This window comes from Methylocapsa sp. S129 (genome assembly GCF_009765995.1).
Lineage (GTDB): Bacteria > Pseudomonadota > Alphaproteobacteria > Rhizobiales > Beijerinckiaceae > Roseiarcus.
Genome location: NZ_LMUI01000016.1, coordinates 223,365 through 281,035 on the forward strand (window position 1 = coordinate 223,365; position 57,671 = coordinate 281,035).

47 protein-coding genes, 2 tRNA genes and 1 pseudogene (1 of these 50 only partly in view) are annotated in these 57,671 nt (G+C 61.9%); 33 read left to right on the forward strand and 17 right to left on the reverse strand.

Translation table 11 applies throughout. The annotated features are described in order from the left end of the window. Position 1 carries a 1-nt sliver of a TetR/AcrR family transcriptional regulator gene (locus GSQ90_RS10355; protein WP_246731511.1) on the reverse strand. It extends 548 nt beyond the left edge of the window, so only 1 of the gene's 549 nt is visible here; the start codon is cut by the window's left edge — 1 of its three bases falls inside, at position 1; its stop codon lies off the left edge, out of view. Positions 2-229: 228 nt separating this feature from the next. Between GSQ90_RS10355 and GSQ90_RS10360 the strand changes: the two genes are divergently transcribed. Both GSQ90_RS10360 and GSQ90_RS10365 read left to right on the forward strand, forming a co-directional pair. Then, on the forward strand, positions 230-997 hold the full coding sequence (locus GSQ90_RS10360; protein WP_174247463.1) for a class II aldolase/adducin family protein: 768 nt from the start codon (positions 230-232) through the stop codon (positions 995-997). Between the two features lie 83 nt (positions 998-1,080). Then, positions 1,081-1,635: a YbhB/YbcL family Raf kinase inhibitor-like protein gene (locus tag GSQ90_RS10365; RefSeq protein ID WP_158814753.1), complete on the forward strand. Its 555-nt coding sequence runs from the start codon at positions 1,081-1,083 to the stop codon at positions 1,633-1,635. An 85-nt stretch (positions 1,636-1,720) separates the two neighbouring features. On the opposite strand, the gene GSQ90_RS10370 is transcribed toward GSQ90_RS10365, so the two are convergent. The 3 genes from GSQ90_RS10370 to ispH form a co-directional block, all read right to left on the reverse strand. Beyond that, the gene (locus GSQ90_RS10370) at positions 1,721-2,935 is read right to left on the reverse strand and encodes an MFS transporter (protein WP_158814754.1); all 1,215 of its coding nucleotides are present in this window, start codon (positions 2,933-2,935) and stop codon (positions 1,721-1,723) included. A 35-nt stretch (positions 2,936-2,970) separates the two neighbouring features. Then, positions 2,971-3,528: a TetR/AcrR family transcriptional regulator gene (locus tag GSQ90_RS10375; protein ID WP_158814755.1), complete on the reverse strand. Its 558-nt coding sequence runs from the start codon at positions 3,526-3,528 to the stop codon at positions 2,971-2,973. Positions 3,529-3,687: 159 nt separating this feature from the next. Continuing rightward, on the reverse strand, positions 3,688-4,668 hold the full coding sequence (gene ispH / locus GSQ90_RS10380) for a 4-hydroxy-3-methylbut-2-enyl diphosphate reductase (RefSeq protein WP_158814756.1): 981 nt from the start codon (positions 4,666-4,668) through the stop codon (positions 3,688-3,690). A gap of 168 nt (positions 4,669-4,836) precedes the next feature. On the opposite strand from ispH, the gene GSQ90_RS10385 reads away from it, so the two are divergent. The 3 genes from GSQ90_RS10385 to GSQ90_RS10395 all read left to right on the forward strand — a co-directional run bounded on the left by GSQ90_RS10385 (position 4,837) and on the right by GSQ90_RS10395 (position 9,130). Beyond that, a complete protein-coding gene (locus tag GSQ90_RS10385; protein ID WP_246731512.1) occupies positions 4,837-6,219 on the forward strand; it encodes an MATE family efflux transporter in 1,383 nt (460 codons plus the stop codon). 46 nt (positions 6,220-6,265) lie between these two features. Continuing rightward, the gene (locus GSQ90_RS10390; protein ID WP_158814757.1) at positions 6,266-6,988 is read left to right on the forward strand and encodes a DUF937 domain-containing protein; all 723 of its coding nucleotides are present in this window, start codon (positions 6,266-6,268) and stop codon (positions 6,986-6,988) included. A gap of 771 nt (positions 6,989-7,759) precedes the next feature. Then, on the forward strand, positions 7,760-9,130 hold the full coding sequence (locus GSQ90_RS10395; protein WP_158814758.1) for a glutamate--cysteine ligase: 1,371 nt from the start codon (positions 7,760-7,762) through the stop codon (positions 9,128-9,130). Here the strand turns inward: GSQ90_RS10395 and GSQ90_RS10400 are convergent. The 3 genes from GSQ90_RS10400 to GSQ90_RS10410 all read right to left on the reverse strand — a co-directional run bounded on the left by GSQ90_RS10400 (position 9,124) and on the right by GSQ90_RS10410 (position 11,697). Continuing rightward, the gene (locus GSQ90_RS10400; protein ID WP_158814759.1) at positions 9,124-9,504 is read right to left on the reverse strand and encodes a hypothetical protein; all 381 of its coding nucleotides are present in this window, start codon (positions 9,502-9,504) and stop codon (positions 9,124-9,126) included. The two genes, GSQ90_RS10395 and GSQ90_RS10400, sit on opposite strands and share 7 nt — an antisense overlap. Positions 9,505-9,645: 141 nt before the next feature. Beyond that, positions 9,646-10,389 (reverse strand): 16S rRNA (uracil(1498)-N(3))-methyltransferase, encoded by a 744-nt coding sequence (locus tag GSQ90_RS10405; RefSeq protein ID WP_158814760.1) that lies wholly within the window; start codon positions 10,387-10,389, stop codon positions 9,646-9,648. 165 nt (positions 10,390-10,554) lie between these two features. Further along, on the reverse strand, positions 10,555-11,697 hold the full coding sequence (locus GSQ90_RS10410; protein WP_158814761.1) for a GGDEF domain-containing protein: 1,143 nt from the start codon (positions 11,695-11,697) through the stop codon (positions 10,555-10,557). Between the two features lie 285 nt (positions 11,698-11,982). On the opposite strand from GSQ90_RS10410, the gene GSQ90_RS10415 reads away from it, so the two are divergent. From GSQ90_RS10415 to GSQ90_RS10430, 4 genes are all read left to right on the forward strand, one after another. Beyond that, on the forward strand, positions 11,983-13,521 hold the full coding sequence (locus GSQ90_RS10415) for a YifB family Mg chelatase-like AAA ATPase (RefSeq protein WP_158814935.1): 1,539 nt from the start codon (positions 11,983-11,985) through the stop codon (positions 13,519-13,521). Positions 13,522-13,708: 187 nt separating this feature from the next. After that, positions 13,709-15,535: an ATP-binding protein gene (locus GSQ90_RS10420; RefSeq protein WP_158814762.1), complete on the forward strand. Its 1,827-nt coding sequence runs from the start codon at positions 13,709-13,711 to the stop codon at positions 15,533-15,535. Positions 15,536-15,592: 57 nt separating this feature from the next. Then, positions 15,593-16,492 carry a GNAT family N-acetyltransferase gene (locus GSQ90_RS10425; protein WP_158814763.1) on the forward strand — a complete coding sequence of 300 codons (900 nt, stop codon included), beginning with the start codon at positions 15,593-15,595 and terminating at the stop codon, positions 16,490-16,492. 134 nt (positions 16,493-16,626) lie between these two features. Next, positions 16,627-16,703: transfer RNA gene (locus GSQ90_RS10430), tRNA-Arg, on the forward strand. An 87-nt stretch (positions 16,704-16,790) separates the two neighbouring features. Here the strand turns inward: GSQ90_RS10430 and GSQ90_RS10435 are convergent. Then, positions 16,791-17,390: a helix-turn-helix domain-containing protein gene (locus GSQ90_RS10435; RefSeq protein WP_158814764.1), complete on the reverse strand. Its 600-nt coding sequence runs from the start codon at positions 17,388-17,390 to the stop codon at positions 16,791-16,793. 452 nt (positions 17,391-17,842) lie between these two features. On the opposite strand from GSQ90_RS10435, the gene GSQ90_RS10440 reads away from it, so the two are divergent. From GSQ90_RS10440 to GSQ90_RS10480, 9 genes are all read left to right on the forward strand, one after another. Further along, positions 17,843-19,396: a class I adenylate-forming enzyme family protein gene (locus GSQ90_RS10440; RefSeq protein ID WP_210254876.1), complete on the forward strand. Its 1,554-nt coding sequence runs from the start codon at positions 17,843-17,845 to the stop codon at positions 19,394-19,396. Further along, the gene (locus tag GSQ90_RS10445) at positions 19,393-20,394 is read left to right on the forward strand and encodes an ABC transporter permease (RefSeq protein ID WP_246731513.1); all 1,002 of its coding nucleotides are present in this window, start codon (positions 19,393-19,395) and stop codon (positions 20,392-20,394) included. The genes GSQ90_RS10440 and GSQ90_RS10445 overlap by 4 nt, the downstream gene beginning before the upstream one ends. 93 nt (positions 20,395-20,487) lie before the next feature. Continuing rightward, positions 20,488-21,522: a sugar ABC transporter substrate-binding protein gene (locus GSQ90_RS10450; RefSeq protein ID WP_158814766.1), complete on the forward strand. Its 1,035-nt coding sequence runs from the start codon at positions 20,488-20,490 to the stop codon at positions 21,520-21,522. Positions 21,523-21,596: 74 nt separating this feature from the next. Next, a complete protein-coding gene (locus tag GSQ90_RS10455; protein WP_158814767.1) occupies positions 21,597-23,717 on the forward strand; it encodes an SMP-30/gluconolactonase/LRE family protein in 2,121 nt (706 codons plus the stop codon). Beyond that, entirely contained in the window at positions 23,714-24,817 is a 1,104-nt protein-coding gene (locus tag GSQ90_RS10460; protein ID WP_158814768.1) for a strictosidine synthase, read from the forward strand. The genes GSQ90_RS10455 and GSQ90_RS10460 overlap by 4 nt, the downstream gene beginning before the upstream one ends. Then, the gene (locus GSQ90_RS10465; protein ID WP_158814769.1) at positions 24,814-26,316 is read left to right on the forward strand and encodes a sugar ABC transporter ATP-binding protein; all 1,503 of its coding nucleotides are present in this window, start codon (positions 24,814-24,816) and stop codon (positions 26,314-26,316) included. The genes GSQ90_RS10460 and GSQ90_RS10465 overlap by 4 nt, the downstream gene beginning before the upstream one ends. Before the next feature lie 90 nt (positions 26,317-26,406). After that, complete coding sequence (locus GSQ90_RS10470; protein ID WP_158814770.1) at positions 26,407-27,582, forward strand: thiolase family protein; 1,176 nt, start codon at positions 26,407-26,409, stop codon at positions 27,580-27,582. Positions 27,583-27,584: 2 nt separating this feature from the next. Continuing rightward, the gene (locus GSQ90_RS10475) at positions 27,585-28,001 is read left to right on the forward strand and encodes a Zn-ribbon domain-containing OB-fold protein (RefSeq protein ID WP_158814771.1); all 417 of its coding nucleotides are present in this window, start codon (positions 27,585-27,587) and stop codon (positions 27,999-28,001) included. Positions 28,002-28,067: 66 nt separating this feature from the next. Beyond that, complete coding sequence (locus GSQ90_RS10480; protein ID WP_158814772.1) at positions 28,068-28,799, forward strand: SDR family NAD(P)-dependent oxidoreductase; 732 nt, start codon at positions 28,068-28,070, stop codon at positions 28,797-28,799. A gap of 70 nt (positions 28,800-28,869) precedes the next feature. Here the strand turns inward: GSQ90_RS10480 and GSQ90_RS10485 are convergent, their stop codons facing one another. Further along, positions 28,870-29,589, reverse strand: coding sequence for a GntR family transcriptional regulator (locus GSQ90_RS10485; RefSeq protein WP_158814773.1), 720 nt, complete (start codon positions 29,587-29,589; stop codon positions 28,870-28,872). A 300-nt stretch (positions 29,590-29,889) separates the two neighbouring features. Here GSQ90_RS10485 and GSQ90_RS10490 point away from each other — a divergent pair, with 300 nt between their 5' ends. The 10 genes from GSQ90_RS10490 to GSQ90_RS10535 all read left to right on the forward strand — a co-directional run bounded on the left by GSQ90_RS10490 (position 29,890) and on the right by GSQ90_RS10535 (position 41,349). Further along, positions 29,890-30,831: a substrate-binding domain-containing protein gene (locus GSQ90_RS10490; RefSeq protein ID WP_246731514.1), complete on the forward strand. Its 942-nt coding sequence runs from the start codon at positions 29,890-29,892 to the stop codon at positions 30,829-30,831. Further along, positions 30,831-31,880 carry an ABC transporter permease gene (locus tag GSQ90_RS10495; protein WP_158814775.1) on the forward strand — a complete coding sequence of 350 codons (1,050 nt, stop codon included), beginning with the start codon at positions 30,831-30,833 and terminating at the stop codon, positions 31,878-31,880. Before GSQ90_RS10490 ends, GSQ90_RS10495 begins: the two co-directional genes overlap by 1 nt. Then, positions 31,877-32,833, forward strand: coding sequence for an ABC transporter permease (locus GSQ90_RS10500; RefSeq protein WP_158814776.1), 957 nt, complete (start codon positions 31,877-31,879; stop codon positions 32,831-32,833). Before GSQ90_RS10495 ends, GSQ90_RS10500 begins: the two co-directional genes overlap by 4 nt. A 49-nt stretch (positions 32,834-32,882) precedes the next feature. Then, positions 32,883-34,394 (forward strand): sugar ABC transporter ATP-binding protein, encoded by a 1,512-nt coding sequence (locus tag GSQ90_RS10505; protein WP_246731515.1) that lies wholly within the window; start codon positions 32,883-32,885, stop codon positions 34,392-34,394. Between the two features lie 410 nt (positions 34,395-34,804). After that, the gene (locus GSQ90_RS10510; RefSeq protein WP_158814778.1) at positions 34,805-36,052 is read left to right on the forward strand and encodes an enolase C-terminal domain-like protein; all 1,248 of its coding nucleotides are present in this window, start codon (positions 34,805-34,807) and stop codon (positions 36,050-36,052) included. A 49-nt stretch (positions 36,053-36,101) separates the two neighbouring features. After that, positions 36,102-37,190 carry an ABC transporter substrate-binding protein gene (locus GSQ90_RS10515; protein WP_158814779.1) on the forward strand — a complete coding sequence of 363 codons (1,089 nt, stop codon included), beginning with the start codon at positions 36,102-36,104 and terminating at the stop codon, positions 37,188-37,190. A 4-nt stretch (positions 37,191-37,194) separates the two neighbouring features. After that, positions 37,195-38,694 (forward strand): sugar ABC transporter ATP-binding protein, encoded by a 1,500-nt coding sequence (locus tag GSQ90_RS10520; protein WP_158814780.1) that lies wholly within the window; start codon positions 37,195-37,197, stop codon positions 38,692-38,694. A 7-nt stretch (positions 38,695-38,701) separates the two neighbouring features. Further along, positions 38,702-39,652: an ABC transporter permease gene (locus GSQ90_RS10525; protein WP_158814937.1), complete on the forward strand. Its 951-nt coding sequence runs from the start codon at positions 38,702-38,704 to the stop codon at positions 39,650-39,652. Further along, positions 39,649-40,596, forward strand: a complete 948-nt coding sequence (locus GSQ90_RS10530; RefSeq protein WP_158814781.1) for an ABC transporter permease — start codon at positions 39,649-39,651, stop codon at positions 40,594-40,596. Before GSQ90_RS10525 ends, GSQ90_RS10530 begins: the two co-directional genes overlap by 4 nt. A 15-nt stretch (positions 40,597-40,611) precedes the next feature. Continuing rightward, positions 40,612-41,349 (forward strand): cyclase family protein, encoded by a 738-nt coding sequence (locus GSQ90_RS10535; RefSeq protein WP_158814782.1) that lies wholly within the window; start codon positions 40,612-40,614, stop codon positions 41,347-41,349. A gap of 80 nt (positions 41,350-41,429) precedes the next feature. Here GSQ90_RS10535 and GSQ90_RS10540 read toward each other — a convergent pair whose 3' ends face one another. From GSQ90_RS10540 to GSQ90_RS10550, 4 genes and pseudogenes are all read right to left on the reverse strand, one after another. Beyond that, positions 41,430-42,941: a mannitol dehydrogenase family protein gene (locus GSQ90_RS10540; protein ID WP_158814783.1), complete on the reverse strand. Its 1,512-nt coding sequence runs from the start codon at positions 42,939-42,941 to the stop codon at positions 41,430-41,432. Between the two features lie 318 nt (positions 42,942-43,259). After that, on the reverse strand, positions 43,260-44,276 hold the full coding sequence (locus GSQ90_RS10545; protein WP_158814784.1) for a Zn-dependent oxidoreductase: 1,017 nt from the start codon (positions 44,274-44,276) through the stop codon (positions 43,260-43,262). A gap of 248 nt (positions 44,277-44,524) precedes the next feature. Further along, positions 44,525-44,644 (reverse strand): annotated as a pseudogene (locus GSQ90_RS32365) (IS6 family transposase); the annotation flags it as partial. A gap of 114 nt (positions 44,645-44,758) precedes the next feature. Next, complete coding sequence (locus tag GSQ90_RS10550; protein WP_158814785.1) at positions 44,759-46,897, reverse strand: glycoside hydrolase family 3 N-terminal domain-containing protein; 2,139 nt, start codon at positions 46,895-46,897, stop codon at positions 44,759-44,761. A 144-nt stretch (positions 46,898-47,041) separates the two neighbouring features. Between GSQ90_RS10550 and GSQ90_RS10555 the strand changes: the two genes are divergently transcribed. From GSQ90_RS10555 to GSQ90_RS10565, 3 genes are all read left to right on the forward strand, one after another. Continuing rightward, positions 47,042-48,862, forward strand: coding sequence for an ABC transporter ATP-binding protein/permease (locus GSQ90_RS10555; protein WP_158814786.1), 1,821 nt, complete (start codon positions 47,042-47,044; stop codon positions 48,860-48,862). Positions 48,863-48,971: 109 nt separating this feature from the next. After that, positions 48,972-50,189 carry a glucoamylase family protein gene (locus tag GSQ90_RS10560; protein WP_246731517.1) on the forward strand — a complete coding sequence of 406 codons (1,218 nt, stop codon included), beginning with the start codon at positions 48,972-48,974 and terminating at the stop codon, positions 50,187-50,189. Positions 50,190-50,199: 10 nt separating this feature from the next. After that, positions 50,200-51,663 (forward strand): glycoside hydrolase family 15 protein, encoded by a 1,464-nt coding sequence (locus GSQ90_RS10565; RefSeq protein ID WP_158814788.1) that lies wholly within the window; start codon positions 50,200-50,202, stop codon positions 51,661-51,663. Between the two features lie 7 nt (positions 51,664-51,670). On the opposite strand, the gene GSQ90_RS10570 is transcribed toward GSQ90_RS10565, so the two are convergent. After that, positions 51,671-52,432 carry a GH25 family lysozyme gene (locus tag GSQ90_RS10570; RefSeq protein ID WP_158814789.1) on the reverse strand — a complete coding sequence of 254 codons (762 nt, stop codon included), beginning with the start codon at positions 52,430-52,432 and terminating at the stop codon, positions 51,671-51,673. Between the two features lie 146 nt (positions 52,433-52,578). Between GSQ90_RS10570 and GSQ90_RS10575 the strand changes: the two genes are divergently transcribed. Continuing rightward, entirely contained in the window at positions 52,579-53,463 is an 885-nt protein-coding gene (locus tag GSQ90_RS10575) for a polysaccharide deacetylase family protein (protein ID WP_246731518.1), read from the forward strand. Between the two features lie 43 nt (positions 53,464-53,506). On the opposite strand, the gene GSQ90_RS10580 is transcribed toward GSQ90_RS10575, so the two are convergent. Then, positions 53,507-53,593 (reverse strand) — tRNA-Leu (locus tag GSQ90_RS10580). Between the two features lie 472 nt (positions 53,594-54,065). Between GSQ90_RS10580 and GSQ90_RS10585 the strand changes: the two genes are divergently transcribed. Further along, positions 54,066-55,100, forward strand: coding sequence for a tetratricopeptide repeat protein (locus GSQ90_RS10585; RefSeq protein WP_246731519.1), 1,035 nt, complete (start codon positions 54,066-54,068; stop codon positions 55,098-55,100). Between the two features lie 20 nt (positions 55,101-55,120). On the opposite strand, the gene rimO is transcribed toward GSQ90_RS10585, so the two are convergent. Further along, positions 55,121-56,473: a 30S ribosomal protein S12 methylthiotransferase RimO gene (gene rimO, locus GSQ90_RS10590; protein ID WP_158814791.1), complete on the reverse strand. Its 1,353-nt coding sequence runs from the start codon at positions 56,471-56,473 to the stop codon at positions 55,121-55,123. 55 nt (positions 56,474-56,528) lie between these two features. Continuing rightward, positions 56,529-57,506: a glutathione S-transferase family protein gene (locus GSQ90_RS10595; RefSeq protein ID WP_158814792.1), complete on the reverse strand. Its 978-nt coding sequence runs from the start codon at positions 57,504-57,506 to the stop codon at positions 56,529-56,531. Positions 57,507-57,671 lie beyond the last annotated feature (165 nt).

Sequence of the window (57,671 nt, forward strand, 5' to 3'; positions counted from 1 at the left end):
AGGTTGCGCGTGTATTCATACTCCCGACTATAGCGCCGATATAGGACTCTTGCGGAACGGCTCCCGCTGGCGCCGGAATACCGCATCCGGGGCGGCGCAGGTCATGTCAGCCACGCGTTCCCCGTCGACCGCCTAAGCCCGTCAGCGCGTCATGTCTTGAGCCGCCGGCGCGTCACGCTATAGTGTGCGGCCGGTCAACCCTATCGTCGGCGACCGAGGAGCGCAGAAGTTGATCGATTCGGCTGAAGCGCGGCGCACGAATATCGCTTTGCTGATCGATGAGCTCGTCGACGCCAATCATATTCTGTTCCACCAGAACGTGGTTGATGGCTTCGGCCATGTCAGCGCGCGCCACCCCGAACGCGCGGATCGCTTTTTTCTCTCGCGCAGCATGGCGCCGGCTTTGGTGCGGTCGGCGGACATCCTGGAGTTCGATCTCGACGGCGCAGTCGCGGAGCCGGATGGGCGAGCCGTCTATCTCGAGCGTTTCATCCATAGCGAGATTTATCGGGCCCGGCCGGATGTCGCCGCCGTTGTGCATAGCCATTCGGCCTCGGTGATCCCGTTTGGCGTGGTGCGCAATGCGCCTCTGCGAGCCATCTCTCACATGTGCGGGTTCCTCGGGGAAGGCGCGCCGGTGTTTGAGATCCGCGACGCGGCAGGCGATGGAACCGACCTTCTCATTCGCAACCGCGCGCTTGGCGCCGCATTGGCCAAGTCGCTTCAGGGCGCCGCGGCGGTGCTGATGCGGGGCCATGGCGCGACAATGGTGGGGACCAGCCTGCGCCAGGCGGTCTTCAGGGCCGTCTATACCGAGACGGGCGCCCGGCTGCAGGCGGAGGCGCTGCGACTCGGTCCGGTCACATTCCTGACGGCGGCGGAAGCCGCCGCCGCCGCGCAGACCAACGATGCGCAGATCAATCGGGCGTGGGATCTCTGGCGCGTTCAAGCGCGCGCGCATGCAGGAACCCCACAAAAAGATTACTTGCGCGAATGATGACATTTGTTCGAGAAATAGCGTCGCCGGCCGCTCGACCGAGCCAAAAGGCTGCGGGGCGCGTTACAGGGAGGGATCAGGCGATGCGTAAATTAGCTTTCGCGACTTCGTTGTTGTTAGCGGGATTGGCGAGCGCCGGCGCGGCGCGCGCGCTCACGCTGACAAGCCCGGACATCAAGCCGGGCGCCAGAATATCCGACGAGCAGGTGGCCAACAGCATGGGCTGCCCTGGAAAGAACCTCTCGCCGGCGCTGAGCTGGTCGGGCGCGCCCAAGGGCACCAAGAGCTTCGCGTTGAGCGTCTATGATCCAGATGCGCCGACGGGCAGCGGCTTCTGGCACTGGGTGATCATCAACATTCCGCCGGACGCGACCTCGCTGCCCAAGAACGCCGGCGATCCCGCGGCCAATCTGTTGCCGGCCGGGGCGGTGATGAGCCGCACCGATATCGGCTCGCCCGGCTATACCGGCCCGTGCCCGCCCAAGGGCGACAAGCCGCACCATTACCACTTCCAGCTTTTCGCGGTGGATGTCGACAAGCTCGACGCCGATGCGAACGCCACGCCGGCCTATGTCGGCTTCAACCTGCATTTCCATACGCTGGCCAAGGCGACTCTGACTGGAGTCTGGAGCCGTTGAAACCACGGAGCAGGCTCGGTCCGGGTTTGCGGATCGAGCCGGCTTCGGTAGGCGCCGCGCCGATCAAAGGCTGAAACGGTCGGCGCTACTCCGTCGCAAAATAGAGGAGCGCTGCGATCGGAAGGGCGAATCCGATCCAGGACGTCAGCGCCCAGCCGCCTCGCGCATAGGCCCATCCTCCGAGCGCGGAGCCGATCGCGCCGCCGACAAAAAACGTCGCCATATAGAGGCCATTGAGGCGGCTTCGATATTCGGCCCCGAGCGCAAAGATGGCGCGCTGCCCGAGCACGAGATTGGCCGACACGCCGAAATCGAGCAGGATCGCGGCGGCCACCAGAAGCGTCAGAGCGAGATTTGAACCGGTCGCGCTGATATGCGTCATCAGGAAAGCGGCGGCGACGGCCAGCATGGCGGGCGCGGTCGCCAGGCGGATCCATCCGCGATCGGCGATTCTGCCGGCGATCGGCGCGGCGATCGCGCCTGCGACGCCAGCGAGCGCGAACAGCGCGACACCGGTTTGCGATAGACCGAAATCAGCGCCGGTCAGCAACAGAGGCGTCGTGGTCCAGAACAGGCTGAAGGCGGCGAACAGGCAGGCGTGATAGAGCGCTCTCCTTTGCAGGGTTGGGGTTGTCAGCGCAAGACGCGCCATGGAAGCCAGGAGTTCGCCGTAGCGGAGCCTGGAGGTCGGCATACGCGGGGGCAGCGCCCAGCCCAGGACGATGGCGAGCACAACCATGACGACCGTCGAGAGAATGAAAACCACGTGCCAGGACGAGACGTGGGTGATGAAGCTCGCAACGGGACGGGCGAGCATGATCCCGAGCAGGAGTCCGCTCATGACGTTGCCGACCACTTGTCCGCGCATGGCGTCGGGCGCCAGATGCGCGGCGTAGGGCACGAGAATCTGCACCGAGACGGAACCAATGCCGATGAACAGGGCCGCGGCCAGGAACGGCAGCGGCTGGGTGCAAAGCGCCGCCGCCAGCAAGGCGAGGCCGCCGACCGCCATCACGCAAAGGACAAGCCGACGATTCTCGATGAGATCGCCGAGCGGCACGATCAGCAGCAGGCCGATGACGTAGCCAATCTGCGTCATGGTCACGATCAGGCCCGCTGCTTGTGGCGGCAGGCCGAGCGCCGCGCTGATCGGCCCGACAAGCGGTTGCGCATAATAGATGTTGGCGACGATCAGACCGCAGGCCGCGGCAAGAAGAAACGTCATCCATGCCGGGACAATGCGTCGATCAGGCGTCGCGTCGGCGGATAGGGCGGCAACATTGTTCACTGGGGACTCCATAAAGGGAATATATGTTTCCTAAATAGGCGAAAAAATCAGGCGAGCACTTTCATCGCGATATCGACAGTCCCAGCCATCTCCGCGCGGGTCCGCCCCGTCTTGCCGAGGATACGCAATCCCTGCGTCAGGCAGACCATCACGCGGGCCGTAGCTTCGGCGTCGATATGCGGCGGAATTGAGCCGTCCTCCCGGCCTTGCCGGATCAGATCGGCCAGAAACGCTTCGTTCTTTCTGAGTGCGCCCGTCACGTGCTCTGCGATCTCAGGATCAAAGGTCGCCAGTTCGGCGGCGCAGCCGACGACAAGACATCCCCGCCGTCCTTCCGCGCCGTGCGACGCCTCGACGTAGAAGGACAAAGCCTTGCATATCCGGTCCCGCCCAGTCTTGCCCGCGCGGATCGCGTTCCGAAGCTTTTCGTCCCGCGCGACCTTGTAGCGATCGAACGCCGCCAGGAAGACCGCCCGCTTATCCCTGAACGCCTTGTAGATGCTGCCCGAGGCAAGCTCCATCGCGCCCGTGAGGTCGTTGACCGATGTCGCGTGGTAGCCCCGCTCCCGGAAGACGCGGATCGCCTTGTCCAGCGCTTCGTCCATGTCGAACTCGCGTGGTCGGCCGCGGCTTCGGGGCGTCATGGCGGATGAAGGCGCGGCATTCAGCATAGGTTATTATAGGGAATAATCGTTTCCTAAATCAAGCCCCTTAAATTCGTAATGAAAGCGGCGCTTCGGCGCGCGTTGCTTATGAGGCCTGATTCAGCCCAACGCGGCTTTCTCGCGCAGCGCCCGGGGTAATGGAAAGAACACCGTCTCATCCGTTGTCGTCAGCGTCTCGACAGCGATGTCATAGCGTTCGGCAAAAGCGTCGATGACCTGTTCGACAAGAATCTCCGGCGCCGAGGCGCCGGCGGTTATGGCCAGCGAGCCGATGGCGCCAAACATCTGCCAGTCGATCTCCGAGGCGCTCGGCAGAAGGCGTGAAATCTTACATCCGGCCCGCTGCGCGACCTCCGCCAATCTTTGCGAATTGGAAGAATTGGGCGAGCCGACGACGATCACCGCCTCGACGGATGGCGCGGCGCGCTTGATCGCCTCCTGACGATTGGTCGTTGCGTAACAAATATCTTCCAGCGCGGGTACGATAATTTTGGGGAAACGCCGCACCAGCGAATCCACGATCCCACGCGTATCGTCGACGGATAGAGTCGTTTGCGTGACATAGGCGAGATTGCTTTCATCTTCAAAGGTCAGCGCGGCGACCTCCTCGATCGTGCTGACCAGCACGATGGCGCCGGCCGGCAATTGGCCCATCGTGCCGATCACTTCCGGATGGCCGGCATGGCCAATCAGAATGATCTTGCGGCCGCGCTTGAAATGAACCTGCGCTTCGCGGTGAACCTTGGTGACAAGCGGGCAGGTCGCGTCGATCGTGAACAGGCGCCGCGCCAGAGCCTCTTCCGGCACGCTTTTGGCGACGCCATGAGCGGAGAAAATCACCGGCGCCGAACCCGCCGGCGCCTCGCTCAGCTCTTCGATGAACACCGCGCCCTTGGCCTTCAAGGATTCGACGACATATTTGTTATGGACGATTTCATGCCGCACGTAGACCGGCGGCCCATAGATTTGCAGGGCGCGCTCGACGACGTCGATCGCCCGCACGACGCCCGCGCAAAAACCGCGCGGGGCGCATAGGATGATTCGAAGTTTTGGTTTTTGCGACGTCGGAGAACGGGTCATGATGGCGAAGGTTTTCGGGAAGCTGCGGCCGTAAGTCAATAGGGTTGTCGTTGCGCGAGCTTTGCGGCGGCCCGTCAGGAGATCCGCGCAAGATGCCGTGATCGGGGCTGGCGCGAGCGCTTCATTGGCTCTAAGAGCGCCTTGCTTTCGCTCCGCGAGGATCCTCTTTTGACCGCTGCATCCGCCGCCGTTCTTGTCAAGCCGCGCGCCGTTTTTACGGAAGGCTCGACGATGCGCCACGTCGCGGTGATGACGGCGACCGGCTCCATCGGCCTGATGGCGATCTTCTTCGTCGATCTTTTGTCGCTGCTTTATGTCTCGCGTTTGGGCGATCAATCGCTGAAGGCGGCGGTTGGTTATTCCAGTCAAGTGCTGTTTCTCGCCATGTCGATCAATATCGGTCTGACGATCGCCGTCACCGCCACAGTTTCGCGCGCGCTGGGCGCGGGCGATCGGCCCCGGGCGAGACGTCTGGCGGCTTCGGGGCTGGCGATCGCCGGAATATTTGCGACGATCATCGCCGCGGCGCTGCTTGTCTTTCGCGGTCCGATTCTTGAGCACGCTTTGCATGCGCAGGGCCATGCGGGCGAAGTCGCCTATCAATTTCTCGCCATCACCTTGCCAGCCAATATCCCGATGGCTCTGGGCATGTGCCTTTCCGGCGTGCTGCGCGCCACGGGCGACGCCCGGCGCGCGATGTATGTGACGCTGGCGGGCGGGGCCGTCACGGCGTTCACGGACCCGCTGCTGATTTTCGGATTTGGGCTGGGCGTCTATGGCGCGGCCTGGGCGACGGTGATTTCGCGGTTGGTGTTTCTTGGCGTCGGCGCCTATGGCGCGATCTTTATTCACGACCTTGTCGGGCGCCCTGACTGGCGATCGATCCGGCGCGATCTGCGGCCCATCATGGGGATCGGCCTGCCATCCATTCTGGCCAATCTGGCGACGCCCGTCGCCGCCGTCTACGTCACGCGCGTGATCTCGGATTTCGGCGAAGCGGCGGTCGCGGCGGTCGCCACGACGGACCGCGTCATCCCCGTCGCCTTCGGCGTCATTTTCGCGCTGACCGGCGCCGTCGGACCGATCCTCGGCCAGAATCTCGGCGCGAAACTGATGCATCGGGTGCGCCGCGCGTTAACCGATTCATTCCTGCTGTCCGTCGGCTATGTCTTGATCGCGTGGGCGGTGTTGTTCGTCGTTAGCCCCTGGATCAATTGGGCGTTCGACGCGCAAGGGGAAAACGCCCGTCTCGTCACGTTTTTCTGCACCTATGGCGTGTCGGCGTGGGTGTTCGTCACTTGTCTTTTCGTCGCCAATACGGCGTTCAACAATCTTGGCTTTCCGCTGCTGGCGACCGTCTTCAACTGGGGCCGCGCCACTTTGGGGACCATTCCGTTCGTGACGATCGGCGCGAGGATTGGCGGGCGCGAACACGGCGTGGAGGGCGCGATGTTAGGAGTGGCCGCCGGCGCCGCCATATTTGGAATAAGCGCAGTGATCGCGGCTTATTGGGTGACGGGGCGGCTCGCAAAACGCATCGAAAAGCTCTAGGGTCGTTTACGCCCCGGCGGGGCGCCTCACAGGGGGATGCTTCTCCATGAATCTCAACGACATCATTCAAGCAGCCCAAGGCGGGCAGGGCGTCAATAATCTGGCGAGCCAGTTCGGCCTGACGCCCGAGCAGACCCAGGCGGCCATCCAGGCGATGATCCCCGCCTTTTCGACAGGCTTGCAGAGAACGGCGCAGGATCCGACCGGTCTTGGCGGCATTCTCTCGCAACTCACCAGCGGCGTGCATCAGGGTTCGTTCACCGACCCGAGCCAGGCGGGCGCGGCTGCCGGAGCGGGCGGCGGCGTGCTCGGCCAGATCTTTGGTTCGCCGCAGATTACCACGCAGATCAGCCAGCAGGCTTCGCAGATTTCGGGCATCAGCCCGCAGATCGTTCAGCAGATGATGCCGATCGTTGCTTCGATGCTGATGGGCGGCCTGTTCCATTCGATGACCTCTCAGGGGCTCGGCGGCATTCTTGGCCAACTCGCCGGCGCCGCAAATAGCCCGGGCGGCCTGGGTTCGGCCGTCAATCCGTCAGGCGCCGCTCAACCGGCTGGCGGCCTGTTCGGCGGTCTTCTGAGCAACGTGCTCGGCGGGCTCTTCGGCGGCGGCGGCGCGTCGGGCGCGGCTGCTCCTCAATCGGCGGCGTTGCAGGCCGGGCTCAATACGCTGAGCAGTATGTTTCAGGCCGGCGTGCAGGTCTCCCAGACGCATCAGCAGGGCCTGAGCGATATTCTCAACTCGCTGACCACCCCAAACCGCAGCTAGGCGGCGGCGTCCGCTATCGCCGCGACGGCCTTGAGCCGTCACCGCGTCTTGAACGCGATGGCTTTTGGCCAAATTGCCGGTCGCCGTGGCGATGGACGGGCGGGGATGGCGATGCGACTTGTCCCGTTCTGGAGAATAGCCGCGATCGAGGGCGATCGGCTTTGGCGCGCGCTATGCGAAGGGGCTGGATGGCGCAGGCGTCATCTCCGGCCGTCAACCGCTCGCTTCCTGCTTGGGCGATGGATTGAAGGCCGCGGCGCTCGCCAAAAGCCACGGCGGCGCACAATGTTATTTCTGGAAATAAGAATTAATGCTAAGGTTTAAATTTAGTTTTCCAGAAGACGATCTTCAGGGAGACCCGCCTTTGACGCCCTCATTCTCTGCGCCCGAAAGTTCGATCGCTTGGCCAAGGCGCCGGCGGGCGGGGCGGTTTGGCCGTCGGAGACGAACCGGGCGCCGAAAGGCCGCGGGCGCTATTTCCTGCCCGAAAATTTCGATGTGGAAGCTCGGAGGGGGTCAAGTCCTTGATATCGCCTGTTTCGCGGATGCCCGCGCTTTTCCGGGCGGGCGAGAATCAAGGACTTAGCGTGAGTTTTGACGCGCCATGCCGGGTCATTCGGGCGCTCCGGCTATTCCCGGGCTATTCCACCGCTGATCGCCGTTCTCGACTTTCCCTTCGCCTGGGGCGCTTCGTTGCGTTGTCGCCTGGGGCCGACTATCTAACCGCGGTCTCTCACGGGCTTGCCCGCTCACCCTCTTCCGGAATCTTTCATGGCCCGCGATATCATTGACGCCCATTCTGTGGAGTCGCGCGACGCGCTCGTCTCCTGGCTGGAGGCGGGGTGTAAGCCCGCCGCGTCATTCCGGGTCGGGACCGAACACGAAAAGATTCCCTTCTATCGCGCGGATTTGACGCCGGTCCCCTACGAGGGCGCGCGCGGCATTCGGGCGCTGCTTGAGGGCATGCAAAGCTTGCTCGGCTGGGAGGCGATCGTCGACGGGGACAATCTCATCGGCCTGTTCGACGCCGCCGGGGGAGGGGCCATCTCCCTGGAGCCGGGCGGTCAATTCGAACTGTCGGGCGCGCCGCTGGAAACCGTGCACCAGACCGCGGCGGAGATCGACGCCCACTTGCGTCAGGTCAGCGAAATTGGGGCGCCGCTCGGCATCGGTTTTCTGGCGCTGGGCATGAGCCCGAAATGGACCCTGGCGCAAACGCCTATTATGCCGAAGGGTCGCTACCAGATCATGGCGCGCTATATGCCGAAGGTGGGAACGCGCGGCCTGGATATGATGTTTCGCACCGCGACCGTGCAATCCAATCTGGATTTTTCCGATGAAGCCGACATGGTCAAAAAGCTGCGCGTCGGGCTCGCATTGCAGCCTTTGTTGACGGCGCTCTTCGCCAATTCGCCTTTCACCGACGGCAAGCTCAATGGTTTTCTTTCCGCGCGTTCGGAAATCTGGCGCCACACCGACAATCATCGCGCGGGAATGCTGCCTTTCGCCTTCGAGCCGGGCATGGGTTTTGAACGCTATGTCGATTATGCGCTCGATGTGCCGATGTATTTTGTCAAAAGGGGCGCCCAATATCACGATGTTGCAGGCGCGAGCTTCCGCGATCTGCTGGCTGGCCGGCTTGAAGCCCTGCCGGGCGAGCGTGCGACGATATCCGATTGGGCCAATCACCTTTCAACGATTTTTCCGGAAGTGCGCCTGAAGCGTTATCTCGAAATGCGCGGCGCGGATGTCGGGCCGGCGGCGCGGATATGCGCGCTGTCGGCTTTGATGGTCGGTCTCTATTACGATTCAGCCGCGCTCGACTCCGCTTTCGATCTTGTCCGGGACTGGAGCGCCGCCGAGCGCCAAAAGCTGCGTGACGACGTCCCGCGTCTTGCGCTTGGCGCGACGATCGCCGGCCGGCGCCTGACCGAGATCGGGCGTGAAATATTGGCGCTCGCACGCGCGGGTCTTGGGAGGCGCGCGCGGCTTGACGAGAGCGGGCGCAATGAAGCGGTCTATCTCGATCCGCTTGACGAATTCATTGAGACGGGCCGTGTCGCGGCTCAGGATTGGATTGCTCGTTTTGAAGGCGAATGGAACGGCGCGGTCGATCCAGCCTTCACTGAGGCCTGCTACTGACCGTTGATGATCCAGCGTGGGTTCGTGTCTTTCCGGACGCCGACGTAAACGCGGCCTGGCCCGGCCGCCGTATCAAATCGCAAATCGCCGGACGCCGCCGCCTCGGTGTCGAACCCCTTGTTGGCGGGATTGCCGCCAAAATGCGGACCGAAAGCATTCGTCGATCCGCCGCCCGCCGATCCAAATCCCGCCCCGGCGCTGATCCGGCCGCTGATCTTGATGCAGGCGTTCGATCCGGCGACCGGGAAGAAGCCTTCGCCCAGCGTGGCGCAATGCGTATCGGCTTTGGCGGCTTGCGGCGGCTGGATATCGTTGGCGCTAGCCGCCTGAACGGCCGCCGACGCCAAGACCAAGCCCAAACTCAAACGAATCATCCAACAAGCTCCCGGCGTCATGACGATTCTCACGCCTCCCTAGCGTCACATTTGGATCGACTTCGTGGCGGCTTCGGGGCGGGGGAGACAATTTTCTGTCTTTATGCGCCCTGCGTTGCCGAGGCGCCACAGCGATTTTGCCTAGCGCCAGTCGCCAAGCTGCGCCTGGATCAGCGCCAGGGCGGCGACCGCGGCGGTGTCGGCGCGCAAAATGCGCGGGCCCAGCGAGAGCCGCAGGACATTAGGCAAGCGCAAAATGGCCGCCCGCTCCGCCTCGTCAAAACCGCCCTCAGGCCCAATCAGCAAGGCGACGCCGCCCGGCGCCGCCCGGCCGGCGAGCGCCGCAACGGGATTAGCTTGCGGCGCGTCCTCATCGCAAAAGATCAGCAATCTTTGCGCCGGCCAAGCGTCGAGCGCTTTATCGAGCGTCTCCTCGGCCAATATTTCGGGCAGCCAGATGATCCCGCATTGCTCGGCCGCTTCTTGCGCATTGGCGCGAAGCCGATCGAGATTGATACGGCTGGCTTGCGTTCGACGCGTCATCACGGGCCTGAGCCGGCGCGCGCCCATTTCCACCGCCTTTTGCGCCATATAATCCAGGCGCGCATGTTTGAGCGGCGCGAAGAGATAGTCGAGATCGGGCGCAAATTCCTGCGCTCGCAAGCGTGCGCCGATGGCGAGCGCGGCGCTCTTACGGGTCGCGCCTTCGATGCTGGCGACAAATTCGCCCTCGCGGCCGTTGAAGACCAGAACGCGCGCGCCCTCGCGCAGGCGCAGCACGTTGAGAAGATAGTTCGCCTGTTCCGGCGTGAGGACGATTTTGCCGCCTTCATTCAAAGGCGCATCGACATATAAGCGCGGGCTTGAAAAATCTGTGCGCGCCATCAAGGCCTCCGCGAGGGGCTGGAATCGGGAGCCTCCCTATAGCATCCCGGCAGAATGCCGGGCGCCAGCGACGTCTGGAAAAACGCGCCGGTTCCGTCCTGTTGTTTCAGCGGATTGGGTTTGAGGACAATCGGGCGCTACGCCGTCAGCGTCTTTACGCCGACGCTACGCGGCCTGGGAGGTTGGCCGTGCCGCCAATGTCGGGTCGAGCACGATGCGATCGCGTCCGGATTCCTTGCCAAGATAGAGCGCCAAGTCCGCGCGCCTTGTCAGTTCCTCGACGGGTTCGCCCGGTGTGTATTGGGTGACGCCGATGGTGATTGTCACATGCAGATCCGGATCGATGGCCGTCCAGTCGTATCCGGCGAGCCGTTCGCGCAGGCGCTCCAGAGATGCTTCCGCGGCGTGAAGCGTCGTCGCCGTGAGTATGACCAGGAATTCCTCGCCGCCATAGCGGCCGATCCGGTCGGTCGCGCGGATCGCGCCAGAGGCGATCTCCGAAAAGATTTGCAACGCCCGATCGCCGGCCAGGTGCCCATAGGCGTCGTTGATCCGTTTGAAATGATCGATGTCGACCAACGCAACCGACAGCGCCAGGCTCGTGCGCCCGCATGACGCAATCTGCTCGTCGAGCCATTTCGTGATCGATCGCCGATTTGGCAGGCCGGTCAGTTCGTCCCTGTTCGCCAGGACTTCGATGCGGTTGATGGCGGCCTTCAGGGCTTTGTTCTTTTCGCCGAGGCGTCGCTGCAGCTTTCGGAAGAAAGTGGCGATCCAGACGCAGCGCGCCAGCAATCCGACGACGACGCCCCCGGTCAACGCCTGCCCTGCGAGCGACGAGGTCGGCATCGCCAGCCGTGGTCCGACGAAGAATATCACCGCCACAGCCCCGATGGAGGCGCCGGCCCAGCAAATGGCGAGACTTCTGGTGTTGGGCGCCATGAAGCTGAAGGCGCCGATGGCGAAGAGCGTCGCGAAAGGCTGAAAGCCGATCTGCGGAGCGACGAGCGCGACGCCGAGCGCGACCGATATGGCGTAAAGTTGCTGCGGCAGAAAGAGGGTGGGGTCCTTTTGCCTGTGGCTCCATCCGCTGCTGTGCGCCCAGTGCACGGCGCCGACAAGAAGCGCAAAGAGCGCGATGACGGTCAGCGGAACGCGCACGTCGACAAAGCCGACCGCAGAATAGCCAAACAGCATGAGGGAATCGTAGAGATAGGCGAAAGCGATCGTGATTTGAGTCCGCTTCAGACTGCGCAGCAACCTTGCGGCCTCGGCGCCATTGTCCGATTGCAGTTTGACCTGAGACATTCAGATTTCCCGCCCGACAACCTTGCCTCTTTTGAGAACTCAACAATAAGAAAATCAAAACTTTCATAATAAGATTGAAGTCTTGTTGAAGGGCGGGTCCAACTATCGATAAAATCTTATGATTTATTGGCCTGTCTTGGTCGCGCCGCCGCGGCGGGCCGTTGTGCGCCGAATCGATTTGCTCTGAGATTCTCGCGCAATTTCGCTTGCCTTGTCTCGTTTGTTCTGCAAATGTTCCTGTCATCGCCGTCGGGAATGGCGGGCTGGCTTTTGAGCGGGGGCGCTATGGTCGCGCGCGTATCGACGGTGGCTTTTGAGGGCGTCGAGGCGCGCCCGATCGACGTTCAGGTGCAGATCGCGAGCGGCAATGTCCTGTTCATGATCGTCGGCCTCGGCGACAAGGCGGTCGCCGAATCGCGCGAGCGGGTGCGCGCGGCGCTGATCGCCTCGGGTCTCGCCTTGCCCGCCAGGCGCATCACCGTCAATCTTGCGCCCGCCGATATGCCCAAGGAAGGCAGTCATTACGATCTGCCGATCGCGCTTGGGGTGATGGCGGCGATCGGCGCGATCCCGCCCGATGCGCTGCAGGGCTATACGGTGATCGGCGAATTGGCGCTCGACGGAGCGATCAGCGCGGTCGCTGGCGTTTTGCCGGCGGCGATCGCCGCCAATGCGCGAGGGCAGGGCCTTATCTGTCCGGCCGCCTGCGGCCCTGAGGCGGCGTGGGCCTCCGCCGATCTCGATATATTGGCGCCGCGCTCGCTCATCCAATTGGCCAATCATTTCAAGGGAACGCAAGTTTTGAGCCGGCCGGAGCCCGCCATGCGCGCCGCCGGCGGGCCTCTGCCTGACATGCGCGATATCAGGGGCCAGGAAAGCGCCAAGCGCGCCCTCGAAGTCGCGGCGGCGGGCGGCCACAATCTCTTGATGAGTGGTTCGCCGGGGGCCGGCAAGTCGATGCTGGCGCAACGATTGCCTTCGATTCTGCCTCGCCTGACCCCACGCGAATTGCTGGAAGTCTCGATGATCCATTCGGTCGCCGGCCATTTGGCGGGCGGCGCGCTGACGGACCGGCGCCCGTTTCGCGCGCCTCATCATTCCGCGTCGATGGCCGCGCTGGTCGGCGGCGGCATTCACGCCAAGCCCGGCGAGATTTCGCTTGCCCATCAAGGCGTGCTTTTTCTCGACGAATTGCCCGAATTCCAGCCGCAGGCGCTGGACAGCCTGCGCCAGCCGATCGAGAGCGGGGAAGTCGCGATCGCCAGGGCTAATCATCGCATCGTTTATCCCGCGCGCTTTCAGCTTGTCGCGGCGATGAACCCGTGCCGCTGCGGTCACGCCAGCGAGCCGGGCTATGCCTGCAGCAGGGCGCCCAATATTCGCTGCATGGCGCAATATCAGGGGCGTTTGTCGGGCCCGCTGCTCGACCGGTTCGATTTGACGATCGACGTGCCGCCCGTGACGGCCGCCGATCTTCTGCTGCCGGCGCCGAAAGAGGGGTCTGCCGAAGTGGCGGCGCGAGTCGCGGCGGCGCGTGAAATCCAGATTGAACGATATCGGGCGCTGGGTCTCGACGGAATCGGTTGCAACGCCGCGGCGCCCGCCGGAATCGTTGAGCAGGTCGCCGAGCCCGACGGCTCCGCGATGGCTTTGCTGCGCGACGCGGCCGAACGTATGCGAATTTCCGCGCGCGGCTATCATCGCGTGCTGAAGCTGGCGCGAACGCTCAGCGATCTCGATGGCGGCGGCCCTGTGCGCCGCCCGCATCTGGCCGAAGCTTTGTCTTATCGCGGCGCCCAGGACAGAGCGGCGGCGGCCGCGTGAGCTGGCGCCTGTAGCCGGCCCAATCGGGAGCCCCGATAGGCCAAGCCTGCCGCAACGTTAGTTGACCCTCGACTGCCCGGTCTCGCACTTCGCGCAAATCTGGCCTTTATCGCAACGGTTTCTCAATGGGGCTCTGCCAATCTCCTGGCGCGCGACAATGGGGTTTGCGGAAGGACGAACGCTGGTCATGGACGCAAATGGCATTTTGACGCTGCTCTCGGGCCACCTCTTGTTGATTGAGGCGGCGCCCTGTCTCGTACTGGCTTTGGGATTGGCGCTTGGCCTCGCCCGCTTGCACCGGCTCGCAGTGGCGCGGGCGACAGGCGCTGAAGCGGCGAACGAAACGCTGCGCGACGAGCTGTGGCGCCTGAAAGAGGGCGTTGCGGCGCGCGAACGGGCCGAGGCGGCCAGCGAGGCCAAATCCCGTTTTCTCGCGACGATGAGTCATGAGATCCGCACGCCGCTCAGCGGCATTCTGGGCATGGCCGATTTGTTGCGCGAGGCCCGTTTGGATGCGGAAAACGCCAGCTATGTCGAGGCCATTCGCAGCTCCGGCTCCGCGCTCGTCAGCCTGATCGATCAGATCCTGGATTTCTCGAAAATCGAAGCCGGCCGCCTCAATCTGGTTTGTGAATCCTTCGATCTGCACCGGCTGGTCGAGGGAATCGTCGAACTTATGGCGCCGCGCGCGCAGAGCAAAGGACTGGAAATCGCCGTCTCCATCGCCACCAATGTGCCGCTCCGTGTTATGGGCGACGGCCTGCGGCTGCGTCAGGTGCTGACCAATCTGGCGGGCAACGCCGTGAAGTTCACCAATAGCGGCGGCATCGGAGTCAGCGTCGAGCGGCTGGACGACCGGCGCTTATTGTTCAAGGTGGTCGATACGGGGCCCGGCGTCGCCCCCGACCGGCGCGCCACGATATTTGAAGATTTCGAGCAGGGCGACGGCTCGAATGCGCGCCATTACGAGGGTGCCGGACTTGGCCTCGCTATATCGAAGCGCATCGTTTCATTGATGGGGGGCGATCTTACATTGGCCGACAACGCCGGCGACGGCGCATGCTTTTCTTTCGCCATTTCACTGCCCGAGGATTTAGCGGCGCGGCCGACGGTCGCTAGCGACCCGGCATCTCCTAGACTTATCGGCCGGCGCGCGCTGATCATCGCGCATTCGCCATTTGAAGCCCCGGCCATGGCCGCGCGCCTGAGCGAGGCGGGCGCGGCGGTCAGCCGGGCCGAAGGGCTGGAGGAGGGGTTGCGGGCGCTCAGCTTGGGGCCGCAGCCCGACGTCGTCATCGTCGATTGCGCGCTGGGCGTAGAGGCGACCAACCGCCTGGCGCTCGCGGCGCGCGCGGCCGGAGCGCCCAGGAGCCTTGTCCTGTTTTCGCCGTTTGAGCGGCGCGCTTTCGGGCAGACCTCGCTCCAGGGGTTCGATGGCTGGCTCGTCAAACCGGTTCGCGCGCGCTCTCTTTTCGAGCGCCTCGCCGGCGAATTTCCAACGTCCCCGGCGCCAGTCGCGCCGCGCGCGCCGATTGCGGCGAACCGACGCCTGGCGCGCGCGCTTCTCGCAGAAGACAATGAAATCAACGCGACAATCGCTCAAAAGGCCCTGCGAAGGCTGGGCTTTGACGTCGTGCGCGCGCATGACGGTCGAGAAGCGGCGACGCTTGGCGAGGCGGCGGCGCGTGGCGAGTCGCCCAGATTCGAGATCATCTTGATGGACATCAAAATGCCGGGCCTCGACGGTTTTGAAGCCTCGCGCGGCATCCGCGGCGTCGAGCGGGAAACGGGCGCGCGGCCGATGCCGATCATCGCGCTGACCGCCAATGCGATGGAGGAAGACCGGCGCGCGTGCCTCAGCGCCGGCATTGACGACTTCCTGACCAAACCCGTCGATCTCGCGCGTCTTGCGGAGGCCATCGACGGCGCCCGGCGCAAGAACGCGCCGAATCAGGGGGTTAGGAATCACGCCCCCAACGAACAATCGGCCGGCAATCAATCCGCATTGTCATAATTGATTGGGATGGAGATGCTCTGACATTCGCTTGATCAGCGAATCGGAGGGCATTCGATGACATTGCGAGCGATTGAAGGTTCGGGCGTCGTCGCCAGACGAGCGTTTGCCCGCGTTGGGCGCCGCGTTCGCGATCTGCGAGGCCTCGGGCCCAGTCTTGGCGCGATCGGCTCGCTGGAGCTTCGTCTGGCGACGACGAAGAAGGAAATCCGCAAGGCGCAGAAACTGCGCTATCGCGTTTTCTTTGAGGAGGGCGGGGCGACGCCCGATCAGACCGCGCGTCTGATTCGCCGCGACATATGCGCTTTCGATCGGGTTTGCGATCATCTGATCGTGCTTGATCATGCGACGGCGTTGCGTCGCAGCGCCCCCAAGGTCGTCGGCGCCTACCGGCTTTTGCGTCAGGATGTCGCGGAAGCGAATTTTGGCTTCTATAGCGCCGGCGAATTCGACATCGCGCCGCTCATCGCGCGCCATCGCGGCAAGCGCTTTCTCGAGCTTGGCCGGTCCTGCGTCGCCAAGGGCTATCGCGGCAAGCCGACGCTGGAGCTCTTGTGGCGCGGCATTTGGGCCTATGTCCAGCACCACCGCATCGACGCGATGTTCGGCTGCGCGAGCTTGGAGGGCGCCCGGCCCGCCGATCACGCTCTGGCGTTGAGCTACCTCAACCGCAACGCGTCGGCGGATGCGGAATGGAGCGCCGAGGCCGCCAATGGCCGCGGCGTCGATATGGCGTTCTTGCCAGCCGGCGCGATCGATGCGCGCGCGGCCATTCACGCGCTGCCGCCGCTGATCAAAGGCTATTGGCGCGTTGGCGCGAAATTTGGCGCGCAAGCGGTCGTCGATCCGAAATTCGGCACGACCGACGTGTTCGTCATCATGCCGATTGCAGAAATCGAGGAACGCTACATCCGCTATTTTGCGCCGCGAAATGAGGCTGCCCCCCTTGCGGCGTGACGCTCCGGTAGCGCCTCAGCGGGAACAGACGCGTGCGCCACGGCCCGGTCTTCGAACCGCATTTGAGAAAACGTAATTCCCCTTTGCGCGAAAATGCGATATTCAGCCCTCGTCGTCCATTGCGGCGCCATCGCGCACCCGTAGCTCAGCTGGATAGAGCGCTGCCCTCCGAAGGCAGAGGCCAGGGGTTCGAATCCCTTCGGGTGCGCCAAAATTTTAATTGAAATCAAGGGTTTGAAATTGGTTGTCGCCGCGATGAGCGTCCACATCTTGTCATGATGTCGACGCGTCGGTTTGGTTACGGCTTGCTCCGTCCTTTGTCCTTGGCGGAAGCGCTTTTCGTCCGGTCGGGGACAACTACGACGAAAGCCCTGGCTGGATCGCCGTCCATTGCGACGCCGTGATGTTCGATATTGGCCTGGAAGTGGATGCAATCCCCTGGGCCGAGGATGATTTCGGCTCCTCCATATTCGAACTTCATCCGGCCTTCGAGCATCACGATGATCTCTTCGCCGGAATGTTTAAATTGCGGCGGCTCCTGCTCGTGACCAAGAACCGGCAGCGTCAAGAAAAACGCCTCGGCGCGTGGATTGAGCATGCGTCGCGAAGCCAATTCATAGGTGTAGCCGAGTTCGGTTCCATTCCGGTTGATTGGCGCGCGTTCGTCAGCCCGGACAATTGACAGCGATGTTCGCTCGCCCTGCGTTATGAAAATGTCGGAGACCCCGATCCCATAGACATCCGCGAGTCGACTGACGACTGCTATCGAGGGGACAGCGCTGCCGAGCTCGACCTTGGACAAATAGCCCTTTGTGACGTCAGCCCTTTTCGCCGCAAGGGAAAGCGTGAGGCCGGCTGTTTCGCGGAGCCGTCTGAGGGTTGCTCCCAGCTCAATCATCGCCGCGCCATCGGCAAAACATCGTTACGCGCCCGAAATACGCTCACGGTGAGCCTCCTTCCCCATCCCCGAAATCCCGGCCGAAACCTGCGACGACGGCCCTGTGAGGCGACGTTTCGCGCTCTTGGCATGGCGTCCTGAGGCCAACAGCCAACCCCGACGGCATTTCCGGCACATTCGCATAGTTGCTGTTGACAAGAAAGTATTCTTGTAGGAAACATTCATGAAACATATCGATCGGATCAACCGTTCGTCGGCCTCAGGGAGAGATCATTCATGATTATCCGCCATTCGTTTGCGATCCCCGTCATCACCGACGGTGCCCGCTCCGAGATTGGGGAAAATCGTCGTCCGCCCGCTCTTTGTCTCGGCTGGATCGGAGCCGGTCTCGCCCCTCTCAAATCGATCTGAGCGGTAGGCTTGTGCGAGCAGACTTTCGATCAGCGGATCCAGTGAGCTTGATCAACGCAGCGGCTACTCAAGGACCTACGGTATGGTCCCTGTTCGCCGACGCGACACTGGTCCATCGCGACGCGTATGCCGTCGAGGACAAGCGCGTCCGCCTGACCTATCGCGCGTTCCGCGAGCGGGTCGAAAGGCTTGCAGGCGCGCTCCTCGCGCGGGGCGCTCGGCACGGCGACCGCGTCGCAATCCTTTCGGAGAACCGTTGCGAATATCTGGAAGTTCAATTGGCTTGCGCGAAGCTTGGCCTTATCGCCGCTTGCCCGAACTGGCGTCAGACCGGCGAGGAATTGGCGCGCTGCATCGCTCTCGTCTCGCCCATCCTGATCTTTGCGTCGCCGCGGTTCGAAGCCACGCTCGAAGATGTCGACCAAAGCACTCTAGACAGACTCGTCTTTGAGGACAGTTATGAAAAGGCTCTTGCGGACGCCCCCGGCCTCTCCGACAGCCCCGTCGGTCTGGTGGCGCCGGAAGACGGATTGCTCATCCTCTATACGAGTGGGACGACCGGCTCCGCCAAGGGAGCGCTCATCAGTCATCGGGCCATGATCGCTCGCGCAATGACGATGATGGCCGACTGGTCCATCGACGCCAGCAGGGGTTTCATCGCCTGGGCGCCCTTGTTCCACATGGCGTCAGCCGACCCTTCGCTTTCGACCCTGTGCCAGGGAGCCAAGGTCACCATCATCGACGGCTTCGACGCCGAGGCGATCGCGGCGACCCTGGCGCGGGAGTCGGTCGGCTGGTTCGTCTTGATGCCGGGGATGATCGAGCGGATGTCCGAGGCGCTGCGGCGCCTGGGGACTGCGGCCAAAGGCGTCGCCGCCGCCGGCTGCATGGCGAACCTGATTCCCGGCCATCAGATTGCAGAGATCACGCGTCTGGTCGGGGCGCCTTTTCTTAATAGTTTCGGCTCGACCGAAACTGGAATTGCACCGGCCAGCCGGTCGAAGATTCCGATCGGCGTCGTCTTGCCGCCGCAGCCCAAGCTGCAAAGCTCCTTCTGCCAGATCCGGCTGGTGAACGATGAGGATGAAGAGGTGGCGGTCGGCGAAGTTGGCGAGATGAGCCTGCGCTCTCCAACTTTGTTCAGCGGCTACTGGAATGCTCCGGAGGTTAATGCGCGCGAATTTCGCGGCGGTTGGTTCCACATGGGCGACGATTTCGTCCGCAACCCAGACGGCACGCTCGATTTCGTCGATCGACGCAAATACCTCATAAAATCGGGCGGAGAGAACATCTATCCGGCGGAGATCGAGCGGATATTGCTTGCCTCGGACCGCGTCTCGGAAGCCGTTGTCGTCCGCAAGCGCGATGAGAAATGGGGCGAGATTCCGGTCCTGCTGATTGTGGCGCGCGATCCGACGCTCCGCGGCGCCGACGTCATGGACCTCCTGAACGGGCGGATCGCCCGCTTCAAGCTGCCCAAAGACGTCCTCTTTATCGCCGACGAGGAATTGTCGAGGAACGCCACCGGCAAAATCCGGCGCGATCTTCTTGAGCGACGAGTCGCCGACCGAGACTTCGGGGGGACAAAGCCGTGAGTCTGTTCGCCGCCTCTGGGAAGCCGGCCTGGCGCTATGTCCAGCAGGAGAACATTGTGATCGCCATCACGGCGATCGTCTTTCTCGGCTTCTCCGTGACGTTGAATAATTTCCTCACGACCTCGAATGTATTGTCGCTGATCCAGAACGTTGCGATTCTGGGCATCCTCGGTCTCGCTATGGCCCAGGCGATCATCGGCCGCGGCATCGATTTGTCGATCGTCGCCAATATGGCTGTTTCGGTTGCTGCGACCCTTCAATTGGCCAATGGCGGAATGCCGATCGCGCTCGCGATCGCCCTGGGGCTGGCGCTCGCTCTTGTCATCGGCCTGATCAACGGCATGCTGATCGCCTATGTCGAGATACCGGCAATCTTCGCAACGCTCGCTATGGGGACGGCGGCCTATGGCTTCGTTCGCGCTGCGTTGCTCAACGACAACCTCATTTACTTGAAGGCTGGCGGGGACGGCTGGTTCAAATGGATTGGGAGCGGCCAGATCGTCGGCATCCCGAGCTCCGTCGTGCTTTTCGGGATCGTCGCGGCGCTGATGCATGTCTTCCTGCACCATTCGCTGCCCGGCCGTTTCATCTACGCCATGGGCGACAATCCGTTGGCGGCGCGCACGACCGGCGTGCCGGTCCGTCCGACGATCGTCCTGCAATATGTACTGTCCGCTGGCGTGGCGTTCCTCGCCGGCATTGTCATGGCGACCTCGGTCGACAGCATGGAGACGCGCATTGCGCGCTCGAACCTCGTTTACGACGTCATCCTGGTCGTAGTCATCGGCGGCATCGGACTTAGCGGCGGCAAGGGCAAGATTCGCAGCGTGCTTGTGGGCACGCTGCTGATCGGGACGCTTCTAAACGGCATGACCATCATGGATGTCCAATACACGCTGCAAAGCATCATCAAGAGCCTCATTCTGCTCGTCGCGATCATCGTGGATTCCCTCGTCAATCCGCGCGACGAACAGACATCTCAGCAAGGCGACATCTAGATCGCATTCAATACCCGCCTGGAAAAGGTCATCGCGGGAAAGAAGGAGGAAACGACAGTGCAAACGGCATGCAATCAACGGGAGGACTTCACGATGAAATCGACATTGAAAAAGCTTGGATTCGCCTTGTTGCTCGCAGCGGCGACAGCAAGCTTCGCGTCGTTCGCGACGGCTGATGAGCCCGACGACGGCCTCGTCAAAGGCGCCAACGCCGCCTTGAAAGGCAAGAAGGTCGCCTTTGTTCCGATCGCGATGGGGTTCGATCTGACCGAAGCCTGGGCGGCGGGGCTGAAGCAGGATGCGGCGCTCTATGGTTACGAGCTCACGATCCGCGATCCAAACTGGAGCGTTGACGCTGGCGCCCAGGCGATCACGCAGCTCATTGCCGAGAAACCCGACGTCCTCGTGATTCATCCGCCTGAAATCCAGGCCTATACGCGGCTCGTGCAGCGCGCCAATGCGGCGGGCATTCCAGTCGTGACCATGAACCTCAAATCAGGAGCCAACGGAGACGCCTTTATCGGCGCCGATTGGTACGACATCGCCGTGAAGCAGACGAACGCCGTCGTCAAACTCTGCGGAAAGGACAGCGGAAAATCGGGCAAGATCGCGGTCATGCAGGGCGTGCTCACCAACCCCACATCCCAATATGGCATCCAGGCCATCCAGGACGTGCTCAAAAACCATCCCGATGTGCAGATCGTCTCTAATCAGGCGGCGGACTGGGATGCGAGCAAAGCGCACGCGATCGCAACGACCGTGCTGAAGGCGAACCCCGACCTCTGCGCCTTCATCGGCATGTGGGACAATATGGACGTCGGCGTCGCCGCGGCCATCAAGGAAGCGGGCAAGACCGGCCAAGTCTACGTCGTGAGTTCAGGCGGCGGAAACCAAGCTTCGGCCTGCGACAACATCGCCAGCGGCGCTTTCACCACTTACATCAGCTATGACGCCAAGGGGCAGGCGCGCGACCTGATGATGACGGTCAGGAGCCTCCTCGAGGTCAAACCTGAAAGCGCCGGCGTTCATACCGAAGCGCTCTATACGCCGCTCAAAACGATAACCAAGGACACGCTCTACACCGGCGCGTGCTGGAGCCTCCCGGACGTTCAGAAATACGGGCCTTGAGCTTGTCCACGCCGTCGGCGATCCGACCCCGGACCGCCGACGGCGCCGCGCGGCGTTCGTGGGTTTCCCCAATCATGTTGTCCGAGTTCCTGACCCGCTGGCGATATCGCCTCGTTCCCGATCACGTCCTGGGCGAAATCCTGTCCAAGACGTGGATCGACAACGCGATACCGTTCGCGATCCTTCTGCTCACCCTCGCTGTTTTCGGGACATTGATTCCCGGGCTCGTAACGTTGACAGGCTTCGCCGCTCTCTATGCCGAGCTCGGGGAGCTCATCTTCGTTGTGCTTGGCATGTCGCTCGTGATGCTCGCGGGCGGCATCGATCTCAGTGTTGGTTCGGTCTTCGCGCTCGCCAATTTCCTCACGCTCTTGCTGTTCAACATGCTAGGATGGCCGATCCCCGTTGTCATCGCGCTCGCGCTGCTATGCGGCGGACTTGTCGGGCTCGTGAACGGCTTCCTCGTCGGCTATCTCCGGCTCAGGGCTTTTCTGACGACCCTTGTGACCTTGATCATCGTTCGCTCGATCGTCGACATGCTGATTCTCGCCTATGCGGTGAAGGTCGCGAACCCCGTCGCCACGTCGCCAATCTGGGATTTCATCTCGTTTGATACGTTTCATGGGTTACCCGTCGCGCTCATTGTCGCGCTGGTCGTCGCGGCGGCAGCTCACCTTTTTCTTACCCGTCTGCGGCCGGGATGGCGCATCCTGGCTGTCGGCGGCTCGCGGCGCTCGGCTTACAATGCGGGTCTGCCGGTTCGCCGCACGATCGCGACGACCTACGTCATGAGCGGCGTTCTCGCGGCGGCGGGGGGCGTCTTTTATGCGGCGCGGCTCAACGCCGCCGGTTCGGACACCGGCGTCGGTCTTGAGGTGCTCGCGCTCACCGCGGCGGTGTTGGGCGGCAACAGCCTGGGCGGCGGGCGCGGCTCGGTCGCAAAGGCGCTGCTAGGCGCGATCACCGTGCTCATCGTTTCGAGCAGCCTCATCCGCTTGAGCCTCCCAACCGGCGCTACGTCTTTCGCCCTCGGCGTGGTCCTGCTCGCCGCTGTGGCGATCGATGTGCGATGGGTCAAGAATCGATCGAAGCTTCTCTCGCGCGTCTATGTTTCGCCCACCTATCTCAAGCTTCCTCCTGCGCCCTCGACCGAGGCGGGCTCGGCCTCTCTCTATGCGGTGAACGACCGGTTGCATGAGGTCGAGCTTATCGGCCTTGGAGAACTGGACGGGCCGGAGGACACGATCCTCGATGCTGCGGACCATCTCTATACCGGCAGCCGGCATGGCGACGTCGTGCGCTTCATTGCGCCGGACTATCGCAGACAGGAAATATTCGCCCATATCGGCGGCCATCCGCTCGGCATGGCCTTCGACAGCGAGGGAAACCTCATTGTCTGCGTCGCTGGCATGGGGCTTTACAAGATCGCGCCTGACCGGGTCGTCAGCAAGTTGTCCGACCAAACCAACCGCAGCCTGCTGTCGGTGATCGACGATTCCAGGATGCGTCTTGCCGACGATCTCGATATCGCGCCGGACGGGCGGATTTTCTTCAGCGAAGCGACGATCCGCTTCGATATGTCCGAATGGATGGTCGATGCGCTGGAGGCGCGCGGCAACGGGCGGATCATCTGCTACGATCCGCGCGACCGGTCGTCCCGCACGGTGATTTCCAAACTCCTGTTCGCCAATGGAATCTGCATGGCGAATGATGGCGAATCCTTCTTCTTCGCCGAGACCTGGGGATGCCGGATCTCCCGTTACTGGTTCACCGGCGGCAAGGCCGGCCGCCGCGAGATTGTCATCGAAAATCTCCCAGGCTATCCCGACAACATCAATCGCGCGTCCGACGGCAATTACTGGCTGGCGCTGGTCGGCATGCGCACTCCGGCCTTCGATCTTGGACTCGCCATGCCGAATTTTCGACGGCGGATGGCGCAACGGATCGCATCCGACGAATGGCTCTTCCCGAACATGAATACCGGCTGCGTCGTGAAGTTCAACGAAGCCGGCGTGATTGTCGATTGCCTCTGGGACGGGCGCGGAATCAACCACCCCATGATCACGTCGATGCGCGAACATAAGGGTTATCTCTATCTCGGCGGCGTCTCCAACAACAGGATCGGACGCTACAGGATTCCCGGCGCCGACCCCGACTGGACTGGCGTCGGGTCCTATTGGGGGGCCCGGACATGAGTTCGCTTCTGTCCCGTCTCGCCGATCGGTGGCGCGGCAGCGGGGCTTACTCGCTCACAACCCCGCCGATGGATGGCGCGTTGCGGCCGAATCAGCTCATCGAGAGCGCCGATCTGGCCACTGCCGCCGGGGCGCCGGACAACCTTGTTGTTCAAGGCGATCGCGTGTTGTTCACGAGCGGTCGGGCCATTCTCGCATTGGGCGATGCGTGCGGCTCGCCCGTTCCGGCCGGCGAAGCGCCCGCCGAGATTGCCTGTATGGCGGCCGCCGTCGATGGAAGTCTGGCGCTCGGCCTTGTCGATGGCCGGATCCTTTTGCGCGGCGGCGTCCATGATGGCCTTGAGCTGCGAACATGCGGAGACCGGCCGGTTCTCTGTCCGACCGCGCTGCTCTTCGAGGACACGGATACATTGCTCGTGTGCCTTGGCAGCCAGGACAATCGGCCAGATGCTTGGAAGGCCGACCTCATGGAGCGGCGCGCCACAGGCTCCATCTGGCGCGTTCATCTGGGACGGCGCGAGGCCAGTTGCCTCGCCGATGCGCTCGCCTTTCCTTATGGCGTCATGCGCGTCGGCAACGGCGACCTGGTGGTCAGCGAAAGCTGGCGCAGCCAGCTCGTCGCCATTGCGCCGAATGGAGGCTCGAGACCGGCGCTCCTGGATCTGCCGGGCTATCCCGCGCGCATCGTCGTGCGCCCGGATGGCGCGGGCGCCTGGATCGCCATCTTCGCTCCGCGCAGCCAATTGATCGAGTTCGTGCTCAGAGAGCGCCGCTATTGCGAGCGGATGATGCGCGAAATGCCGCCAGATCTTTGGGTGGCGCCGTCTCTGCACGCCCCCGAATCCTTCCTGGAGCCGCTCCAGGGGGGCGCCCTCAAACAACTCGGCATTCTCAAGCCGTGGGCGCCGACGCGCTCCTATGGCCTCGTGGTCCAACTCGACGCAAACCTCCGGCCGGTATCGAGTTTCCACAGTCGCGCGGACGGTCGGCGGCATGGCGTCACGAGCTGCGTCGAAGTCGGCGGTCGCCTCATAGCCACAAGCAAGGGCGGTGACGCGATCGTCGCAATAGCGCTCCCTCCGTCAGGAGCCCAGACATGACGCCAGCTCCCCTCGTTGAGATGCGGTCGGTGACCAAACGCTATGCGGGCGTCGCGGCGGTCGAGGATGTCGACTTCTCGGTGCGCGCGGGCGAAGTCCATGCTCTGCTCGGTGAAAACGGCGCCGGCAAGTCGACGCTGACCAAAGTGCTCGCCGGCGTCACGGCGCCAACCAGCGGCGAAGTGCTTGTGGACGGGACGGCGGTTTCCTTTGCAACCCCCGCCGACGCGTTGGCGCGCGGCATCAACATGGTCTTTCAGGAGAACAGTCTTGTACCCTCGATGACCGTCGCGCAAAATCTCTTCCTCGGCGACGAGAAATTTTTCAACCGCCTGCGCAACCTCTACATCGCCGCGCAGCAATTCCTGCAATCGCTCAACTTCAACGTCGACCCCTGGGCGACTGTCGCTTCGCTGGGCGTCGCCAAGAAGCAGATGGTCGAGATCGCCCGCGCAGTCCGCCACAACGCTCGCCTGATTGTTTTCGACGAACCGACGGCCTCGCTCACGCCGGAAGAGAAGCGCCACTTCTTTGCGCTGGTCCGCCGCCTGACGGCCAAAGGCGTCGCGATCGTCTTCATTTCGCATGCGCTCGAGGAGGCGCTGGAGATATCGGAACGGATCACCGTCCTGCGCGACGGTCGTCTGATAGCAACCGGGCCGACGCGAGAGTTCGACCGGAATCGAATCGTGAGCGCCATGGTCGGGCGTTCGCTTGTCAACGAGGGGCTGGACCCCCGGACCCGGCGAAGTGCGCGCGCGCCAGGGCGAAAGCTCCTGAGCGTGCAGAATCTTTCGATGGGCGATGCGGTCCGGAATACCTCGTTCAGCGTTTATGCCGGACAGATTACGGGGCTGTTTGGCCTCATCGGCTCCGGGAGGACGGAAACCGCCAAGATCGTCGCCGGCATCGCCAAGCGCAACATCTTCTACGGCGGTGAAATTCGCCTGGAAGACAGGGCGGTGCGTTATCGAATCCCGCGACAAGCGGTGCGCGACGGCATCGTCTATGTGACGGAGGATCGGAAGGTCGAAGGATTCTTCGAGACGATGTCGATCGCTGAGAACATTGCGATCGGCGTCCTTTCGGCGCGAAAGAGACCGCCTTTGATTGTCTCGATGGCCGACATGGCGGCGCTGGCGCAAGAATGGACGGCCAAGCTCTCCATCAAGGCGATCAGCGCGGAAGCGCGGGTCATTGAACTCTCAGGCGGCAACCAGCAAAAAGTCGTTATCGCCAAATCGCTGGCGCAGACGCCGGCGGTCGTCATCTTCGATGAGCCGACCCGGGGCGTTGACGTCGGCGCGATCGCCGAGATTCATCAGATGATCAACGGCCTCGCCGATCAAGGGCTCGGCGTCGTTGTGATCTCCTCCTACCTTCCAGAAATATTGTCGCTCTCCGATCGCATTCTTGTGTCGCAGAAGGGACGCATCGTCGAGGAGTTCACACCAGGAAACGTAACCGAGGAAGAAATCATGTTCGCAGCGGTACATTGAATTGATGGACGTTCGGCAGTTTGGACGGGATGGTTTCTTGAGACGCACGCCGGCGATTTCGACACAGACAGCGATAAGCGAGGGAACATAATGCGAAGAGCGACGGCCGCCGTGGTGGGAATAGGGGAAGTGCCATCGGGGCGTTTCCCCGACCGATCTGAACTCGAAGCGGCGGTTTTGGCCTGCAAGGGCGCAATTCTGGATGCGGGCCTTGGTCCGCGCGACATTGACGTCGTCATGCCGACCGGCGCTCTGGCGTCGCGGCATTTCAACGTCGATCTGATATTCTCAAGGTTGTGCGAAGAGCTCGGCATGCTGCGCAGCGCCGCCATGAACGTGCAGGTCATGGCCGGAGGAGCTAGCAGCTCCAGCATGCTTGCCCTGGCGGAGGCCCTGGTCTCGACGGGAGCGGCGCGCACCGTTCTGTGTGTGCATTCGGACGCCGTCGGCTCGCTCCCCCGGCAGATGGGGATCGACCTTTTCGCAACCACGGGCGTCTCGGAAGAATGGGAAGCGCCCTATGGGCACAACATGAACGCCGTTGGAGCATTGATCTCGCAACGCTACATGCACGAGACCGGCTCGACCGCGGCGGAACTTTCCTCTGTCTGCGTAGCCTTGCGCAAATGGGCGCAGCTCAATCCGAACGCGATGTTTCGCTCGCCGCTTTCGCTTGAGGACGTGATGACTTCGAAAATCGTTGCGACTCCGTTACGGGCAAAACATTGTAACGTGCTCGCGGACGGGGCGAGCGCCTTTGTCGTCGCCCGCGCCAGCGAAGCCGCAGCGATAACGCCGACGCCGGTGTATGTGCGCGCCCACGCCTCAAAGGTTACGCATTATTCAGTGTCGCAAGACCGTGATCTCGCCAGGCTCGGCTTCTTCGAGGCCGCAGTCGAAGCCTATGAGCAATCGGGACTGGAGCCCAAGGATATTCATATTGCGGAACTCTACGACGCCTATCCGGTCTTTCCGCTGATCGCCTTGGACGCGCTCCGCGTATGCCGCGGTGAACGGGCGGGATCTTTCGTCGCCGCGGGGGAGACTTCGCCTGGCGGCTCCATGCCGATGACCACCAATGGCGGCATGCTCTCTCAGGGCCATACCGGCGCAGGCGGCGGCGTCGCCGTGCTGGTCGAGGCGTTCCGTCAGTTGATGGGAAAGGCGGGAGAGCGACAGGTTCCTGGCGCCGTAAACGCGGCGGAGACCGCGTCCGGCGGAACCTGGATGGACTCTCACGTGACAATCTTGTCGAAGGAAGCCTGACGATGGCGAATACAGCATCCCATCCCAATCCCACCGCCTGGAGCGCGCCATTCTGGGAGGCGGCCGCTCAGCGCCGCCTCGTGATCCAGCACTGCCGGTCCTGCGACGCCTCCATCATGTATCCCAAGCGGGTCTGTCCCCATTGTCTTGGCGAGGATCTTGGCTGGCGCGCTTCGAAAGGCGAGGGCGAGATCTATTCGGTGACGGTGCAGAAGGCTGCGCCGCCGACAGGCTTTGAGGATCGGCTGCCCTATGTGATCGCCATTGTCCGTTTGGATGAAGACGTTCAGCTCATGACCAATCTGATCGGAAGCGATGCGGAACATGCCGAATGCGGCGATCGGGTGACTGTCGACTTTGAAACGCGATCAGACATCGGCGTTACTTTGCCGGTCTTCCGGCTGGTCAATCCCAAATGACGGCGGACAGCCGCCGGACTCGGCGGCGCTCAGTTTTTTGCTGAGAGACACGGAAGGAAACATTCTTTGCCAAACAATTTCTCACTGGCGGTCGTCACCGGCGGCGCGTCGGGAATCGGGGGGGCAGTCGCGGCGCTCTTGAGGGATGGCGGCTGGTCGGTGCATGTGATCGATCGGCGGCCGAGTGAACTCGCGGATGTGCATAGTCATATTTGCGACGTCACGGACGAAAGCGGGCTGGTCGGCGTCGCCTCTGAAATTGGCCCGATCGGCGCCCTCGTGCTCGCCGCAGGCATTAATCTTCGTCCGCAGGATGGACCGGCGGAGAAGCTTTCCCTTGATGCCTGGCACAAGACGCTCGCCGTCAATCTGACCGGGTGTATGCTCAGCGTGCGCGCCTTTCGTCCGAAGTTGCGCCAGGATGGGTCTATTGTGACGTTGGGCAGCGTCGCCGCCATGCGGGCCATGCCTTGGGCGGACGCCTATACGGCGACCAAGGGCGCTATCGTGGCGTTGACGCGCTCCTGGGCGGTTGACTACAGCCGCGACGGCATTCGGGTGAACTGCGTTTGCCCCGGCCCTACCGACACCGCGATGATGGCCGGCATGATCGAGCAACATCATTCGAATAGCCAGCTTCAGCTCCCGCAGCAGCGTATGGCCACGTCGCTGGAAGTGGCCGAAGTGATCGCTTTCCTCGTCTCTCCGAAGGCGTCCTACCTATCTGGCGCCATCATTCCGGTGGATGGAGCCGCGACCGCACACAGCGCTGGAATGCCATTCCCTCGGCGCAGATAGGACTTATCGAGAGACTGGCGTTTGTTTGGCTCAATCCAACCGTCGATTGAATAACGATCGCCAATCTCGTTCATGCGGACGCCGATCCGTCAAAGTAGTCAGGGAGCTTTCTGACGAGCCGCGGCAGAGACGAGAGGAGCTCCGACAAATGTTCCCGCATGGCGGTCTGGGCGGAATCGGGATCGCGCGCGTTCAAAGCCCGGATGATGGCTTTGTGCTGTTGGATCAACAATTTTCCAGGCGTTGCATCGGGGAGGCTGAGATAGCGCACACGATCCATCTGCAATTTGACGTTTTGCAAAGTTCGCCAGACGTCTCCGTGTCCGATCGAGGCGGCGAAGGTGAAATGAAGCTCGTCGTCGAGCGAGAGGAAGGCGGCATGATCTTCCTGCTTTACTGCACGCTCCTGCGCGCTGACGATCTGTTCCATAGTCTTGATCGCCGAAGGTTTGCTCCTCAGCGCGGCTTCCCGGATCACGGCGAGTTCCGCGGCTTCGCGAAGAAAGCGGCCGCTATCGACGCTTTGGAGATCGATGCGCGTAACCTCCGTTCCGCGCTGCGGAAGCGCGCGCACGAGCCCGGCTTCGCCCAGCCGGATCAAGGCGTCTCTTACGGGCTGACGGCTAACGCCGAGCGAAGCGGAGAGCTCGTTCTCCGACAGCCGCTCTCCCGGGCGAAGCACGTTCGTCAAGATACGTTGTACGAGTATTCGCTTAATTTGAGGTCCAAGCGCCTCATTGGGGTCCAGCGCTTTCTCTGCAATTCCAGGCGTCACGACCGAATCCCCCATTCATACCTCTTGAGAGTATAGCGCGGCCTTCAAGTCAAACTCCATGCGATAGGAACCGCGACAGTGGCGATTGACAATCGTTATGGATACTAGTATCCAATAATTGCTCGAACGACAAAAATGGGAAGTGGGGAGGCGGCGCCGATGAGGGGATTCATGCTAGCAATAAGCGGAAATTTTCGATCGACAATCGGTGCGGCGGTCCGGAGCAGAATCGGCTTGCCTTTCGTAAGTCTGGCGGCGCTCGCTCTGCTGTTCTTCGTCAGCAGCGCCATCGCGGCGGATGCGAATTCGACGAAAGTGGCGATTGTAGCAGGCGGCCCGCATCCGTATTTCGCGTCGTGGCCCCAAGCGGGGAAAGACGCGGCGCGCGACTTTCATCTTGGCGCTGCGGATTACAAGGTTCCGCAAAGCTGGTCGCTGAGCCAGCAGAACGATCTGATCGAGAGTCTAGCCTCTCAGGGTTATAACGCATTCCTGGTCTTTCCCGGCGACCCAGCAGGCAGCCGGAACGTCGTCGGTGAATTGGTCGATCAGGGAATGCCTGTGATCGCTTTAGCGGGTTGTTTGCAAGATCCTAGCAAGGCCGCCTTTTGCTTCGCGACCGATACCGAGCACTCGGCTTATCTGGGAGCCAAGGAACTGATCAAGGCAATGGGCGGGAAAGGCCGCATCGCGCATTTCACGGGTTTTCTCACTGACCCGGGTACGGCGTTACGAATCAATGGCGTTAAGCAGGCGGTCGCCGAAACCAACGGGTCGGTGGAGCTTGTTCAAACGATTGCCGACATCGACGCCCCGGAACCGGCCCAGGACAAGATCAACGCATTCCTTGCGACGCAGGGCAAGCAAGTTGAAGGAATCATCGCGACCGCCTGGATACCGGCGACCGTCGCCGCCACCGCTTTGCGGAAAATCGGCGACAAGCGAATTCATATGATCGGCCTCAATGACGATCCCATCATTTTGGAGGGGATCAAAGACGGCTACGTAACGGGAACGATGCTTCAGAATCCTTACGGACAGGCGTATATTGGATCTTACGCGCTTGGAAAATTGATGTCCGGCTGCAAGGTCAAGACGGACGCGCCCTGGCTAAAGACTCCCCAGACGACGCATTTTGTCGATAGCGGCACGGCATATGTGGGGGCGAGCGACCTTGCCAACTATCAAGACAAGATGCAGGGCGTGACAAAGGATATTCTCGCGAGCTTCCAGCAGAAATATCTCGATTGCCCTTGATGCTGGAAGGTCTCCCGCCGGCGCAGGGCTCTGACGCAACAGAAACGCAGTATGAGAATGCGGGGCGCCTCGGCGGAAAGCTGGGACGTTTCCTGCTCTCGTCCGAGTTTGGGTTGCTGCTTCTGGTTGTGCTCGCTTTCGCCGGCTTCTGGTTATCGACTCGCGGCTTCAGTTCGCCGTTCAACCAGTTCGGCTTGAGCCGATCGGCGGCCGTCAACATCCTCATCAGCCTTTCCATGATGTCGGTGATCGTCTCGGGTGGACTAGATCTGTCCATCGGCGCGATCGGGGTTTGCGCCAGCATCTTGGCGGGCTGGCTGATGGAGGCCTGTCGATGGCCGGCGCCGGCGAGCGTCGCCGTGGGGTTGGCGCTGGGTGGTCTGCTCGGCTTTGCAAATGGTCAGATAATCGTGCGCACGGGCATGCATAGCTTCGTGGTCACGCTTGCGACGATGAGCGTCTTCTTTGGAGGTATGATCATATTGACGACGGCGAAGCCGTTCGACAGCCTTCCCGATGATTTCAGCCTTCCTGCGCAACAACATTTATTCGGCGCTGTTTCACCGCTGCTTGTCTACAGCGTTCTGATAGCCTGCATGATGGCTTATCTTTATCGTCTGACCGCGATAGGCCGTGACATGCTGGCTGTCGGCGCCAACGCTCGAGCGGCCCTACTGTCCGGGATCTCCGCATCGCGGGCGGTCACGTTGTGCCACGCGATGGCCGGAATCCTTGCCGCCGTTGCGGGCGTAATGCTGTCAATGCGTAATGGCGCTGCGATCCCCTCAATGGCGGGAAATCTTGGTCAGGATTGGCTTTTGCCCGCTTTTCTTGGGCCGGTTCTGGGCGGCGCGTCGCTGAGTGGCGGCCGCGTGTCGGTGCTGGGCGCCGTCCTCGGCGCAGTGCTGATCTCCGTGATCAACAATGGGCTTCTGCTGCTCCATGTCGGGGCGTTCTGGCTGCAGTTTTTCCTCGGCATGCTTCTGCTTGGCGCCGTAATGATCGATAAGGCGCGAATGCGCGTCTTCGCCAGCGGCGATCGTCGATGACGGCGACGCTACGGCTCTCCTCTGATTGGTTGGGGCTCGCGATCCTCACTCTGGGGGGCGCGATTTTTTTAAGCGTTCTGCGGCCGGACTTCTTGTCTTCGTACAATATTTTTGTCCTGCTTGATGCGATTGCCTTGTCGACGATGATCGCGCTTGGGCAGTTGGCGGTAATCGCGCTCGGCCAGACGAATCTTTCCCTAGGCTCCATCGGCGGTTTGGTCGGCGTCGCATTTGCGGGCGCTATGCAGGCAGGCGGCGTCGCTCCCTGGCTTGCGGTTTTGCTGGGACTCGCGCTTGGTCTCGCATGCGGCCTCATCAATGGTTTGCTAACGGCTCGGGCAGGCATTTCGGCATTCGTTATCACGTTAGCGACTCTGGCTGCTTATAAGGGGGTCAACCTTGGCCTCACACAGGCCCAGCCGCTGTACGATATACCGGCTGTTGTAAAAGCGGTCGGCACGGCCTCAATTTCTGGCCCTGTTCCCGTGCTCCTGATTCCGGCGGCGATTGCCGTGGTCTTCGTGTGGTGCTTGTTCGATCGTATTCCGCTGGGTCGGCAGATCCTCGCGGTAGGGGCAAATCAGCATGCGGCAAGGCTCGCAGGAATTTCGGTCTCACGCGCCGTCATCGCGACGCACGCTTTATCTGGTCTGCTTGCCGGCGCGGCGGGCATGATGGCGGTCGCGCGCCTTCAAGTCGGTCAACCGACGATTGGCGATGACTGGCTGATTCCCTCCTTCACGGCTCCAGTTATCGGCGGGGCGATACTCAGCGGCGGGTATGTCAGCGTAGCTGGCGCGGTTTGGGGGGTTGCGCTCGTCGTCCTGATCACTCAGGCGCTCGTGCTGTTCCAGGTCGATCCCTATTACGTGCAGTTCCTTCTGGGTTTGCTGATCCTCGCGGCCGTGGGCGTCAATCGTTTCAGGTCCAAACGACAGACCAAGGCGGTGTGAAATGTCGCCCGCTCTCGATCTGTCCGAGATCACGAAATCATTCCCTGGCGTGAAGGCGCTGCGCGGCGTCTCTTTGCGCCTTGATCCTGGAAGCATTCACGCGCTGCTTGGCGAGAACGGCGCCGGCAAGTCGACGCTCATTAAAATCATCACGGGGGCACAATCTCCGGAAGGCGGCGAGATATGTGTGTCTGGCAAGCCTGTTTGTTTCGCAAATCCTCTCCAAGCGATCGAAGCAGGAATCGGCGTCGTCCATCAAGAACGAAACCTCATCCCACGTTTCTCTGTCGGCGAGAACATCCTGCTCGATCGAATCGCCAGCGCCTCATTGCGCCCGATAAATTACAGCGCTGTTCATGATGAGGCGACGCATTGGTTGCGTTTGCTGGAACTCGACATCGATCCCCGCCGTCTCGTCTCGGAATTGAACGTAGCGACGGCGCAGATGATCGAGATCGCGCGCGCTCTGTCCCAGCAGTCGCGCATATTGCTGATGGACGAGCCCACCGCGTCGCTGACGCTTAGCGAAACGCAGGCCTTGTTTCGCATGCTGCGTCGCCTTCGCGATCAGGGCGTCGCAATCTTGTTCGTCAGTCATAAACTTGAAGAAATCCTGGAGCTTTGTGACGCGGTCACCGTTCTGCGCGATGGCGGCAATGCGTGCCTCAGCCGCCCCCTCGCAGGAATGAGCCGAAGCGATATCGTCTCTCTCATGATCGGCCGTGCCGAGCCTATCCCTGACCTTGGTCGGAACCAGCGGACCGATCTGCCAGTGACGTTGTCGCTTGCTAGCGTCGCAACATTGGGCGGCCATCGCGATATCGATCTCGATCTGCGTTCGGGAGAGATCGTCGGGCTCTACGGTCTGGTGGGAGCCGGACGAAGCGAGTTGGCGCGCGCCATTATCGGCCTCGACCGGATCACACATGGTGAAATCCGGATCGACGGGGCGCCTGTCTCGATAGGAAGTCCGCGCGAAGCCCTTCACCGATTCGGTATCGGCTATGTCAGTGAGGATCGCAAGCAGGAAGGCGTGATACTCAGCCATGGCGTTCTGGCCAATGTCGGATCGACTGTCTGGTCACGATTGAGAGGTTGGTTTGGCTTTCTCCGCGACGCCACGGTCATTCGTCTCGTCGCTCCGGTGCTAAGCGCCCTGGAAGTCAAAGCCTCGTCACTGGATCAACTTGTAGAAAACCTGTCTGGCGGTAATCAACAGAAAGTGAGCCTCGCGAAATGGCTCGCTGCTGGGACTAGGGTTCTTATCGTCGATGAGCCGACCGTTGGGATCGACGTCAAGACAAAGGCTTATTTTCATCAGCTTCTTCACAAGCTTGCCCGTGAAGGACGCGCTGTGCTGGTCATATCGAGCGATATGCCCGAGCTGATCACTTTATCCGATCGCATCGCAGTGATGGACCACTATCGCTTGGTTGGTAAATTTGAGAACAGCGGCGACTATGGAGAGATGTCGCATGCAATTATGGCTTACATTCACGCAGCCCCGCCGACAGCATCCCTCAAGTCCCAGAACTCGGCTGCGAACGCTGCGGCGACTTAGCCAGCGTTCAACACCTAGCGAAGCCCCTGTTGCTTGACCTTCATCTAGGATACTAGTATCCTCACCGAGCGGCTGGCGGAACTAATTATCGGGAGGGCCAAACGCTAATGGGCAGGTCTGAGCGGCGCGTACCTCGCCCCCGTGGGTCCGCGCCATCAAATCGGCGGCGGTTTGTTTGTAAACTCATAGCGGCTCTGACTGAAGACGGGTCGGATCATGTGCGCCAATCAAGCGCCAGGCCTGATCAATGAGCCCATCGGTAGCGCTCGAAGCGACGAGGCGAACGAGCCGTCAAATAGCGGCCTCGCATCAATCTAAAATCTTGGGGCGGCTACGCCACGAGATCGTCGTGCGAGCCCTGCGTCCCGCGAGTCCGACGCGAACTTAATCAAACGACAAAGAAAGTTCCGATGAAGATAACAGATATTCGGGCGACAACCGTCACAGTGCCTCTGGAAGCGCCGCTGCGGCACAGCAACGGAACTCACTGGGGTCGCTTCGTCCGAACGATCGTGGAGGTCGAGACCGATGAAGGCGTTACGGGCCTCGGCGAGATGGGCGGTGGCGGTGAAAGCGCAGAACTGGCGTTCTCCGGACTGAAGCCGTACCTGGTGGGACATGATCCTTTCAACTTAAATCGGATGCGCTACGCCATCTGCAATCCGACGGCGTCGCTCTACAACAACCGGACACAATTGCACGCTGCTATCGAATTCGCCTGCCTGGACATTATCGGGAAGAAGTTAAACGTTCCGGTTTATCAACTCCTCGGTGGGCGTGTGCGCGACGAGGTCGCGTTCGCCAGCTACCTCTTCTATCGGTACGTCAATCCGGAGACGGGCGAAGGCGAAGTCCGCACCATCGATCAACTAATCGCCCACGCCAAGCTCCTGAAGGCGGAGCATGGGTTCGCGACGCATAAGTTAAAGGCTGGCGTCTTCCATCCCGACTATGAACTCGAATGCTACAAGGCGTTGGCCGCCGCCTTTCCAGACGACACGCTTCGTTACGATCCGAACGCCGCCCTTTCGGTCGAGCAGGCGCTCAGGTTCGGGCAGTCGATAGGGGGCCTGCGAAACGACTATTTCGAGGACCCGACCTGGGGGCTGGCCGGCATGCGGCGTCTTCGCGAGAAACTCGCAACGCCGCTCGCCACTAATACGATCGTGATAGACTTCGAGCAACTTGCCACCAACGTGCGCGATCCCGCGGTCGATGTGATCCTGCTTGACACGACATTCTGGGGCGGCATCCGGGCCTGCATCCGGGCGGGGCAAATCTGCGACACATTCGGTCTTGGAATTGCAGTGCATTCGTCGGGCGAGCTCGGCATCCAGCTCGCCACCATGTTGCATCTCGGCGCGGTTCTGCCGAACCTCACGTTCGCGGCGGACGCGCATTACCATCATCTCCTCGACGACATCATAGTCGGGGGGAAGATGCGCTATAAGAACGGGCGCATCGCAGTGCCCGATGGCCCCGGACTCGGCGTTACGCTGGATCGCGACAAGCTCCAAACCTACGCCGATTTGTACCGTTCGCTTGGGGGATACCCCTACGATCGCGATCCGGGCCGGCCGGGCTGGTACCCGCTGCTCCCCAATTCTGATTTCGCGGATCCAACGGTCAGCGCAACGCCCAGCCTTCGCACGCGATGAACGCGAGCGGTTGCTGGCGCTCAAGAGAACAATAAAGCAGGAGGGAACAATGAGGATAAAACTGTTCAAAAACGCGACGGCCCTGAGCGCAATGCTCGCCATTTGGGCCGCGACGCAGCCAATGGCGGCGCTGGCCGAAAACGGAATCGCGAAAGGCGACACCAGCGGCAAAAAGATCGCTTTCAGCAATTCCTATGCAGGTAATTCCTTCCGTCAGGTCATGATCAAGAGCTTCGAGGAGATGGGGGCCCAAGCCAAGAAGGACCACCTGATCGCCGACGTTGCGGTTGTCAGCTCCAATAATTCGGTGACCGAACAGGCCGCCCAAATGCAAAACCTCGTGCTTCAGGGTTATGACGCCATCATTGTGCTCGCCGGCTCCGACACGGCGCTCAACGGCGTCGTCAAGGATGCGTGTAACGCCGGTATTGTGGTTGTGGCCTTCGCGAGCGGCGTGACCGAGCCCTGCGCCTATCGCGTTGATTACGACCTCGACACTTATGGGAAGGCGGAGCTGGACTACATAGCGAGCCGACTGGGTAAGCAGGACGCGAACCTCCTGGAGATTCGCGGCATGGCCGGCGATGGTTTCGACAAGAGACTTCATGCTGGCGTCGAAAAGGCTGCGCAAGCGCATCAAAACATCAAGATTGTCAACGAGGTCTACGGCCAGTGGACCGCGACGGTCGCTCAGAAGGAGGTTTCCGGCGTATTGCCGTCCCTGCCGAAAATCGATGCCGTGCTGACGCAGGGCGGTGATGGCTACGGAGCCGCGATGGCCTTCAAATCCGCCAGCCGCCCATTGCCGATCATCATCATGGGCAATCGTCAGGACGAACTCGCGCTCTGGAAAAAAGAATACGACGCCGGTGGCTACGAGACCTTCTCGCTCGGAGCGACCCCGAGTGTGTCTCAGGTGGCGTTCTGGGTCGCTCAACAAGTGCTGGCCGGCAAGAAGATGCCAAAATTCGTCGAGGTTCCATTGCTGCGCATCGATCAGAAGGATCTGGACGCGTGGCTGAGCAAGGTTCCTAACGGTGGCGTCGTCAACGCAGAATATTCGCAGGCGCTCGTCGCCGAGATCATTGACGCGAACGCCAACCATACGCCCTTGCCGGCAGTGCCGGCTCCAAAGTGACTTAATGTCCGCGCCCACCGTCGTCGCGCCGACCGTTCCCGCGCTTGAACCCTCGCCCGCCTTTCTCGATGTGCGCGACGTTCACAAAAACTACGGCGCAGTTCACGCCCTGCGGGGAGTGAATTTCAGGATCGGTCCTGGCGAGGTGGTGGGCCTGGTGGGCCACAACGGCGCCGGCAAGTCGACGCTGATGAACGTCTTGGCGGGCACGGTGCAGCGATCGAGCGGGACATTCAATCTTGAGGCTGTCGATGTGACGGCATGGAGTCCTGATCGCGCGCAGGACTACGGTTTGCGCTGTGTCTTTCAGGAACTGTCGCTCTGCGCCAATCTTGATCTCGCCGAAAACACGCGCATAATTCATCGTCCGCTGCGCGGCCCTGGATGGCGTAAGCGAGCCGGGGCCGTGATTCTCCAGACACTGGACGAAATCTTTCCCAACCACGGGGTTCCAGTCGGCGTTCGGGTGGGAGATCTGCCAATCGGCGTGCGGCAAATGGTCGAAATCGCGCGCGCCTTTAGCGTGACCGACACATCGGTGCGATGCGTAATCCTTGACGAGCCGACCTCGGCGCTTGGCCATGAAGCGGCTGAGCAATTGCTCGCTTATATCCGGAGCGCCGCGGAACGGGGGATTGCCTGCATCTTGATTACGCATCGGCTCGACGAGATCCTGGCGGTCTGCGATCGGGTTGTCGTCATGGTCGACGGTCAGATTGTGGCGGAACGCGACGCCAAGCGCCTCAGCCGCGCTGCGCTCGTGGCGCTCATGGGCAGCATCGAGGCGCCTCGGGAGCGCACCATCCGGGAAGACGAACCGGCCTCTCGGGGTCCGCTTGTCGTCGATTCCCCGGGGCGCGGTGCGGGCGACCTTTCTATTGAAGCGGCTCTTGGCGAGATCATCGGATTTGCAGGGCTGGAAGGCCACGGGCAGAGAGAGCGATTGCGAGCGCTCTATTCGACCGGTCGAAAAAGAAGCGCGCATGGTCTCGCGCCCCCGGTCGCCTATGTCGCGGGCGATCGCGGCTCCGAAGGCGTCTTCGCGCTCTGGTCCGTTGCAGACAACCTGACGATCCGTAGCGTCAAGGCGTTGCGCCGGCGCGGACTGATTTCCTCCAAAGCCGAGAGGCGCCTCGCTCAAGCCTGGTCGGATCGTTTGAACGTCAAGACGCCCTCTATCGACACGCCTATTCTGAGCCTCAGCGGCGGCAATCAGCAAAAAGTCTTGTTCGCGCGTGCGCTCGCCTCCGACGCCAAGGTGATCTTCCTGGATGATCCGATGCGCGGCGTCGACGTCGGCACGAAACAGGAGGTCTATCAGTTGATCCGGAGCGAAGCCGCGAAGGGACGCTGTTTCGTATGGTACACGACGGAACTTGAAGAGCTGACCAATTGTGAGCGGCTGTACGTTTTTCGCGAAGGACGCGCCGCGGTTCAGCTCATGGGGCGGCAAATTGAACCTTCGCGTATTCTCGAATCCTCCTTCGGAGGCGGCAGTGACTGAAGCGGCGATGCATCGACGCGTCGCGTCGCGAGTCCCGCGATTAAGGGATGCCGTTCAGGTGGGCCTGCCCGTAGCGGCGCTGGCGATTATGCTAGCGATTATCTTCTGGATCCGACCTGCGGCGTTCAGCTTTTTCGGCTTCACGCTCCTGTTTAGATTCGCGATCCCGCTGGTGTTTGCGTCCCTGTCGCAAATGCTGGTGATCATGCTGGGCGACATCGACCTCTCGAATGGGAGCTTCGTGGGGCTCACCACTTGCGTGACGGCGCTCTACCTTGAAAATGCGCCAGCCGAGGCGACTCTGATTTATGTCGTCATGATCGTCGCCTATGCGGCATTTGGCGTCCTGATTTACGTGCAGCGGCTTCCCTCGATCATCGTAACGCTCGGCATGTCCTTTATCTGGCTTGGCGCGTCGATCATCTTATTGCCGTCTCCAGGGGGATCCGCGCCGGACTGGCTCAGCGAATTCATGAGTTGGCGGCCGCCTTGTTTGCCTTTGCCGATTTGGATCGCGATCCTGGCGGCCGGGGTAGGGCATTTCTTCATCACCCGCTCGTCCTACGGCGCCGTGCTGCGTGGAGCCGGAGCGAACGCTCGCGCGGTCGAGCGCGCAGGCTGGTCGCTTATCGGGATACGCGCGGCGACATACGCTGCCGCTGGGCTGCTCGCCTTGCTGGCGGGTCTCACGCTGACCGGTCTTACGACCTCTGGAGATCCAAACGTCGCGCCGGCATATACCTTGTTGAGCGTCGGCGCCGTGATCCTTGGAGGCGGTTCTTTCACGGGCGGTATGGTGTCGCCGGTCGGCGCGGTGATTGGAGCGCTCACGCTATCGTTGGCCGGCTCACTGCTGAGTTTCTTGCAAGTGCCGCCAACATGGCAAATCGGCGCGCAGGGCGTGATCTTATTTCTGGTCCTCGCCGGACGAGCCTTGACCGCGGAGCGAACGCAATGAGTCTCGCGCATCCGCGTGTCGTCATAGCGCCGTGGACCTATGGCTTCATTGTCGCCTTGGCGATGTGGATTGCGACTACGGTCTATTCTGGACTGGGCAGCGCTGGCTCGACCTTGTCAGCCGCCTTGGCGTTTGGCGCCTTTAGCGTCACCGTCGGAACGGGACAGATGCTGGTGATCGCCTCCGGTCCGGGCAATATCGATCTTTCCGTGCCGTCGGTCATGGCGCTCGCCGCCTACGTGTCTATGACGATCATGCACGAAAGCAATAGTATGACGGCGCCCGGTCTGCTGGCCGCACTGGCTGTCGGCGCCGTGGCCGGGGCTCTCAATTTTCTTGCCATCACGGCGCTGCGTCTGCCGCCGATCATAGCCACTCTGGCCTGGAGCTTCGTTTTTCAATCCTTTACTTTCAATTTCGGCGGAGAGGCGACTCTCAAGCCGCCGGAAATCTTGTCGTGGTTCGCGGTTTGGCGTGTCGGCGGCGTGCAAGCGATGCCTGTCGCGGTGATGATCCTGACGCTTGTTATGATGATTGTCCTGCGTCGGTCCGTTTTCGGCCGTCAGTTGCTCGCGGCCGGTCAGAGCGAACGGGCCGCGGATCTCGCTGGCGTCGAAGTGGGCCGCGTTCGTCTGACGGCCTACATGCTGTGCGGGACCGCGGCCGCATTGACGGGCTTTCTGCTGTCCGGCTTCACGGGCGGCGCGGCGCTGAATATGGGCGACACTTATCTCATGGAGTCCATCGCTGTCGTTGTGTTGGGAGGGACCAGCGTAGCCGGAGGTCAGGCAAACCCGCTCGGCATCTGGGGAGCGGCGCTGTTTTTCAATCTCATGGCGACGATGCTGAATACGTTTCACTTCGAGGCTGGAGTGCGTTTCTTGCTCACCGGCGTTCTCATCATTTTGATTGTTGCAATCGCGCCGCGCGCCCGCGGAAGCTGAGCCGGGTTAAAGGTCATGACCAATTGGGCTTCTCCTCCAGATTCCGTAGACGCGCTTTTAAAAGCGGTTGCGGCCGCAAAGCTCGTCGATCTCACCCATCCGCTCAAGGCCGGAATGCCAGTGTGGCCAAGCCATCCTCTCTTTTGTCAAGAGGTCGTAGAATCCTTAGAGCGCGGCGACGTCAGTTGCTTCCACGCCCTGTCCATGGGCGAGCACACCGGAACCCATTTCGACGCGCCGTCCCATTTCATCGGAACGCCAGGCGGCTGGTCTATTTCGGAAGCGCCCCTCGAAAAGTTCTTCGGCCGCATGGCCACAATCCACACGAAAGGTATGGCCCCCCGCGCGGCTGTAGAGCCAGAAGTCGTCATGGCTTGGGAGGCCAAGAACGGGCCGATCGCCAAGGACGACGCTGTCTTCTTCCATTTCGAGTGGGACCGGTTCTGGGATGATCATCCGCGCGAGTTCCTAGCGGACTGGCCGGGGCTTTCCTCGGCCACCTGCGAGCTGCTGGCGGCGCGCGGGGTGCGAATCGTTGGCTCGGACTGCCTATCGATCGACTGCTTTGGCAGCAGCGATTTTCCCGCTCACCATATCCTGCTGGGAGCCGGCATTCTGATAGGGGAAAACTTCGCCCGTCTCGGCATCCTCCCGCCGATCTGCTACCTGGCGACGCTTCCGTTGCCGATCGTCAATGGATCTGGTTCTCCCCTGCGCGCGATCGCATTCGTACAGTCCGCACAATGTGTCTAAAAAATCCAAAACCCCTTGAGGCGGTCCAGCGTTCGCTTCGCATATCCTTGGGGCCGCAAAGTTAGGCGTATAGGCTCTTGTCAATGAGGGCCGATATAATCGCCAACGAGACCCGCCACCGCTCTTTGCGCGCCGTCTCGAATCAATCGACCATATGAATTCGTTACCGCTGTTACAAACTCGGCGCTGTCCTTCAGGTCGTCGCCAAATACAGCTTCGACCGATATGAGCGCACGCGCCTGATCAGCCGCCGTGTCGCCGGCGGCTTCAATCCGTTCGCGCAACAGTCGGGCCAGGGGATCCCGAACATCGATGACGCCGCCTTTCTCGTCAACGCCCGTCACGTAACGCATCCAGCCGGCCACGGCGAGCGCCAAATACGGAAACGGGCGATTCCGCCTGAGATTATCTCGGATGCTCGAAAGGAGGCGTTGCGGCAGCTTTTGCGAACCGTCCATGGCAATCTGCCAAGTGCGATGCCGGATCGCCGGATTGCTGTAGCGGGCGAGAAGTTGATCCGCGTAGCGATCCAGATCCATTCCGCGAAGCGCGGGCAGCACGGGGATTACGTCCTCGCTCCAAAATCGTTTGATATATTTCCGGAAGGTTTCGTCCGACACGACATCGACGATCGTCTCGTGCCCCGCCAGATAACCAAGATAGGCCAGGGCAGAGTGCGAGCCATTCAGCATCCTGAGCTTTGCGTGTTCGAAGGGTGCGACGTCCGACACGAACTGCGCGCCCGCTCGCTGCCAGGACGGTCGGACATCATTAACGAAACGATCCTCCAGCACCCATTGACGAAACGGTTCATGCATCACTGGAGCGGCGTCAAGCAGCCCTATCAGCTTCTCGACCTGATCCAGATCGCCCGGCGCCTCCGCAGGAACAATCCGATCCACCATGCCATTGGGAAATGGGACGTAGCTCTCAATCCAGGACGCAAGCGCGTCGTCGCGCAGCGCTGCGAAATCACCGACCAATCGTGCTAGCAGCGCGCCATTGCGGGGAAGATTGTCGCAGGTCGCCACAGTGAATGGCTGAAGTCCGGCCGCACGTCGACGCGCCAGGGCTCCAGCGAGGAGACCGACGGCCGATTGCGGCGCATCGGGATTAGCCAGATCGCGGCGAATATCCGGATGATCGGCGTTGAGTTGTCCGGAAGCCGGATCATGACAATAGCCCTTTTCTGTCACCGTCAGCGTGACGATCTCTGTGTCTGGCCCACTGAGCAGCTCGAGAATGGCGCCCGGACTCTCTGGCCCGACCAACACATCCAGCAGACAGCCCACAAGCCGCGCTTGCTGACCAGCCGGACCCGTCTCGACGGCCGTGTATAGGCAGTTTTGCGGCAACAGCCGGTTTCTTTGCTCGGGGCGCTTCAAGCTGGCGCCCACGATGCCCCAATCGCCGCCACCTTCTGCGAGCACGTCTTCCGTGAAAAGAGCTCCGTGCGCCCGGAAAAAGGCGCCCAGCCCAAGATGAACGATTCGCGGCCGAAGGCGCGATCGATCGTAACCAAACCGAACCGCGCCGCTCCGGGCCGAGTCCATGGTTGTGAGGGAAAGTCGGGGGGCGGAGGGTTGGTCCATATCGTCATGTTCCTCTGTCTGTCATGCTCGCTGGCGATCGCGCACTTCTAGTGGGAATCGGCGACCAAGCTTCGATGCGACAAAGCGCGGAACCGAATGAGCGAGAACAGGCGAAGCTCTCTCGACGTTCGCGGTCGGCAAGGCGTAGCCGCTGCGCCATCAAAATCGCGGTGTGGAGATCGGACATCCCGTTCGCACGCGGCATTGATGGCTAGGGATTCTGGTAAATCTCTCCTGGACACGGGCCGATAGTTGCAACGAGCCCGACAGCGCGCTGTCGCCTTCACAAGAATGAAGCAGCGGGGCCCAAATCGCTCATCAAGAAAAATCGAGCTGAACCTTGAGGGTTTTCTGCGGATCTTTTTCTATGAGGTCGAAGGCGGACCGTGCGTCGGCGGCTGCGAACACCTGCGTAATCATGCTTTCCGGCTTCAAGCGTCCCTCGGCGAGCCACGTGATCACTTGCGGGAGAAGGCGTCGGTTCAGACGCGAACCCACTATCGTCAACTCCTTTCGCACCATCTCTTGCTGGCTAAGACCTGACGGCGCGGGGGAAAATCCAAGCAGTCCGATCCGACCTGCCGGAGAGGCTATACGACAGGCCTCATCGAGCAAGGGTGGTACGCCGGCCCCATCGATTACCACAGTCGGTCCCAGTCCGTTCGTCTCCGGTTTGACCGCTTCTGGGACGGGCTGCCGTCGCGAATTGATGACGACATCGGCGCCGAAAAGCTTGGCGCGTTCAAGGCGCGCCTCGTCGATGTCGGCGATAATGCAGCGTGCGCCATGGAGCTTGGCGACCTGCAGAACGGTGATGCCGACTGTGCCTGCTCCATAGATCAGAACTGTATCATCCGGACCACATCCGGTCCGCGCGAGAACGTTCGCTGCGATTGAATAGGGTTCGGCAAGAGCCGCGCGATCGAACGACATATTGGCGGGAACAGGAATAACATTACCGGCTGGCACAGCAATAAAATCCTGGAACCCGCCGTCGCGATGAACGCCTATGACCTCAAGATTGGCGCAGACGTTGGCACGGCCAATCCCGCATGGGTAGCAATGTCCGCAAGAAATGACAGGGTCGACCACTGCGTGCTGGCCTTCTCTGATGCTTGTGACGCCCGAACCGAGGGCTGTCACCACGCCTGCGAACTCGTGGCCAATCACGCGAGGATAGACCGCGAATGGATTGGAGCCATGCAAGATGTGAACGTCCGATCCGCAGATGCCGGCGCGTTGAACTCGAATCACCACCTCATCCGGCTTCGGCGCTGGCGCGGCGCTTGGCTTCACTTCGAGAGCCAAAGGCTTGGAAACTATCACGGCAACCATTGTTTTCTTTCGCTTGGATACTAGTCGACAATTGCCCAGTCAGAATCGACAGTCAAGCGGAGTGCGGGTCGGCTTGCCGAATGGCGCCAGCGGCGTGGATGGCCTGTCGAAACAGGCCGGCCTCGTTTCGCAGCGCGCCTCAGTTTCGAGGGCCTTGTCACATTGTAGAATAGGGACCGCGATGAGGGTGCCGGGAGTGACTTGCCAGGCAGTCGCGAAGGCTGCGCGCGACGTGTTCATCGCCGCGGCGAGACCGCAATCTCACGCTGCGCCAACAAATCATCGCCATCGCGCAAGCTCAAGGCGAACCGGAGATCGAGCCAAATCGCCCGCTGAATGATCTCGGGCGGGAACCGCACCAATCTGATCGTCTATATGGCGACCGCGCTCGGCGCGCCGATTTTCTCGCAACGTCTGCGCGTTTCGCCTGAACGGCCGTCCATCGATTCCAAGTCGATGAGACGCGATGCATTTTCAAGACTTCAGCCGGCCGTAGCTTGAACGCTTACCGTGATGAGGTTCGTCCGGTCAGCGCTTGTCCCGACCGATAGTTCAAAGCGGCCCGGTTCGATGATTGGTCGAAAATCCAGTCCGAGAAATGAAAAGGCGGACGCGGGAATCGACAGATGGACGGCGCTGCGCTCGCCCGGCGCGAGCTTGATCTTGGCGATCCCCTTCAATTCGAGCAAGGGTCGCGCGACGCTCGCCACGACGTCGCGAATGAACAGGAATATTGTCTCCTCGCCGAGGCGCGATCCTTCGTTGACGACATCCACCGACGCGACGATGTCGTCGCCTGGCCTGAATGTCTCGGCGCTGAGGCGCAGGTTGCTGAGCGCAAACCGGGTGTACGACAGGCCGTGCCCAAAGGGGAACAGAGGTTCGACCGACATGTCGAGATATTTGCTGGTGAAATGATCCGCAGGATTGGCCGGCCGTCCGGAGGGTCTGGCGGCGAAGAAGATCGGCGACTGCCCGATGTCGCGTGGCCAGGTGACGGGCAACCGGCCGGTCGGATCAAAGCGGCCGGTCACCACGTCTGCGATCGCGTTTCCTGCCTCGCAGCCCAAAAACCAGGTCGCCGCCACCGCATCGGCGCGCTCGACCAGCCAGGACGCCATCAACGGGCGTCCGGAAGAGAGCAATGCGACAACGGGCCTCCCGAGATCAAGCACCGCCTCGGCAAGCTCACGCTGGCGACCCGGCAGGACAGGATCGGCCCGGCTCGCTGCTTCCCCACTCATCGAAGCCGCCTCGCCCAGGCACATCAGGATGACATCGGCCGAGCGGCACGCGTCAATCGCCTCGCCAATACCGCTGACGTCTTCGCTCTCGATGTCGACGCCTCGCGCATAAGCGATCTCGCAATGGGGCAGCGCGGCTCGTAAACCCTCGAGAATGGTCACAGGATCGTTGGCGTCGCCCGCTGCCGACCAAGATCCGCGCATATCGGCGCGAGCGTCCGCCAAAGGTCCGACGACGGCGATCCGTTGCGCCCCGCTCGCGAGCGGCAGGACGCCGGCGTTGGTCAGGATGACGATGGCGCGGCGCGCCACATCGCGGGCCAGTTCGCGGCGCGCGCGCTCTGCGGAGGGGTCGATCGTTCCGGCGCCGCCGCGCCGATAGGGATCGTCGAACAGTCCGAGCCGCTGCTTGAGCGTCAGGACGCGAAAGGCGGCCTCATCGATATCATGGATGCTGATGAGGCCACGATCCAGAGCCATTGGAAGGCCTCGGGAATAGGCATTGCTCATCATATCGATATCGACGCCGGCTTTGAGCGCCAGCGCGGCCGCCTCGACAAGGTCGCCAGCGACGCCGTGGGGCACAAGCTCGGCGATGGCGTTATAGTCGCTGATCACGACGCCGTCGAAGCCGGCCTGTCCGCGCAACCAATCGCGCAGTAGTGCAACATGGGCGGTCATCGGTATGCCCGCGATATCGTTGAAGGCTGGCATGATCGCGGCGCAGCCGGCGGCGATGGCGGCCTGAAACGGCGGCAGATAGATCTCATGTAGACTGCGCTCGGACACATCGACCGACGCGTAATCGCGTCCCGCCGTCGCTGCGCCATAGGCGCAGAAGTGTTTGGCCGTGGCGACCAGGCTATCGGCTGCGGCGAGGTTGCTTCCCTGAAAGCCGCGCACTTTCGCCTCGGCGAAGCGCGCCGCCACCCAGGGATCTTCTCCAGGCCCCTCGGCGATCCGGCCCCAGCGCGGATCGCGCGCGACGTCGATCATCGGCGCAAAAGTGACGGCCAGGCCGTCGCGCGTCGCCTCCACAGCCGCCTCGCGGGCCGTGCGCTCCCAAAGAACGGGATCGAACAACGCGGCTTCGGCGAGGGGGATCGGGAAAATCGTCCTGTGCCCGTGGACGATGTCGAAGCCAAGAAGGAGCGGTATTCCAAGGCGAGATTCCTCCACTGCCATTCGCTGGATCGCATGGGCGTGCTCCGCTCCCCAGAGGTTTAGCATGCCGCCGATCCGTCCAGCGCGAACGCCCTCCGTAGCGTCGCTCGCGAGCACCGGCCCGGTCACCGCATAGCCGGCGGTCGCCATGACGAGTTGTCCGATTTTCTCCTCGCAGGTCATGGCGGCCAAAAGCGTCTCGATACGGCTCACCGTCGATCCCTCATCTTGTCATCGTTTGACCGACATCCTACCACCGGAGGCCTATGCGCCCAATGCCGGAAAGTCGATAATGGCGAAGCCCAACCGTCTCGCGAGGGAAGGGGGCGGGCCAGGAGAGGAAACGGACAGTTCTTGATGGCGGATCAATCCAGCAAGGCTCTTGCGCCCGATGAGAACGCGGAAGCGGTTGGCGACAGCCTCAAATCCGAGCTGACGATGATGCTTCGCGCCTTCATGGCTTCGGCCGAGCGGACGAAGCTTTTCATGCTGGGCGGAGCCATCGCGATCGTGATCGGCTTTACGGCTTACGGTCAAATCAAATTGAACGCCTGGAACAAGCCGTTCTACGACGCTCTCGCCAAAAAGGACTTTGGCGCTTTTCTCGACCAGCTTCTCGTCTTCATTGTTATCGTCGCGGGCTTGCTGATTCTGAATGTCGCCCAGATCTGGCTCAATCAGATGACGAAGTTGAAGCTGAGAGAAAGTCTCGTGCAGGACCTGCTGGATCAATGGCTTGGGCCCAAGCGCGCTTTTCGCCTCGCCGAGGCCGGCGAGATCGGCGTCAATCCGGACCAGCGCATCCATGAGGACGCCCGCCATCTGACCGAACTGTCGACCGATCTCGGCATCGGCCTTTTTCAGGCTTCGCTCCTGCTGATCAGCTTCATCGGCGTTCTGTGGATTCTTTCCGCCAATGTGGTTTTCACCATTCATGAGCGCAGTTTCTCGATTCCAGGATATATGGTCTGGTGCGCTCTTTTCTACGCTGCAACCGGTTCCTGGCTGAGTTGGCGGGTCGGTCGTCCGCTGATTCCCCTCAATGCCGAACGCTACGCCCGCGAGGCCGATCTGCGCTTCGCTTTGGTGCGAATCAACGAGCACACCGATGGCATCGCCCTCTATGGCGGCGAGGCCGACGAAAAACGGCATCTTCGTCTCGGTCTCGATCGCGTCCTGGCCGTTATGCGCCGGCTGGTCACCGGCGTGACGCGCCTGACCTGGATCACGGCCGGGTATGGCTGGTTCGCCATCGTGGCGCCGATCCTGGTCGCGGCGCCCGGATTTTTCGGCGGAGGCCTGACGCTTGGCGGGCTGATGGTGGTGGTGGGCGCCTTCACCCAGGTGCAGCAGGCCTTGCGCTGGTTTGTCGACAATTTCAGCACGATCGCCGATTGGCTGGCCACGCTGCGTCGCGTCGCCTCCTTCCGTCGAGCGTTGGTCGACATGGACGAATTGGGCGAGGAGGTGGGCCGGATCGAATTCGTGCAGCCTAACGAGGGTAAGATCGTCCTCGATGATTTGAGCGTCGTATCTCCAGCCGGATGCGCCGCGCTCAGCGACAAGCATGTCGAAATCGGGCCGGGCGAGCATGTTCTGATCGTCGGCGAGGCCGGGACCAACCTGACGACATTGTTCCGCGCGATCGCGGGCCTGTGGCTGTGGGGATCGGGTCGCATCAGCCTTCCGCTTTCGCAGGGCGTTATGTTCATGCCGCAGCGCCCTTACATGCCGTTGGGCGCTTTGCGGGATACGTTGGTTTATCCCTCCTCGGCCACGACATTTCAGGATAGCGCTCTCGCGGCGGCTTGCAGTCGTGTCGGGCTTGGACATTTGTCGTCGCAGCTTGATCGCAGCGCCAATTGGGACAATGAGCTGGCGAGCGACGAGTTGCAGCGCCTCGCGTTTGCTCGCCTGTTGCTTCACAAGCCGAGTTGGGTGTGCATCGATGAAGCATTAGATTCTGTCGACGAGAGCAACCGCGAAGGGATCCTCGCGATATTCGACGCCGAACTTGCGGGGACGGGCGTGATCGTTCTCGGCCACCGCGATCTGCGCGAGGGATTCTCCACCCGCGTTCTACATCTGATCAACAATCCCGAAGGGCCGCGATTGACCCCGTATGTTTATCCCGACCGCCCCGCGCAGATCACAAAACCCGCCGCTTCTGCAACTTGACGGCGTCGGGTCCAACAGGATTCCTCATATCATGACGACTCCAGAAATACGCGCATCCAGGAAGCGGTCGCAGCACGCCAGGCATCCTGCTGAATCATCAGACGACGCCTTGATCGATCTCGTTCAGCGGCGAACTTTTGGCTATTTCTGGGAGGGCGCGCATCCCGTCAGCGGTTTGGCGCTTGACCGCTGCGGACTATCTCCAGATCCGACCAACGATCGCGTCGGCATCGGCGGTTGCGGTTTCGCAATCATGGCGATGCTCGCAGCCGCCGAACGCGGCTGGATCAAGCGGGACGAGGCCATCGAGCGCCTCACCGCCATGCTTGCGTTTCTGGTGAGAACGCCCTGCTACCACGGCTTGTTCCCTCACTATCTGAATGGCCGCACCGGCGCGACTATGCCTTTCGGCCGCAAAGACGACGGCAGCGATCTCGTCGAAAGCGCTTATCTGTTCCAGGGGCTTTTATGCGCGCGACAATATTTCGATCGCGATATGGCCGCGGAGAAAAACCTGCGGGATCAGATCACCTGGATATGGCGCGACGCCGAGTGGAATTGGCACACGCGCGACGGTCGCCATGTGCTCACCTGGCATTGGAGCCCGAACAACGGCTGGAGCGCCGACGCCGAGATTCGCGGCTGGAACGAATGTCTCATCGCCTATGTGCTCGCCGCGGCCTCGCCGACCTATCCGATCGATCCGGACGTCTATCACAAAGGTTGGGCGCAAAGCCGCGCTTTCGACAACCGCCGTCGCTACTATGACATCGAATTGCCGCTCGGCCCCGATTATGGCGGCCCCCTGTTCTTCAGCCAATATTCGTTCTGCGGTCTCGATCCGCGGGGGCTGAAAGATAGATACGCGGATTACTGGCGCCAGAACGTGCAGCATACGCTGATCAATTATGAGCATTGCGCGCGCAATCCGCATGGCCACAAAGGCTATGGACCCTCCTGTTGGGGTCTCACGGCGAGCGACGACCCCGCCGGCTACGCGGCGCATGCGCCCGACAACGACAATGGCGTCATCTCCCCAACAGCGGCGCTGTCGAGCTTCCCCTATGCGCCGGAACAGGCGATGCGCGCGCTCCGGTATTTTTATGAAGGCGTCGGCGAGAGGATATGGGGCCGCTTCGGATTCACCGACGCCTTTTGCGAAGGCAAGAATTGGTACGCCAAGACCTATCTCGCCATCGATCAGGGACCGATCGTATCGATGATCGAAAATTACCGGACGGGGTTGTTGTGGAAGCTGTTCATGAGCGATCCTGACGTGCGGATCGGCCTGAAAAGGCTCAGCTTCGAAAGCCCGCATCTGGCTTGAAGGACGCGCGATGCCGAGAGAAGGTTCAGCCGGCGATGACGCGGCGTTCCACGACGGCGAGTCGTCGCTCGGCGATTGGATGGACCGGCAATTTCATTTGTCCGCGGCGGCGATGCTGCAAAGCGTTTCGGCCATTCATCTCGTCAAGGAACGCCCCGGCTTCGGACAGACCATCCGGCCTGTAAAAGGATCGGTGCTGGCTTCGCCAATGATCGCTTCTTACGATCCAGATCCCGATTATTTCTTCCATTGGCTGCGGGATTCGGCCATCGTGATCGACGCTGTCGGCGTACTCATCGAAGAGAGGGCCTTGGCGCGGGACGCTCTCGACGACATCCGCGATTTTCTTCGCTTTAGCCTCGCGCTTTGCGATCTGGACGGGCGCGGTGCGTTGCGGAGCGGGGCCTCGCTTCGCGCGGCCAATCCGGCCTTCCAGCAATATATGCGCTCCGCCCCGGAATTGAGCGGGGTTGTTGGAGACGCCGTATTCGGCGAGACGCGCGTCAATCCCGACGGAACGCTTGATATCACCAAATGGGCGCGGCCGCAGCACGATGGCCCGGCCCTGCGCGCGCTTACGGTCATGCGTTTGTGGCGGCGAGGCTTCTTCGATGATCCCGATACGCGCGCCGTAGCGCGCGCGCTCGTCGACGCCGATCTGGCGTTCACCCATCGGCGCTGGACTGCGCCTTCCTTCGACATTTGGGAGGAGGAGCTCGGCCATCACTATTATACGCGTCTGGTCCAATACGCGGCGCTGGCGGATGGCGCGGAATGGCTGGATGAGATCGCCGGCGACGACTGCGCTCACGCCTACCGGACCGCGTCGCGCGAAATCGCCCGACGTCTCGATGGCCACTGGGATGCCGACAGGGGATTCTATCTCAGCCGCCTTGGCGCAACAGCGGATAACATGGCGAAGGAGCTCGACTGCGCGACGATTCTCGCGGTGATTCACGCCCGGCGCGGAGCGGGTCCGCACAGCGTGACCGACCCGAGGGCGTTGGCGACGTTGGGGCGCCTGGAAAATCTGTTCATCCAGGACTATCCCATCAACAAATCTTTGCCTCCCGGTCGTGGCCCGGCGATGGGGCGATATTCGGGCGACCTTTATTACAGCGGCGGCGCTTATTATTTTTCGACGCTGGCGGCGGCGGAGTTTTTCTTTCGCCTCGCCGGCGCTGTGGCCGGCCGTGCGCAAGTCCCCGCGGCGTTAGACGGCCAAAGCCTATTGGCTGGCGTTATCGCCGACCCATCTGATGGGCACAGCGGTTTTGACGCGCTCATAAGCCGCGGCGACGGATTCATGGCTACAGTTCGCGCCTATGCGCCGGCCTCTGGGGCGTTGTCGGAGCAGTTTGATCGTGCGACGGGGCGACAGACATCGGCCAAAAACCTCGCCTGGAGCCATGCCGCTCTCATCACCGCGGTGGCGTCCCGACGGGCCGCCTTTCGCGCCGTCGACCCACTTTAGGGCGGCGCTACTTCGGTCCGTCCAGAAACGCCTGCCATTGCTCGGGCGACCCATAATAGGCGTTCTGGTCGACATGGCCGACGATACCGGGCGTGTAGCCGTCGGCCTGGAATTGCCAGAAGCGCCAGGGGCGCGAGCCGTAGCGCACCGAAGGATGATGCTTGGTCGAGCGCACCCAGATCGGATAATCGGCGAAGGCGCCGTCCGACAGGATCGCCTCGAAGAAATCGACGCTGGTGTAGATGACGGGGCGGCGCCCGTAATGGCGCTCCATTTCTTCCAGCATCACCTTCATGTCGGCGATCGTGGATTCGCGTTCGAGATGGCGATGGCAGGTCGCCGACGTCGGCGTCGCCTCGACATCGAGCACCGGGGGCAGGGAATCGTCTTCGACCGGCACGTTCTGTTCGAACCAGGCGACTTCCTCGCCTGGCGGCCGGCACCAATAGACGAAGTGATAGGCGCCATGCGGGATTCCCGCCATTTTCGCGCCTGTCCAATTGGCGGTGAATTTCTCATCGGCGTGATCGCCGCCTTCGGTCGCCTTGATCCAGACGAATTTGACGCCGCTGGCCTTGACCGCGTTCCAGTCGATCTCTCCCTGATATTTGGAGACGTCGATGCCGTGGATCGGATAGTCGCTGGGGTGGGGAAGGCCCTCGTCGAAATCGAACGACCCGACGCCCGCGCCACCGCCGCAGCCGGCGAGACTGAGCGTCAGGGCGAGCAAGGCCCCAAGGCGGGCGGAATGGAGTCTGGGAACACACATGGGACAAACCGAGACAACGCAATGAGGTTAGCGCAAATTAGAGCGCCCGATGTAACGTTTCGTTAATGCGCCGATTCGGCCTGGCGCTTGACGCGCCAGCGGCCGCGGATGCTTCATGTTATTTCAGCTCGTCTAAAGGCGCTCCATTGAAGATATCGGTTGTTTTTCTCATCCTGCCGCTTTTTGCCGGCGCCGCAAAGGCCGCCGATTGCGGTCCTGACAAGCTGGGAACTTCGCGGATCGTCGAGGTGGGCACGCAGGGCGGCCTGGCGGTCGGCTTCAAGACTTATCCGAAAGAGATTCCACTCGCCGATCATGAAGTGATCCTGACCTTCGATGACGGGCCTGAAGTCGCGACCACGCCGCAGATTCTTGAAGCGCTGGCCGCGGAATGCGTGCGCGTCACCTTCTTCGACATCGGCCGCAAGGTGGAGGCGACGCCGGAACTCGCGCGTCGCGAGGCTGCCGAGGGCCATAATGTCGCTCATCATACCTTTACCCATCCGCAGCCGACCCTGCGCTATATGGGCGATCGCGAAGCGCGGGCCGACATCCTGCGCGGGATGATCGCCGTCGAGCGGATCGTCTATGGCGCCGATTTCAGCGCCGGCGAGCCGAAAGACCTCAGCGGTCTCAAACTGCACGCGCCGTTCTTCCGCTTTCCCGGATTTGCCGACACGGCGGATCTGAAAAGCTGGTTCGCGGCCAATAATGTCGGCATTTTCAGCACTGATCTTTGGGCGTCCGACTGGATTGAAATGACGCCGCAGGTGGAGCTCAATCTGATCATGGCGCGGCTCGAAGCGGTCAAGCGCGGCATGATTCTGCTCCACGACAACCACCAGTGGACCGCGGATATGCTTCCCCATTTCCTGCGCGAACTCAAATTGCGCGGTTACCATGTCGTTCACATGGTCGCCGGTCCCGGCCCCGGCGTAACGGTCGATGCGCCGCCGGGCTGGGTTTCGGAGACCGAGCGGACCATCGACCGCCTGAAGCCCAGGCTCACCAAGCCGCCGCCACCTGGATAGGCCTGCAACAAAAAACGGCGACCCGAAGGCCGCCGTTGAATTCTGGTGCGGCCAAGAGGACTCGAACCTCCACCCCGGTTAAAGGACTAGCACCTCAAGCTAGCGCGTCTACCAATTCCGCCATGGCCGCTGATCTGCGCGCGAACCAGGCCCGCGCGGGCAGGGGCGTCGTCTAACAAATAGCCCCCCCAATGACAAGGCCAACGGTTTGCTTATCCGTCTTTCCTCAACCGCCGCGTTTTTCTTCATAATATGAAGGCTGGCCGCGGATTAAGGTTAGGCTGGCGATCGATAGTGGGTGCGAGGAATGCATCCTCGATTTGCAACGGCGGCATCGGATGCCGCCGACGGGCGCAAACGGGCGGAAACCGCGTGGCGATCGAGTCTCCGCTCGTCGCCCTGACCGAAATAGTTGTAAATTCGCAACATGTTCGGAACAAGTATCGCAAGCCCGAATTCGCGCTTCAACGCGCCGCGATTGCGCCATAAACCCCGCGCTAATTCGTTTCCTGCAATATGACGAAAGTCATGGCTTCATTTCCGCTTGAATATCGCTGGCGTATGGGCGCGAAGCGGGATGGGGCGTTAGTTTCGGAGTTGGGATGAGCGCGTTCGCGTTCGATAGGGGTGGTTGGGGCGCGGTCGGCTTGATGGCCGGGCGCGTCGCGCCGCATCGAAGCTTCGCCTTGGCGCTGTTGTTGGCGTTGGCGGGGGGCGCTCCCGCTTTCGCGCTCGACGGTTCGCAGCCCTCGACGATGGACAAGATACCCCTCAAGGTCTTCAAGAGCGCGCAGCAGGCCCTGCGCGCGGGGATCGACGACTTGCGCGCGGGCGACGCCAAATCGTCGGTCGACGCGCTCAAATACGCCGCGGCGGGCGGCCAATCGCTCGCCCAATGGAAGCTTGGGCGCATGTACGCCCAAGGGCAGGGCGTGCCTCATGACGATTTCCAGGCCTATCAATATTTCGATCAGCTCGTTCAGAGCTATAATGAGGACGAGCCGGATCGGCGCGACATTTCGGCCGTGTCCAACGCTTTCGTGGCGGTTGGCGTCTATTGCCTGAACGGCATCCCCAATACCGAGGTGAAGCCCGACCCCGAGCGCGCGCTCGAAATGTTTCAATATGCGGCGACCAATTTTGGCGATCCCGACGCCCAGTATAACCTCGCCCGCATGTATATGGACGGTGCGGCCGGCCTGACCAAGAACAACATGCGCGCCGCGCGCTGGCTGGCGCTCGCCGCCGAAAAGCAGCATCGCCCGGCCCAGGCTGTGCTTGGGCACCTTCTGTTCGAGGGGGTTGGCGGGCAGCGCCAGCGCGCGAAAGGCCTGATGTGGCTGACCATCGCCAAGAGCGCCGCGCAAGGCCCCAAAGACGACTGGATGAACGATCTCTACGTCAAGGATTTCGCGGCCGCCAGCGACGAGGACCGGCAGATCGCCGCGCTTTATCTGGCCGACCGCGCCAGGGGCGGAGCGGGATTGCCGCCGCCGCCCGACGCCGTCGCCGCTCAGGGCCTGTTGCCAGCGCTTGGCGCCGCTTTGCCGGCGATGCCGCGCTTGTTCGGCAGCCCGCCGCCGATGGCCGCGTTTGAAGCGAACGACGAGCCCCCGCCGCCGCCGCCCCAGCAGTAGTCCGGTCCGGCCCAATCAGCCTATACAGCCGTCCCATATAAATCGTAGGCGTCGGCGCGCTCGACTTTAACGCTGACGATATCGCCGGCGCGTAAGGGTCGGCGCGAGACGATATGGACCGTTCCGTCGATCTGCGGCGCGTCGGCTTTGGAGCGCCCTTTCGCGCTGGTCGCGCCGCCGATGTCGACGATCGCCTGGATGCGCTTGCCCACTTTTGCCGATAGCCGCTTGGCGCTGACCGCCTGCTGGCGCTCCATGAAGCGGCGGTAACGCGTCTCTTTGACCTCGGCGGGGACCTGCTCCAGCCCAAGGTCGTTGGCGACTGCGCCCGCGACAGGTTCGTATTTGAAGGCCCCGACACGGTCGAGTCTCGCCTCGTCGAGCCAGTCGAGCAGGAAGGAAAAATCCTCTTCCGTCTCGCCGGGGAAGCCGACGATGAACGTGGAGCGGATCGTCAGGTCCGGGCAGATCGCGCGCCAGGCGCGGATGCGCTCCAGCGTCTTTTCCTGATTGCCGGGACGGCGCATGGCTTTCAGCACGCGCGGCGAGGCGTGCTGGAACGGAATGTCGATATAGGGCAGCACATTGCCGCCATTCATGAGGGCGACGACTTCGTCGACATGCGGATAGGGATAGACATATTGCAAACGAATCCAAGCGCCTAGCGTGCCAAGCTCGCGCGTCAGATCGAGGAATTTGGCGCGCACTTCGCGGTTGCCGTCAGGCCGGGTCCATTGGCTCGCGGCATAGCGGATATCGAGGCCATAGGCGCTGGTGTCCTGCGAAATGACGAGCAATTCCTTGACGCCGGCCTTCACCAGCTTTTCCGCTTCACGCAACACTTCAGCAGCGGGGCGCGAAACGAGATCGCCGCGCAATTTTGGAATGATGCAGAAGGTGCAGCGGTTGTTGCAACCTTCTGAAATCTTTAAGTAAGCGTAATGGCGCGGCGTCAGGCGAACGCCGGTGTCGGGGATCAGGTCGACGAACGGGTCATGCGGGGCCGGCGCCGCCAGCCGCACCGCTTCCATCACGCTCTCATAGGCTTGCGGGCCGGTGATCGCGCTGACATTGGGGAAGGCGTCGCGGATCTGGTCGGGCTCGGCGCCCATGCAGCCCGTGACGATGACCTTGCCGTTCTCCGCCATCGCCGCGCCGATCGCCTCCAGCGATTCCTTCTTGGCGCTGTCGAGAAAGCCGCAGGTGTTGACGATGACCGCGTCGGCCCCGGCGTGCTGGCGCGAAAGCTCATAGCCCTCCGCGCGAAGCTGGGTCAGGATGCGCTCGCTGTCGACCAGAGCCTTGGGGCAGCCGAGCGAGACGAAGGATATGCGCGGCGCGGGCCGAGCGGAGGCGTCGATAAGGTCGTTCATGGCGGTTCGATTGCCACGCCCGCCCCCCGGACGCAATGGTCGGCGCGTCCAGGCTTCATGCGACGACCGTTCCCGGATCGTCCTCGAACGCCAGTTCCGGCCCGACCGGCACGATGCCGCTCGGGTTGAGTTGCGGATGGCTGCTGTAATAATGGCCTTTAATATGTTGAAAATTAACGGTTTCAGCGATTCCTGGCTGGGCGTAGAGATCGCGTAAATAACGCGTTAGATTGGTATAATCTGCGATGCGGCGGATGTTGCATTTGAAATGGCCGACATAGACCGCGTCGAAACGGATCAGCGTCGTGAACAGCCGCCAGTCCGCCTCGGTGATGGCCTCGCCGCACAGCCAATGATGCATGGCCAGATGCTCTTCGAGCCAGTCGAGCGTCGAGAACAGCGCCCGCACCGCCTCCTCATAGGCGCCCTGGCTTCTGGCGAAACCGGAGCGGTAAACGCCATTGTTGACATTGGGATAGATGCGCTCGTTCAGTGCGTCGATCTCGCCGCGCAACGCCTCGGGATAATAATCGCCCGGCGCCGCGCCGAGCCCGTCGAACGCCACATTGAACATGCGGATGATCTCGGAGGATTCGTTATTGACGATTTTTCCGGTCGCTCGATCCCACAGCACGGGCACCGTGACGCGCCCGGTATAATCGGGCTGCGAAGCCGTATAGACCTGATGCAGGAAGCGCGCGTGATGGACGGGATCGGCGATGACGCCTGGCCTATCCTCAAAGGTCCAGCCGTTCGCGCCCATATGCCAATGCACCACTGATAGGCCGATCATATCCTCCAGCCCTTTCAGCTTGCGGAAGATCAGCGCGCGATGCGCCCAGGGGCAGGCGAGCGAGATATAGAGGTGGTAGCGCCCCTTCTCGGCCTTGAAGCCGCCGTCGCCCGACGGGCCCGCCGCGCCATCGGCCGTCACCCAATGGCGGATCGGCGCCGAAGGCCGCACGAACCGGCCGTCCGTATCGGTCGGAAAAGCGCTTTCCTGGCTCCAGACGCCGTTCAGAAGAAATCCCATGGGGTGCCTTTCGATTGGTGCGCCGCTTATAAGTGGCCTCGCGTCCCCTGATGCAAGCCGTCGCCGCGCCAGGATCGGTTTGCAAAAACGTTGGAATGCGCGCGGAAAAAGCGCGAAAGCGGCGAAAGCTGATTTTGCGGGCCGAGCAATTTCAAGGGCTTAGGA

Bases quoted from the DNA above. Each gene is read 5' to 3' on its own strand.
- GSQ90_RS10365 (WP_158814753.1), top strand. From the start codon at position 1,081: ATGCGTAAATTAGCTTTCGCGACTTCGTTGTTGTTAGCGGGATTGGCG.
- GSQ90_RS10370 (WP_158814754.1), bottom strand. From the start codon at position 2,935: ATGGAGTCCCCAGTGAACAATGTTGCCGCCCTATCCGCCGACGCGACG.
- GSQ90_RS10375 (WP_158814755.1), bottom strand. From the start codon at position 3,528: ATGGACGAAGCGCTGGACAAGGCGATCCGCGTCTTCCGGGAGCGGGGC.
- ispH (WP_158814756.1), bottom strand. From the start codon at position 4,668: ATGACCCGTTCTCCGACGTCGCAAAAACCAAAACTTCGAATCATCCTA.
- GSQ90_RS10390 (WP_158814757.1), top strand. From the start codon at position 6,266: ATGAATCTCAACGACATCATTCAAGCAGCCCAAGGCGGGCAGGGCGTC.
- GSQ90_RS10395 (WP_158814758.1), top strand. From the start codon at position 7,760: ATGGCCCGCGATATCATTGACGCCCATTCTGTGGAGTCGCGCGACGCG.
- GSQ90_RS10400 (WP_158814759.1), bottom strand. From the start codon at position 9,504: ATGATTCGTTTGAGTTTGGGCTTGGTCTTGGCGTCGGCGGCCGTTCAG.
- GSQ90_RS10405 (WP_158814760.1), bottom strand. From the start codon at position 10,389: ATGGCGCGCACAGATTTTTCAAGCCCGCGCTTATATGTCGATGCGCCT.
- GSQ90_RS10410 (WP_158814761.1), bottom strand. From the start codon at position 11,697: ATGTCTCAGGTCAAACTGCAATCGGACAATGGCGCCGAGGCCGCAAGG.
- GSQ90_RS10415 (WP_158814935.1), top strand. From the start codon at position 11,983: ATGGTCGCGCGCGTATCGACGGTGGCTTTTGAGGGCGTCGAGGCGCGC.
- GSQ90_RS10420 (WP_158814762.1), top strand. From the start codon at position 13,709: ATGGACGCAAATGGCATTTTGACGCTGCTCTCGGGCCACCTCTTGTTG.
- GSQ90_RS10425 (WP_158814763.1), top strand. From the start codon at position 15,593: ATGACATTGCGAGCGATTGAAGGTTCGGGCGTCGTCGCCAGACGAGCG.
- GSQ90_RS10435 (WP_158814764.1), bottom strand. From the start codon at position 17,390: ATGATTGAGCTGGGAGCAACCCTCAGACGGCTCCGCGAAACAGCCGGC.
- GSQ90_RS10450 (WP_158814766.1), top strand. From the start codon at position 20,488: ATGAAATCGACATTGAAAAAGCTTGGATTCGCCTTGTTGCTCGCAGCG.
- GSQ90_RS10455 (WP_158814767.1), top strand. From the start codon at position 21,597: ATGTTGTCCGAGTTCCTGACCCGCTGGCGATATCGCCTCGTTCCCGAT.
- GSQ90_RS10460 (WP_158814768.1), top strand. From the start codon at position 23,714: ATGAGTTCGCTTCTGTCCCGTCTCGCCGATCGGTGGCGCGGCAGCGGG.
- GSQ90_RS10465 (WP_158814769.1), top strand. From the start codon at position 24,814: ATGACGCCAGCTCCCCTCGTTGAGATGCGGTCGGTGACCAAACGCTAT.
- GSQ90_RS10470 (WP_158814770.1), top strand. From the start codon at position 26,407: ATGCGAAGAGCGACGGCCGCCGTGGTGGGAATAGGGGAAGTGCCATCG.
- GSQ90_RS10475 (WP_158814771.1), top strand. From the start codon at position 27,585: ATGGCGAATACAGCATCCCATCCCAATCCCACCGCCTGGAGCGCGCCA.
- GSQ90_RS10485 (WP_158814773.1), bottom strand. From the start codon at position 29,589: ATGGGGGATTCGGTCGTGACGCCTGGAATTGCAGAGAAAGCGCTGGAC.
- GSQ90_RS10495 (WP_158814775.1), top strand. From the start codon at position 30,831: ATGCTGGAAGGTCTCCCGCCGGCGCAGGGCTCTGACGCAACAGAAACG.
- GSQ90_RS10500 (WP_158814776.1), top strand. From the start codon at position 31,877: ATGACGGCGACGCTACGGCTCTCCTCTGATTGGTTGGGGCTCGCGATC.
- GSQ90_RS10510 (WP_158814778.1), top strand. From the start codon at position 34,805: ATGAAGATAACAGATATTCGGGCGACAACCGTCACAGTGCCTCTGGAA.
- GSQ90_RS10515 (WP_158814779.1), top strand. From the start codon at position 36,102: ATGAGGATAAAACTGTTCAAAAACGCGACGGCCCTGAGCGCAATGCTC.
- GSQ90_RS10520 (WP_158814780.1), top strand. From the start codon at position 37,195: ATGTCCGCGCCCACCGTCGTCGCGCCGACCGTTCCCGCGCTTGAACCC.
- GSQ90_RS10525 (WP_158814937.1), top strand. From the start codon at position 38,702: ATGCATCGACGCGTCGCGTCGCGAGTCCCGCGATTAAGGGATGCCGTT.
- GSQ90_RS10530 (WP_158814781.1), top strand. From the start codon at position 39,649: ATGAGTCTCGCGCATCCGCGTGTCGTCATAGCGCCGTGGACCTATGGC.
- GSQ90_RS10535 (WP_158814782.1), top strand. From the start codon at position 40,612: ATGACCAATTGGGCTTCTCCTCCAGATTCCGTAGACGCGCTTTTAAAA.
- GSQ90_RS10540 (WP_158814783.1), bottom strand. From the start codon at position 42,941: ATGGACCAACCCTCCGCCCCCCGACTTTCCCTCACAACCATGGACTCG.
- GSQ90_RS10545 (WP_158814784.1), bottom strand. From the start codon at position 44,276: ATGGTTGCCGTGATAGTTTCCAAGCCTTTGGCTCTCGAAGTGAAGCCA.
- GSQ90_RS10555 (WP_158814786.1), top strand. From the start codon at position 47,042: ATGGCGGATCAATCCAGCAAGGCTCTTGCGCCCGATGAGAACGCGGAA.
- GSQ90_RS10565 (WP_158814788.1), top strand. From the start codon at position 50,200: ATGCCGAGAGAAGGTTCAGCCGGCGATGACGCGGCGTTCCACGACGGC.
- GSQ90_RS10570 (WP_158814789.1), bottom strand. From the start codon at position 52,432: ATGTGTGTTCCCAGACTCCATTCCGCCCGCCTTGGGGCCTTGCTCGCC.
- GSQ90_RS10585 (WP_246731519.1), top strand. From the start codon at position 54,066: ATGAGCGCGTTCGCGTTCGATAGGGGTGGTTGGGGCGCGGTCGGCTTG.
- rimO (WP_158814791.1), bottom strand. From the start codon at position 56,473: ATGAACGACCTTATCGACGCCTCCGCTCGGCCCGCGCCGCGCATATCC.
- GSQ90_RS10595 (WP_158814792.1), bottom strand. From the start codon at position 57,506: ATGGGATTTCTTCTGAACGGCGTCTGGAGCCAGGAAAGCGCTTTTCCG.